Raw genomic sequence first — 43,659 nt, forward strand, 5'->3', positions numbered from 1 at the left:
TCGGCAATCACCTGGAAGTACCCCAGCTGTGTGCTGCAGGGGGCTGATTCGGTGGGCGAGTTCTACTCCGTGGCCCTCACCAACAACCGCCAGCAGGCCGATACCGGCACCAAGATGATCCACCTTGGCCCACGCAGCCGCTCCACGATCGTGAGCAAGGGCATCAGCGCCGGCCAGTCGTCAAACAGCTACCGAGGGCTGGTGCAAATCGGCCCCAAGGCCGTTGGCGCAAAGAACTACAGCCAGTGCGATTCGATGCTGATCGGCGATCAGGCCGCCGCCAACACCTATCCCTACATCCGCTCCCAGCAGCCCGATGCCGCGATCGAGCATGAGGCGAGCACCTGCCGCATCTCCGCCGATCAGCTGTTCTATCTGCAGAGCCGCGGCATCGGCTTTGAAGCGGCGGTGTCGATGATGGTGAGTGGCTTCTGCCGCGATGTGTTCAATCAGCTGCCGATGGAATTCGCTGCCGAAGCCGACAAACTGCTGGCCCTGAAGCTCGAAGGCTCCGTGGGCTGAGCGCCGCTGCCTGCGCATTGCACCGCTTCCCCAGCGGCCCCCTTTCCCATCCCACCCCAGTTCCCCCTTCCCGCCTGCCCGTGATTTGCCCTGACGCCGATCTCCTGCTTGAAATCGTTGATCTCCACGCGCGCGTGGAGGATCAGCCGATCCTCAAAGGCGTGAACCTCACGGTGCGCGCCGGCGAGATCCATGCGGTAATGGGCCGCAACGGCAGCGGTAAGAGCACCCTGTCGAAGGTGTTGGCCGGCCACCCCGCCTACACCGTCACCGGTGGCAGCGTGCGTTATCGGGGCGCTGACCTGCTCGATCTGGAGCCCGAACAGCGCTCCCGCATCGGTCTGTTCCTCGGTTTTCAGTATCCCGTGGAGATCCCCGGCGTCAGCAATCTTGAGTTCCTGCGGGTGTCCACCAACGCCCGCCGCAGCGAGCTGGGCAAAGAGGAACTCGATACCTTCGCTTTTGAAGATGTGGTGCGCGAGCGGCTGGAGGTGGTGAAGATGGATCCTGCCTTCCTGGAACGCAGCGTGAACGAAGGTTTCTCCGGCGGTGAGAAGAAGCGCAATGAAATCCTGCAGATGGCGCTGCTGGAGCCGGCGGTGGCGATCCTTGATGAAACCGATTCCGGCCTCGACATCGACGCCCTGCGCATTGTTGCCGCGGGCGTGAATCAGCTCTCCACTCCGGAGAACGCCACGCTGCTGATCACCCATTACCAGCGCCTCCTGGATGTGATCATTCCCGATTACGTGCATGTCATGGCGGCCGGGCGGATCCTGCGCACCGGCGGCAAGGAGTTGGCGTTCGAACTGGAAGAGCGCGGTTACGACTGGGTCGACGCTGAACTGGCGTCCGAGTCCCGCAGCGTTGCCGAGGTGGCCGGATGATGGCCTCCCTTTCCGACACCGACGCCGCAGCCCTTGCCCAGGGCATGGCCACCGCCCCCTGGACCCAACGCTTCCTTGACGGGCTGCCAGCACCGGCCGGTGAGCTGGAAACGGTGCAATGGCGGGGTCGTGAGGCCTTGGCACGTCAGACGCTGCCCTCCCGCCGCGACGAAGACTGGCGCTTCACCGACCTGGTCCCCCTGCTGGCGGTGTTCGACGGCACCGCCCCCACAGCCGGCAGCTCTGGCGGCACTGACAGTCCTGCCGCTGCCAGCGCCTTGCCCCCCCCCGCGCCGGACACGGTGAGACTGCTGCTGGATGGCCGCAATGATCCTCTGGCCGGCCAGACCCTGCCCGCCGGCCTGTCGTTGCTGGGCGAAGGCGAATGGCCGCTGGCCCTGGGCCACACCCTGGCGGCCACCGGCTGCCAGGCCCACTGGCCGGTGGAACTGAACCAGGCCACCGCCAGCCGTTGTCTGGCGCTGCGCGTCAGCGGTGCTGTGGCTTCCACCCTGGAGCTGGTGAGTGTGGCTGGCGCGGACGTTTCCGGCGCAGCTGAGGCTGAGCCTGGCGCCACCCAGATCGGGCAGCGCCTCACCCCGGTGCGGGTGCTGCTGCTGCTTGAGGAAAAAGCGAGCCTGAACGTGTTGCAAGTGCAGTTGGGCAACGGCCCGTGCCTGAGCAGCCTGGTGTGCGAGGCCCGGCTGGGGCGCGGCTCCACCCTGCGCCATGGCCTGCTGGCCTTTGGTGCGGGCGAGGCCTGTTTCCTGGGCCACCTGGCGGTGGAGCAGGAGCTGGAGAGCCGTCTGGAATCGGTGTGGGCCAGCCGCGGCTGGGCGCTATCGCGCTTTGAGCCGCGGGTAAGCCAGGCCGAAGGCGGTGCGCACACCAGCCTCAAGGCCCTTCAACTGGCCGAGGAGCACCAGCTGGTGGACACCCACAGCCGCGTGGTGTTCGAAGGGCCCGACGGGCAGTTGGAGCAACTCCACAAGGCGATCGCCGACGGCCATGGCCGCAGCGTGTTCAATGGTGCGGTCAAGGTGCCGCGGCTGGCCCAGCGCACCAATGCCGCCCAGCTGAGCCGCAACCTGCTGCTCTCCAACCAGGCCCGCATCGACACCAAACCCGAGCTCGAGATCGTGGCCGACGACGTGCGCTGCGCCCACGGCGCCACCGTGACCCGCCTGCAGCAGAACGAACTCTTTTATCTGCAGAGCCGCGGCATCAGTGCCGCCGTGGCGGCGGGGCTGCTCAAGCGGGGGTTCTGCCAGGAGGTGCTACGCGATCTGCCGGCGGCGGCGGCAGGGTGGGAACCCCTCAAGCGTCTGCTCGCGGAGGCCTGACCCCGATGCCCGTCACCGTTCCCTCGCTGATCACTGCCACCACGGAGGCCAACGGTGCTGCAGGCACCGGGCTCAATGGTGCTGCAGGCAAAGAGGCTTCTGGGGGTGATCCTGGGGCGGCAGGCGCGGGCCCGGGCGAGAACCTGGCGGCGCTCACCCGGCCCGACTTTCCACTACTGGCCCAGCAGGCCTGCCTGGGGCAGCCGCTCATTTATCTGGATTACGCCGCCACCAGCCAGAAGCCACGGCAAGTGCTGGAGGCATTGCAGGGCTACTACGCCCACGACAACGCCAACGTGCACCGCGGCGCCCATCAGCTGAGCGCCCGTGCCACCGATGCGTTTGAAGGCGCCCGCGACAAGACCGCCCGCTTCATCGGCGCGGCCACACCCCGGGAGATCGTGTTCACCCGCAATGCCAGCGAGGCGATCAATCTGGTGGCCCGCAGCTGGGGGGATGCGTTCCTGCGGCCGGGCGACGAGATTCTGCTCACGGTGATGGAGCACCACAGCAACCTGGTGCCTTGGCAACTGCTGGCGGCCCGCACCGGCGCCGTGCTGCGCCACGCCGGCCTCACCGACACCGGTGAGCTCGACATGGAGGATTTCAGTCGTCTGCTCAATGAGCGCACGCGGCTGGTGAGCGTGGTGCAGATCAGCAACACGCTCGGTTGCCTCAATCCGATTGCGGCGATTGCCCAGCTCACGCACCAAGCCGGCGCGCTGCTGCTGGTGGACGCCTGCCAGAGCCTGCCGCACCTGCCGGTGAACGTGGCCGCGCTGGGGGCTGATTTCCTGGTGGGCTCATCCCACAAGTTGTGTGGCCCCACCGGCATGGGCTTCCTCTGGGCCCGCGAGGCGCTGCTGGAGGCGATGCCGCCCTTCCTGGGGGGCGGCGAGATGATCCAGGACGTGGGCCTTGACGTGAGCACCTGGGCAGAGCTGCCCCACAAGTTTGAAGCCGGCACACCGGCGATCGGTGAAGCGGTGGGGATGGGTGCCGCGCTCGATTACCTCAATGCCATCGGTCTCGAGCGCATCCACGCCTGGGAGCAAGGGCTCACCCGGCATCTATTCCAGCGCTTGCAGGCGATCGAGGGGCTCAAGGTTCTCGGCCCCACGCCGGAGCAGCAACCCGATCGCGGCGCCCTGGCCGCCTTCACGGTGGAGGGCCTGCATGCCAACGACCTCTCGGCCCTGCTGGATGCCGGTGGCATCTGCATCCGCAGCGGCCACCACTGCACCCAGCCGCTGCACCGCCACTACGGCTTGTCGGCCACGGCGCGCGCCAGCCTGGCCTTCACCACCACCTTCGAAGAAATCGATCGCTTCGCCGACGAACTGCAGAGCAGCGTGGAGTTTCTGAAAGAGCACGGCTGACCACCTGACCACCGGCCGCTGTGGTCAGCAGGGGGTGAGCAGGGCCAGGGCTTCGGCGCGGTGGCTGCCCCGCCAGAGCCACTGCCATCGCCAGCCGCAGGCTTCTGCCGTGTACTTGATCGCGGCCGCATCCGCAGGGTGATCGAAGCGGCTGAGGTGATCAATCACCCGCTGCCGTTCTTCGGCGGCGAGCGCCTGCCAGCCGTCCGCGATGCGCTGCACGTAACGGGCCACATAGGCCTCGCGGCTTTCACCCGGTTCACGGAACACATCGGCCCAGAGGAGGAGACCGGTGGGCGTGAGCCGCCCGCGGCAAGCCGCCAGAAACCGGGCCTTCTCCGGCGTGGTGAGGTGGTGCACCGCGAAGGAGGTGTGGATCAGATCCACCGGTGCGGTGGCGCTGGCGGTCGGGTCGTCGCCGGCCGGCTCAAGCGCCCAGGAGAGCAGATCCTGCTCACGCCAGGTGCAGGGATAGGGCACCCCCTGCAGCTGGGCGGCGGCCAGGGGCAGCACGGGAGCAGCGAGATCAAGCCCGAGGTACGACCCCAGCGGCAGCCGGCGCAGCAGCGGCCCCACCAGGGCCAGATCGCCACAGCCCAGATCCACCATCCGGGGCAGCGGCAAGCCTGACGGGCGCTGGGCCAGCCATCCTTCGACCGCCGCAGTGGTGGCGGCCGAGAGCGCCTTGTGCTCCATCAGGTCGTGGTCGACCACGCGGCGGTAGGTGCTCCACTGGCGTTCGAAAAGGTCCATACCTAAAGACTGGGCTGCCGGTGCGGCCTCCCGCAGCTTGTGGAGGGAGCGTCGGTGGCTGGTGTGGAACGTCGTGCGGATGGCTTGATTGATGTGGTGGCTTGATTGTTATGGTGACGTGAAGGATCTGGTGGCTTGATTGATCTGATGGCGTGAACGTTGCTGGTTCGGCGCCGATCATCAGGGCCGCTTCCCATTGAGGCTCATCAGGGCGTTCACACGTGGGTTCTGGCCTCCAACACCCTCGGCAGATTCACTTCAATCCAGTTGGCCAAGGTGGCGACATGCTCGGCCACTTCTTCTCCCAAGGGCGTGAGGCTGTACTCCACGAAAGGAGGCACCACCGGATAGGACACGCGCAGGACAAAGCCATCGTCGGCGAGGGCCTGGAGGCTCTGGGCCAGCATTTTCTCGCTGACGCCACCGATTTTGCGTCTGAGCTCACTGAAACGATGGGTGCCCTGGCTCAGGGATAGCAGGCAGAGCACTCCCCAGCGGCTGCATACGTGCTTGAGGATGTCGCGCGAGGGGCAGGGTTGGGCGAAGAGATCGCCCTTGTCGAGGCGCTGGCTCAGTGTGTCGGGCTGGGCAGTGTCGTGTCGCTCAGTGTCGGGGCGCGGAATGTCGCGTCGCGCAGTGTCGGCGTGCAGAGGGGAGGGGCACATGCACTTACCTTTTGGTTGGTACTTGCGAATCGTTAGTTTCGCACATTACGGTGACCTCGCCGATCAACAGAAACGAGCTGACTTCATGATTGTTGTGACGGGCGCCTCGGGGCAACTTGGGCAGTTGGTTGTGTGTGAGCTGTTGCAATCGGTTCCGGCCAGTTCGTTGGTTGCCGCGGTTCGCAACCCTCAGAGTGTTGCCGGCTTCGCCAGCCTTGGTGTACACGTTCGGCAGATGGATTACACCCAGCCATCCACTCTGGAAGCCGCTTTGGCAGGCGCCGAAAAAGTGTTGTTGATCTCTGGCAGTGAGGTTGGTAGCCGCGTGCCGCAGCATGCCAACGTGATCCATGCCTGCAAAGCTGTGGGTGTAAAGCTGCTGGCTTATACCAGCCTTCTGCGCGCTGCTGCGAGCCCGCTTCCGCTGGCGGCAGAACATCAGCAGACAGAAATCCTCTTAGAAGACTCTGGAATTCCCCACGTTGTCTTGCGGCATGGCTGGTACACCGAGAACTATCTCGCGAGCATTCCGGCCGCCCTTGGCTACGGTGTCGTGATGGGCTGCGCGGGTGAAGGTCGAATTGCCTCGGCAACGCGCGCTGACTACGCAGCTGCCGATGCTGCTGTGTTGCTGGCCAATGATCAGGCTGGCAAGGTGTATGAATTGGCAGGTGATGAGGCCTACACGTTGACGGAGTTTGCAGCCGAGCTCAGCCGGCAGGCGCACAAGCCGGTCTGCTATCAGAACATGTCTCAGGCTGACTACAGCCAGGCGCTTGAAGCTGCCGGCTTCCCGCCGCCATTTGCCTTGCTCTTGGCGGAGTCAGATACTGGCGCTGCTCAGGGTGGCTTGTATGACGACAGTAGAACCCTGAGCAGATTGATCGGCCGTCCGACGACTCCACTCAGTACATCGATTCAAGCAACACTTCTCGCCTGATCAGCGCATCAAGTGTTGACATCAGGCCACTGCCCCTGGCGGCGAGGCGTCGGTTGTTCAGTGATTGAAGAACAGTGCCGTCAGGTGCGCATGGGCGGTTTGCTGTGCTCATGACCTCTGCAGCCGTGATCTCTGCGCGCTGCTTCACGCTTGCATCGCCATCAAGCATTCGCCGCCGACCCTGACGGAGTGAGTCATGTGGCTAGCATCCAAAGACTATTGGAACTCTCTTTCCCGTGCCGGCCATGGAACCTGTTTCTGAAGACGAGGCCCGTGTGATCATCCTGGAATGGGGACGCCTGCACGATCTGCAGGCGGGGTTATCGGCATTTCTGCCCTTCATTGCCACGGATGGCTTCTACATGCGTTTTGGCGATAAGCAATGGGTTGGTTACGCGGATTTTGAAGCCCATCAGATCGCAAAGAGGAGGTTTTTCGATGAGATTCACGATTACGTCTCCATCGATGTGGCGCTTCAGGAGCCTTCCACCATGGTCAAGACGGTGATGCTGTGGACCTATCGCCATCGCCCTGAGAACAGCCCAACCAGTCAGCTTTTGAAAGCCCGCATTGAGCACACCTGGGAGTTTCGCCGCTGCCCCACGACTGGGCGTGCCTTCATGCAAGGGCATGTTGTGGATCGTTTCGAATACATCGATGGATTCAAGCCCGTCTCCGCAGAGCAAGCGGCTCATGGCGAAGACCCGCATCTTGATCCCCGTTGGACAACCCGCTGATGAACTGCCTTGCAAGGGCTGTCGCTATGAGGGGTGCGGAATTCACGCCTCCAGGCTTTGGTCGGGGGTGTTTCCTGCTTCTTTCAAGCCACTCTTTTCGCTATCACCTTCCGTTCGGTGAACTCTGGATGGCATCGGTGAGGTTAATTCTGGGGTCAGGCTTGGAGCCATTGTTTGGCGTTGCACTGGTGCGATGCCTGACTGCCGGCTCCAGGTGGTGACCTGCCGATGACGCCCTTCATTCACATCACATCTGCGAAGTTCTCCATCCTTCCAGGAGAAGCAGAGCAGATCATCAATGAAGGCACTTATGGAAAGGCTCTGGCGGAGCATCTCACTGTCAGGCTGCGTGATCTTGGGTATAGGTCTCCATTTTTCTGTCCTGAAGATTGGGGCTGGTGGGTGGAGTTGGCCGGCTATCCCTTCACCTTTGGTGTTTGCATTTATGGGCGTGTTTGTGCTGACGGCAGCCTGGAGCACTACCTGAGTGATGGGGCCAGGCCCGCCAGGCGCTGGAGTTGGCGACGCCTTCGCTTCGTTGACACCGGTGCCGGAGATGCTGCTGCAGCCTTGCACAGCGATCTTGTGGCTATCTTCCGTGCCGATCCCGATGTGCACGTGCTCGCCATCGATCTGGATTCAATGGCTTCTGACGAGGTTCCGACGCCACCAGTTTGAGGGGTTCAGGCGGCTTCTCACGTTTGCAGACAGATTCGTTGCTTCTCGAGGTTTCCACGCTGATTCAGTGCCTGCTCATTTCCCCGGCATCCTGGGCTTCAGCTCTTCTGGCTAGGTAGCGTTGCTCCACGATGGAGTCCGCCATGGCTTTGGAGTTGTCAAGAGATCACCGCAGAGAGGCCATCGCATTGCTTGTCCACTGCTTCCGTGTGAGCAGGGAGGAGAGCGTCGGCTAGATTGCTGCATGGGGGTGCTTGACTTATTCCTTGCGAAGATTTACGGCAAGCCTCTATAACAGAGCTGTGACTGATGTCTTGAAGCGTATGCAGGAGCACTTCTTTGGCGTCGACATCGGTATCCACATCGACATCGATATCCACATCCAAATAGACTTTCACGAAGAGGCATGTCTTTTGCCTTTCAGGACGGAGCTCCAGCCGCCCGCTTGATCCGGGAGCGCCCGCATGTGCATGCTCGTGCTCCCCGCTTCACTCCCTGACCTTCACCCATAGCCTTCCCCATGAACATCGGCCTTCTTGTGTTTCCTCAGGTTGAAGAGCTTGATGTGATCGGCCCTTGGGAGATGTTCTCGCTCTGGAAGCAGCTTGACGGTGGCCCCAGCAGTTGCCTCACCGTGGCGGAGCGGCTGGAGCCGGTGGTCTGCGCCAACGGCCTGTCGATCCATCCGCACGTGTCCTTTGAGGCATGCCCAGCCCTCGACGTTTTGCTGGTGCCGGGCGGCCAGGGAACCCGCGTGGAAGTCTTCAACCCTTGCCTGCTGGAGTTCGTGGCGGAGCAAGCCCGCACTTGTCAGGCGGTGCTTTCCGTTTGCACCGGCGCTTTTGTGCTGCAGGCGGCGGGCCTGCTCTCCGGCAAGCGGGCTACCACCCACTGGGCCTCGCTGGATCGTTTGCGGGCCCTTGGCGATGTGGAGGTGGTGGAAGAGCGATTCACCCGTGATGGCATGATCTGGTGCTCCGCCGGTGTATCCGCCGGTATCGATCTCACGCTCCGCTTCATTGCTGAGGTGGCGAGCGCGGAGGTGGCCGGCAAGGTGCAGTTTGATGCTGAGTATTATCCGTCGGGCGTTGTCTATGGCCATCACCACCTTGGTGATCAAGCGCCAGCCTATATCCGTGAGGCTTCCTGACACCTGGACTTTCTGGAGGATGAGCGCTAGAGGTTGATCATTGCCTGCTTCATCTCGCAGAGTTCGCTGCATCACCCCATGCCCACGCTTCGGGTCCGAGGTCATCGTGAACCAGGCGTCGCCTGGGTCTAGGGTTTTTGCCGGCTGAATTCTTCCTCCCCTTGACCACCCGCGGCTGATGCAGAGCACCCTCTTCACGGCGGTTCTGATGCCGCTTGCGTTGGCGGTTGCGATGCTGGGCATGGGGCTCAGCTTGGTGGCAGAGGATTTCCAGCGCATCACGCGCTACCCCAAGGCGGTGGCGGTCGGCACGGTGTGCCAGCTCGTGGTGTTGCCGCTGATCGGCGTTCTAGTGGCTCTGTTGGTGCCCATGCAACCGTCGATTGCGGTGGGTTTGGTTGTCTTGGCGCTATGCCCCGGTGGCCCATCTTCCAACCTTCTCACCTATCTGGCCCGGGGTGATGTGGCGTTGTCGGTCACTCTCACGGCCGTGAGCAGCATTGTCACGGTGCTCACGATTCCGCTGTTCACCAATCTGGCGATGCAGCACTTTTTAGGCTCGCAGGCGGCGATTTCTCTACCGATCGGCTCCACCATGCTGCAGATCTTTCTGATCACCCTGTTGCCCACGGTGATCGGCATGGTGATACGCCGGCGCTTTCCCCGCATGGCGCGACGCCTCGAGCAGCACATGAGCCGCCTCGCGGTGGGGCTGCTGGCGCTGATCATTGCGCTGTTGCTGGCAAGGGAAGGCACCAAACTGCCGGGCTTCCTGACGCAGGTGGGCACCGCTGTGCTGATGCTCAACTTGCTGGCGATGCTGGCGGGCTTCTGTGCTGGCCGTCTGTTTCGCCTGCCGCCTGCCCAGCGGATCTGCCTCGCGATCGAGGTGGGCCTCCAGAACGGCACCCTGGCGATCGCCATCACCGCCGGCCTGCTCCGCAGCCCGGAAATGGCAGTGCCGGCTGCCGTCTACAGCCTGTTGATGTATGTCACCGGCTTCGCTGCCATTGTTTATGGCCGGCGCAGCGCCGCATGAACTGCCCGCTGAGCGGCTGACCGCCCCTCCCCGCCACCACCAGCTCCTGCATCAGCCCGTCATCAACGCCGCAGCTGTACCAATGCGCTCATGACGTTCCATGAGGAACAGCCGCATGGGGCGGGCAGACGGTATCAGTCACCACTCAGGCAAACCTAAGGTGAATCAACAATGACCCTTTGCGGCCATTGCCCGACCCAGTCCTCCGTTCTGTGAAGTCACCAAGGTAGCCAGAATGAACGATCGGAATAAGGGGGAATCCACCACCAAGGGCCGGCGAAATCCACCCAGGGCGGCCGTGTCCTCAGCCGCAGGTGTCTCTTTGCTACCGATTCAACAAGCCTTGAAGGAACGCACAAAAGAGCTCCACTGCCTGCAGCAGATTGAGCAGATCGTTCGCGCCAACGCAGGTGGCATCGACGATATTCTTCAAAATGTCGTGGACACCATACCTTTTGCCTGGCGTCATTCCGCCAGTGCCATTGCTCGCATTAGCCGTGGCGAAAGGATTTATCAAACCGGTGATTTTGATCGTTGTCTGTCGGTGCTGTCAGTACAGATCAAAGCGAACGACAATGTTTGCGGCCTGATTGAAGTGGGCTACACCAAGTCGTTCGGACTGGACGACGAAGGGCCCTTCCTGCTGGAGGAGCAACTCCTGCTCGATACGATCGCCACTCGGATCGGAACCCTGATCGGTTGGGTGATGGCTGAGGAGAGGCTGATCAACACCCACAGGGAGAAAATAGCCCTCTATCGGCGATTGATCCTGGTGTTAGGGAGTGTCACGGAAATGCGTGCCCCCTACACAGCGGGCCATCAAAAGCGGGTGGCGGATCTGTCCGTGGCGATCGCCGAGCAGATGGGGTTGCCGGAGCGAGAGGTTGAGGGGCTTCAGCTGGCGGCTTCCGTTCACGACATCGGAAAGGTCGTGGTGCCAACGGAGATTCTCTGCAAACCCACCCGGCTCACTCGCCATGAATATGAATTGATCAAGGATCACGCCCAGGCTGGACACAACATCCTTAAAGATGTGGATTTCCCCTGGCCCATTGCTCGCATCGTGCTGGAGCATCACGAGCGCATGAACGGCAGTGGTTATCCAAACGCCTTGCCCGGTGAAGATCTTTTGATGGAGTCGCGCGTTCTGGCAGTGGCCGATGTGGTGGAGTCGATGTGCTCGCATCGACCTTATCGCGCAGGCCTCGGCATCCCGGCCGCCTTGGATGAGATCAGTCGAAACAGCGGCATTCTTTATGACGCTGCAGTAGTGGATGCGTGCAAAGTGTTGTTCAATGACAAGGGATATAGCTGTCGACCTTGATCCGGTAGGCGTTGGTGGTGCGCCACTGACGAACAATTATTTCATCGAATGCAGCCCAATCGGGTTGCCCTCTGTGTCGATCACCACGGAGATAAAACCGAAGTTGCCGATCGCCATTTTTGGCCGGCACACAGTGCCGCCAGCGGACACCACACGGCTTTCCTCCACCGCGCAATCCTCACAGTTGAAATACACCATCGTGCCGCCCTTGCCCGGCTCGCACCCCGCCATCTGCATCAGTGCCCCACCGGCGCCCGCCTGGCTGTCATCCATCGGGAAGCACCAGTAGGCCATCTCCGGGTTGGAGAAGTCCTGGAATTCCACCCGGAACACGGCGGCATAAAACGCCTTGGCCCGCTCGATGTCGAGCACGTTCAACTCAAACCAGGTGACCGGATTGGGTGCCATGGCCAAAGTGCGATGGGTTCAAGCTGAATTTAGCTTCGAACCCCGATCATTTCCTGCCATGGTGTTCTAGTTGACGTCCCTGGTGGCGCTGCTGGGCAGCCGGTGCAGGAGGGCGGAAGAATGAAGCCGATGCCCGCACCCCCTGCTTTCCCATGAACATCGACGGCCGGCCCTGGCGCACGATCTGGCTGGAGGAGGGGGGGCGCTCGGTCGGTGTGATCGACCAGACCCTGCTTCCGCATCGCTTTGAAGCCCGCTCGATCGCCACGCTCGATCAGGCGGCGGGAGCGATCGCCACGATGGTGGTGCGGGGGGCGCCGCTGATCGGCGTCACCGGTGCCTATGGCCTGATGCTCGCCCTGCAGCGCGATCCCAGCGACGCTGCGCTGGAGGCCGCCTTCGAGCAGCTCAACGCCACCCGGCCCACGGCGATCAACCTGCGCTGGGCGCTGGAGCGGGTGCGCGCGCGCGTGCAGCCCCTGCCGGTCGAGCAGCGGGCCGGGGCCGCCCAGGTGGAAGCCGCTGCGATCGCCGAGGAAGACGTGGCGATGTGCGAGGCGATCGGCGAGCACGGCCTGGAGTTGCTGCGCGCCATCGCTACGGCCCGGCCGAGCGAGCGACAGCAGGAGCCCCTCAACGTCCTCACCCACTGCAATGCCGGCTGGCTGGCCACCGTCGACTGGGGCACGGCCCTGGCGCCGATCTACAAGGCCCACCGCGCGGGCCTGCCGGTGCATGTGTGGGTCGATGAAACCCGCCCCCGCAACCAGGGCGCCAGCCTCACCGCCTTCGAACTGGGCCGTGAAGGGGTGCCCCACACGGTGATCGTCGACAACGCCGGCGGCCACCTGATGCAGCACGGCCGTGTCGATGCCGTGATCGTGGGCACCGATCGCACCACCCGCAGCGGCGATGTCTGCAACAAGATCGGCACCTACCTCAAGGCCCTCGCCGCCCACGACAACGGCGTGCCCTTTTACGTGGCACTGCCCGCCTCCACGATCGACTGGTCGATCCGTGATGGGGTGCAGGAGATCCCGATTGAAGCGCGCTCCCCCCTGGAGGTGACCCGCATCGCCGGCAAGCCCGCAGCCGGGGAGCCCACCAGCGTGCAGCTCACCCCCGATGGCAGCGAGGGTTTCAACCCGGCCTTTGATGTCACTCCCGCCCGGTTGGTGACGGCCCTGATCACCGAGCGGGGGGTGGCCCCGGCCAGCGAGGCGGGCCTGCAATCCCTCTACGCCGACTCCCTCTACGCAGCCTCCTTCAACGCAGCCTCCGTCGCCCAGCACTGATACCCACCTGTCACCACCCGTTCACAGGGAGGGCCTGAGAAGGCTGATGGGATCGCCGGCGCCGTTGGGTTGGACCGTCAGGGTGGAGTAGGTCCAGAGGCCTGCGCTTCGGCGGGCTTCCACGTGGAGCGTGCCACTGCCCCTGGGTCCCTCCAGGGGAATGGCCAGTCTGGCCTGGCCCGAGCCACCGGAGACATTCACGCTGCCGGACACAAGGAAGCCCCCGTTGATCGGTGTGCCCAGCCGGCTGATCACTGCGGGATCCTGCTGAGCCCTGGCCAGGGCCTGCTTGTACGGCGTGGACGACTTGATCAGCCCGAACACCAGGCCGGTGATCAGGGCGATGAAGCCGGCCAACCCAGCCAGGCCTGTGAGGCAGCCCGCCGGCACCAGCCACTTCCAGTTTCGGGTCCACCAGTTGGGGGCCGGCTTGGTCTTCATCGGTTGACTCTGGACGCCGTGGTCCCTTAGAGGCCCTCAAAGCGGACGTTGAGGTTGATTCGGTTGGGCCCGATGGCAGTGGCCTGCAGCACCAGGGCGGCCGCCTTGCCCTCACTGGTGCCATCCACCGTCGTGCCCGGAGGCGGATCCATCACCAGGTTGAACCCCCAGGCGCCCACAACGGTGTTGATTTTCCGCTCGCGATAGCCCTGCTGAGCCAGGGACGCCTTCAGCCTGGCGAGCAGCTCCTCGGGATTCCCAGGCAGCTGGGTGTTGCGGCTGGTCTGGCCGATCGCATTGGCGGCGAACAGGCTGGCGGCTGGCTTGGGCAGCGGCAGCGACAAGCCCTTGAGCAACGATCCGGCCGGGGTGGCGAGGGCGTTTCCTCCTGCCAGAGCGCCTGCTCCTATCAGCAGCCCGGTAGAGAGTGCCAGCAGACGGGGACGCCAATCCATGGCTTGTTTGCAAGGCCGCTGGGACGGTACCCCAAGGCGTCGGGACCATGACCTGGTCGAATCCACAGGTTTCCGGCTAGCCGATGGGAGGCGGCGGCCCCCGTTGCTGCGCAGGGTTCAGTACCCCCTCAGCTGGGTGTCCACCGTCACCGTCAGGGTCGACCGCCCTCCCGTCGCTGCGGAAGCCCTGGTCCGAGACGTCCCCCTGGGTGGAGCTCCCTGCTGGAGCGGTTGTGGACGGGGTCTCAGGAGCCGGGTTCAGCCAGGGCACCGCCGCGCATCCACCCGGCAGGCAGGCCATCAGGACGCCAGTGGCACCTTGAGCATCGTCATCAATAACGGCAGTAGCCCACCTCCCCCTGCAGCGGTGGTTTGCAGGGAAAGCGCAGCGGCACGAAGATCCGGTTGCCGTTGGCGGTGTTGGTGAGGGTGATGTTCCCCTGCACGTAGAGCTCCCGCCGCCAGATCCCGCCCAGCCGGTCGCGCAGCAGGTCGGTGCCGCTGGCGTCCTTGCCGGACACCTGCTGGTAGGTCATGCCCTGCCCGTCCTTCCAGCGGATCTTCAGGCCGCCGGGGATCTGCGCATCCACGCAGGCCAGTGGCTTGTCGTTGAAGGCGCAGTCCTTCCAACCGTCACGCGGGATCTGGGGCGGGTTCCGCTGCTGGGCCGGGCCGGGCGCCGCCAGGGCCAGCAGCACCAGCGGCACCACCGGCAGCAACGCCACAGCCGCCCACCCCCTGGCCTTCTGCTGCCGGGCGAGCGGGGGCCTGCGGCGGCAGTGGGACGACACAGGCAGGCCCTGCAGGGTGGCTCCCCGTAGTCTCCCCCAAGCTCCTTCCCGCCCCATGGCCGTGCTCAACCGCTGGTCCGACGCCGACGCGCAGGCGGCTGTGGCCCACTACGGCGCCGGGGGCGTGAGCGAGGCGTTGGCCCTGCGCACCTACTCCGCCCGCCTGCTGGGCGCCGACCCGGAACTGGTGCTGCACGGCGGCGGCAACACCTCGCTGAAAACCAGCGTCACTGACCTGCTCGGTGACCCCATCGCCGTGCTCTGCGTCAAGGGCAGCGGCTGGGATCTGGCCACGATCGAGCCGCCGGGCCATCCGGCCGTTCAGCTGGAGCCGCTGCTGCGGCTCCGCGCACTGCCGTCCCTCAGCGACGAGGACATGGTGGCGGCCCAGCGGCGCCACCTGATGGATCCGGCGGCGCCGAACCCCTCGGTGGAGGCCCTGCTGCATGCCTTCCTGCCCCATGCCTTCATCGATCACACCCATGCGGTGGCGCTGCTGGCGCTGGCCGATCAGCTCGATGCCGAGGCGGTGTGCCGCCGGGTCTATGGCGAACGGGTGGCGATCGTTCCCTACGTGATGCCCGGTTTCGCGCTGGCCAAGGCCGCGGCCGAGGCCTATGAGGCGGCCGCGGCGTCCGCCGCCGTCCGCGGCCAGGAGCTGGAGGGGATGGTGCTGCTCCAGCACGGGCTGTTTTCCTTCGGGGCCACGGCCAAGCAGAGCTACGAGCGGATGATTGGGCTGGTGGGGGAGGCCGAGCGCGCCCTCAGCCACAGCGAGCGCCTGTTTCAGCCATGTGCCCTGCCGAGCCGCCCGGCACCTGCGGCGGCGTTGCTGCCGCTGGTGCGTGGGGCCCTGAGCCGGGCCGCCGAGCGTCAGGGCTGTGCGCGCCGCTGGCTCCTCGACCTGCGCCAGACCGCCACCGCCCTGGCCGTGGCCAACGACCAGCGTCTCGGCAACTGGGCGGGGCGAGGGGTCGCCACCCCCGACCATGTGATCCGCACCAAGGCCCAACCGTTGGTGCTGCCGCCGGCGCCGCCCGCGCAGGGTCCTGAGGCCGGGCCGGCGCTGCAGGCCTGGGCGGCGCAGCTGGAGGCGGCGATGCAGGCCTACGTGGACGACTACCAGTCCTATGTGCAGCGCCAGAACGGCCGCGTGGGCGGCCACAAGACGCCGCTGGATCCCCTGCCGCGCGTGATCGCCATCCCCGGCCTGGGCCTGGTGGGGGTGGGCGCCAGCGCGTCAGCGGCCGCCGTCACCGCCGACATCGCCGAGGCCTGGGCCCAGACCCTGCTGGCCGCCGAGGCGCTGGGCCGCTTCCAGCCCGTCGGTGAGGACGACACCTTCGACATGGAGTACTGGAGCCTGGAGCAGGCCAAGCTCGGCAAGGGCAAGGAGCTGCCCCTGGCCCGGCACGTGGTGCTGGTCACTGGTGGAGCGGGCGGTATCGGCGCGGCGATCGCCCGGGCCTTCGCCGCCGCCGGCGCTGAGGTGGCCGTGCTCGATCGTGACGCCGAGGGGGCTGCCGCCGTGGCCGCCAGCTGCGGCAAGCGGGCGCTGGCCCTCACCGCCGATGTCACCGCACCGGTGCAGGTGCGCGCGGCCATCGATCAGCTCGTCAACCGCTTCGGTGGCCTCGATCTGGTGGTGTCCAATGCCGGCGCCGCCTGGAGCGGCCCGATCGCCACCCTCGACGACGCCGATCTGCGCGCCAGCTTCGATCTCAACTTCTTCGCCCATCAGCACGTGGCCCAGGCCGCTGTCGCCGTATTCCGCGCCCAGGACGGCGCTGGCCTCACCACTCCTGCCGCCCCTGGCGACCCTGCCACTCCAGCGGCCACTGCCGCGCCGCTGGGCGGGCAGCTGCTGTTCAACGTTTCCAAGCAGGCCCTCAATCCCGGCCCGAACTTCGGTGCCTACGGCATCGCCAAGGCGGCCCTGCTGGCGCTGATGCGCCAGTACGCGCTCGAGGGCGGCGCAGAGCGCATCCGTGCCAATGCCATCAATGCCGATCGCATCCGCTCCGGCCTGCTCGACGACGCCATGATCCGCGCCCGCTCCACCGCCCGCGGTGTCAGTGAGGCTGCCTACATGGGCGGCAACCTGCTGGGTCAGGAAGTGAGCGCCGCCGATGTGGCCGGCGCCTTCGTGGCCCTGGCCCGCCTGGAGCGCAGCACCGGCGCCGTGCTCACCGTCGATGGCGGCAACGTGGCGGCCATGGTGCGCTGAAGGGGGGCTGGAGGCGCCGCCCCACGTGTCAGCTGGCCTTCGCCTGCCGCGCCAGCCATAGCCCCAGAGCAATCCACAGCAGCACCAGCACCAGGCAAAGGGCGGTCCAGGCCGGCAACCCCCAGCCCACCACCACCAGCGGGGCGACCACGGTGATCACGCCGCCAGCCAGCAGGGGCTGCAGCAGCAACTGCTTGATCGAAAAGGCCGTCACCGCTTCGCTGCGGTCGTCCGGGTCGGCCATGCGCAGCAGCAGCAGGCCGCTGGCGGCCACGCCGGTGGCCTGGCCGAATTCCAGAATCGCGCGTTCAAACCAGTCGGCCGGCAGGATCCGCGGCGCCAGCAGCAGCACCACCGCCAGGTTCCACAGCAGGCCCGCCAACGCCAGCACGGTCAGGGGCAGCCAGTCGGCGGCCAGCAGCCGCAGGTCGAGGCAGGCCGTGGCCGCTGTGATCAGCAGATCCGCCGCCAGCGTGCCGGTCTGGCTCTGGATCGGTGTGGACACCCAGCGCTCCTGGCCGCTTTTCTCCAGGGCCAGCCGCACCAGCAGCGATCCCACCAGCGCGAGCGGAAACACCGGCAACGCGTCGATCACCATGGCGAACACCCCACCGCTGCGATCGGCGCCCCAACGCAGCGCCGCCAGCAGGCCGCACCCGATCACCACGGCGATGCCGGCCAGGGCCATGTTCACCGCCCAGTCGGCCCCGTGCCGCCACCAGGCCGGCAGCTCCAACGTGCCTTCTTCCAGGGGCTGGTCGGCGGGGATCGCCTCCAGCGGTGGGGTCTGCTCCACCACGATCTCCATCGCCTGCTGCAACGGAATTCCCGCACCGAAGCTGAGCCAGCCCCGTGCCCGCGCCAGCACCACCACCAGGCCGCCCACCACGGTGGAGGCCAGCAGCCCCACGGTGGCCATCGCCAGCCCCAGGGCCTGGCCGCCTTCCAACCCCAGCCGTTCGTAGGTGGGGCCCATCGCCGCCGCCGAGCCGTGCCCCCCCTCGTAGGCCACCTCGATCAGCAGCGCCATCACCGGACTTGTGCCCAGCAGCGGCTGCAGCACCAGCAGCACCGCCAGCCCGCCCACCAGAAACTGGCCGAAGGCGAGCGTGAGGGCCATCAGCACCTGCCCGGAGAGCGGCCGCCACAGACCGCCCAGCTGCGGCAACGGCTTGCCCAGCAGCAGACTGGCGAACACCAGCGTCAGCAGCGGCAGCGGCAACTGGTTCCAGAGGTCGATCACCGGCGGCGGCACCAGTGGCAGCAGCCCCGCCGGGGCCACCAGCAGTCCGAGGCCGCCGGCCAGCAACGCCTCCGGCAGGCCCCAGCGTTTCATGCCCAGCCGGGTGCCGATCAGACGCCCCAGCAGCAGCAGCGCGATGAGCACCACCAGCGCCAACAGCGGCCAGTGCCAGCCCTGCAGCAGCGATTCTGCAGCGTCCGGAAGCCTCACAGGCCGAACTGCCCGCGGAAGAAGGCTTCGGTGGCCTCCAGCACCTCGATGCGCACCTCCGGCCGGCGAAAGCCATGGCCTTCCCCGGCGAAGCGACGCACCTCCACCGACAGGCCGTTGGCCGCGAGGGCCGCAGCCATGGCGTCGGTCTGCTCGGGTGGCACCACCTCGTCGTCGAGGCCCTGAAAAAAGATCACCGGGCAGCGCATCCGGCCGGCATGGTGCAGTGGCGAACGCTGCGCATAGAGCGCCTGCGCCGCCGGCCAGGGGCCCACCAGGCCCTCGAGGTAGCCGGCCTCGAAGCGGTGGGTGCTGCCCGCCAGTGCCGCCAGATCGGCCACGCCGTAGCGGCAGGCTCCGGCGCGGAACACGTCGGTGAAGCAGAGCGCCGCCAGGGTGGTGAAGCCGCCGGCGCTGCCGCCCTCAATCGCCAGGCGCTCCGGACTCGCCGCACCTGCCGCCACCAGAGCGGCGGCCGCGGCGGCGCAGTCGCCCACGTCCACCACACCCCATTGGCCGGCGAGCCGGTCCCGGTAGGCCCTGCCGAAGCCCGTGGACCCGCCGTAGTTCACGTCCACCACGCCCCAGCCGCGGCTGGTCCAGAACTGAACCGCCAGATTCAGGCCCGTGCTTGCCATGGCGGTGGGCCCGCTGTGACTCTTCACAAGCAGCGGTGCCAGCGGGTGGGCGCCGCCGATCGGCGGGTAATACCAGGCGTGGGTGGGCAGGCCGCCGTGCCCTTCGAACCAGAGGGCCTGCGGCGTGCTGATCGCTGCCGCCGCCAGGGGTGTCGTCCCCGCTGGGGCCGCCGCTGCTACGCCGCCGCCCACCGCGCTTGCTGCGCCGCCCCCACCGGCTGCAGATTCCGCCGATCCATCGCCGCCCGCTGGGGTGTGGCTCCAGCCGCCAACGCGCAGATCGATCTCCAGCAGGCCCTGCGGGGTGACGGCATCTGCGGCCACCGCTACCACCCGGCCGCCGCCGGCACTCAGGCCATCGAGGGCGTCGAAGGGCTGGGCGAGCGGCTGCCAGCGCCCCACGGCGGCGCCTGGCCCCGGCATCGCGATGGTGCCGAGCTCCCAGCGGCCGGCCCGGCAGACCGCCGCCACCAGTTGCTGGCCATCCCAGCCCGTGGTGCGCCGCCCGTACACCCAGGCCGGCAGACCGAATTCCGCCTCCATCGGCAACAGCGGCTGCCAGTGCAAGGCAGTGGTGGGGGGTAGGGCCGCCACTGTTAGAGGCAGCGGCCCGGCCGCCACCGAGGGCTCCACCGCCGCCGGGCGCTCAGCCGTCGGCAGGTGCTGTGCCGCCGGCAGGCGCTCCAGGTTCCACCAGCCGCTGCGGTCCGTGGCCACCACCAGGTCGCCCCTCGGCAGCCAGAGCGGTTGCACCACCGACACGTTGGCGGCGGCGCTGGGCCCGGTGGCGGCGCCCCCGGCCAGCGGCCGGCAGTCGCCTAGCACCCCGCTGGCCTCAAAGCGGCCCAGCCACAGCTGGCTGCGGTCCCAGGGCATGAACGGTTGCTGCCATTCCACCCAGGCCAGGTGGCTGCCGTGGGGGCTGAGCACGGCGCTGCCGCAGAAATCGGCGGGCTGGTGCAGGAGCACGGGCTCTCCGCCCGCCAGCGGCACGGCCACCAGCTGATCGACGCCATCGCACTCCATAACGCCGATCCAGCGCCGGCGCGGGCCGTCGATCAGGCCGTCAGCAAAGGCCCGGGCCGCTGGCGTGGTGAGCCGCCGCGGCTCCGGCAAGGGCGGCTCCGGCAGCGGCGCTTCCGCCGGCAGCTCCAGCGCCCACAGGCAGCGGTCGCCATCGTTGACGAACACCACTGTGGTGCCGCCGTCAACGCTTCCCACCGCAAACACCCCGCCGCCGTAGGTGTGGACCCGGCTGCGCAGGTTCCACGGGGCCGGGGTGAGCTCCTGGCTGGGCCCGCCGGGCCGCTGGCGCCACAGCAGGGTGACGCGGCCTTGCTCAAGGGGCCGCTGCTCCAGCCAGAACAGCTCCTGGCCATGCAGCAGTGGCTCCTTCAGCGTGGGCGCGGCTTCCACCGCCACCCGGGCTGGCAGTGCTACGGACTCGGCCGGCCTCCAGTTCCCTCCCACGCGCATCTTCTAGAATCCATCCATCGTTTCAGGTGACGCCTTGGCCAGCAGCTTCGCCAAAATGGCTCGCCAGGCGGAGCTCACCAGCCGTGGAGTCCACGTTCCCAAAGAGGTGGTGGATCACCCCCCGCTCACCATCCATACCCTCGGCGATGCCGCGCTGCGTCAGCCAGCCAAACGCATCAGCAAGGTGGATGAAGCGGTCCGGGATCTCGCCCGCGACATGCTCCGCAGCATGTACGCCGCCCATGGCATCGGACTGGCCGCTCCCCAGGTGGGCGTGCACAAGCAGCTCGTCGTGATCGATCTTGATCCCGAGAACCCTGCCACCCCGCCGCAGGTGTTCATCAATCCTGAGATTGTCGCCACCAGCGGCTCGCTCACCACCTATGAAGAAGGTTGCCTGAGCATTCCCGGCGTGTATCTGCAGGTGGTTCGCCCCACCACCGCCGACATCAGCTTCCGTGACGAACATGGCCGGCCGCGCCGGATCAAGGCCGATGGCCTGCTGGCCCGTTGCCTGCTCCATGAGATGGACCATCTCCACGGCGTGCTGTTCGTGGATCGCGTCACCGACGAACTGAGCCTCAACGACGGGCTCAAGGAGCATGGGTTCGAGCGCACCGCCGTCCACACCCTGCGCTGACGTCCGATGCCGATGAAACCGTTTGCCGGGGTGTTCCTGGCGCTGGCCTGCCTGCTGGGCATTGCGGCCACGGGCTCTGTCTTTGAGCTCTCTTATGGCGATCCCGATCTCGGGGTCACCGCCACCCGGCTGATCCTGGCGGCGTGCCTGCCGGGCACGGTCATCAGCCTGCTGGTCGCAATTCGTCTCAACAAGCCGGCCTAAGGGGGGCTGGCGCGCTCGTGCCTCACTTTACCATCGGCACCTCCCTGCCGCTGGGCTTCTTCGATGCGACATCTCCGGCCGAACCGCACCCTGCCGTTCCTTTCTGCGTTCGGCGTTCTGGCGATGGGCGGTTCCCTTGTTCCTCCTCACGCGCAGGCGGCTCTGTTCGGCGCCCGTGAGGTGGCCCAAGAGCGTTTTGTGCTGGTGGCCGCACCGATCGGCGACGGCACCCGCGCCCAACTCAACATTTATGAGCAGATCACCGATCGCCGCCCCTGCTTCGCCGTGTCCGGTGCCAATCCGGCCCGCGTCGACCCCTTGTTGGGCACCTTTGATTTCACAGGCATCTGCACCCGCTACATCGATGCCAACGGCTATTCCCTGCGGGTCGGTGAAACCGACTTAGGCACTGTGTATCGGATCAGCGTGGTGCGCAGCGGCAACGACAACATCCTGCTGGCCACTCCGCATCGCGGCAAAACAGGCCCAGAGATGATCATCGCCCGCACCAACGGCCAGGGTGCAGGCTTCCTTCAGTTCACCCCCAAACCGGGGTGGAGGCTGATGCGCCGTCAGTTCGGCACTCGCGCCCTCGGCCACCTGTACATCTATCGCGACGAGTGGCCTGGCGCATCCACGGCAGCTCCTGCTGGCACTCCTGCCGCCCCCAGTCCCACGCCCGCTGCCGAGGTGCCCGGCAGCAACGCTCCTCAGAGCACGACCGCTCCCAGCAGGTCAACCCCTTCCACCACGGCGCCCGCAGCCAAAACCCCGCGTACCCCAGCACCAGCAGGTGCTGCAGCGCCTAACGGTTCAGCGCCCGCTGCCACTGCTGCCCCGACGGCTGTTCCTGCTTCGGTTCCGCCGACATCGACAACAACGCCGCGCCCTCAATGAAGGCTTGGCAGAGGCACTTGCTACATTGAACGATCTCCAGCCCCACTGCGTGGTTCATGACCCAGGTCACCGTCGGCGAAAATGAAGGCATTGAATCGGCGCTGCGCCGGTTCAAGCGTCAGGTGTCCAAGGCAGGGATCTTTGCCGACCTCAAGCGCCTGCGTCACCACGAAACCCCCACCGAGAAGTACAAGCGCAAGGCCCAGCAGCGCCGCCGCCGCCGCTGATCCAGTCGGCTGCACGGAACCCTCCCCGCCACCGCATCGTCGTAACGCACCGACCCAAACCCGTTGAACGCAGGTTCAGCGGGTTTTTTCGCTCGAGATCAACACGCCGGGCCGTTTGCTTGCTCAGTTGGTCGTCAGGTCCGATGCCGCTCACGCCTGGTCCCACAAACCAGCCGGTTGGCCCATCGATCAGCAGGTTGGCCCCCGGATCGGCTGGATGGCCCCATTCAGCAGCTGGTCGGCGTCGCTCTGCAGCTGGTCAAAGGAGCGATAGGTGAGGGCTTCGGCCAGATGGGAGCTCAGCACGTCGGTGCTGCCTTCGAGATCGGCGATCGTGCGGGCCACGCGCACCAGCCGTTCGGCTGAACGGGCGGAGAGCCGCCGCTGCCGGATGGCGCCGCGCCAGCGTTCCAGCGCCGGCGTCGACAACGCCAGATGCCGCCTCAGGGCCTCACCCGTCAAGGCGCTGTTCGGTTGCCCTGCGGGGTTGCGCCGCACCATTCGCTCGCGGGCCTGTCGCACCCGCTCCGCCACCTCCTTGCTGCTGGGCGCACCGCTACTGCCGCCCCCCCCGGCGCCGGCCGAGGGCAGCCCCACCAGCTCATCCGCCTCCAGGCGTCGCATCACCACCTGAAGATCGATGCGATCAAGCAGCGGCCCCGACAGGCGCGACCAGTAACGCTGGCGTACCCCTTCCGGGCACTGACAGCTGCGCAGCGGGTCGCCGAACCAGCCGCACGGACAAGGATTGGTGGCCGCCACCAGCGCCACCCGGCAGGGGAAGCGGGTGCGCTGGCGTTGGCGGCTGATCCATACCTCTCCCTCCTCCAGTGGCTCCCGCAGCTGATCGAGCACCGCGCGCTGGAATTCAGCCAGTTCATCGAGAAACAGCACGCCGTGGTGGGCCAGTGACAGTTCGCCCGGCCGCGGCAGCGCCCCTCCTCCCACCAGGGCCGTGGCGGTGCAGCTGTGGTGGGGCGCCCGGAACGGCCGCTGGCGGATCAGGCCCGCATCGCGGCTCAACAGGCCCGCCACGGACACCACCTGGGTGAGCTCGAGCGCTTCCTCCGGCGGCAGCGGTGGCAGCAGGCCCGGCAGGCGGCGGGCCAGCATCGTCTTGCCGCTGCCTGGCGGGCCCACCAGCAGCAGGTGATGGTGGCCGGCTGCCGCGATCTCCAGCGCCCGCCTGCCGTGGTGCTGCCCCCGCACATCGGCCAGATCCGCCGCCGCCGCCTCGCCAGCGGCTACTTGCCTGCTGGCAGCGGGCAGGCACGGGGTGGCGAGGCCTGGGTCCAACAGCAGTTGGGCCACCTGCTGCAACGTTTCGGCTGGCCACACCGTGAGCCCCTCCACCAAGGAGGCCTCGGCGCCGTTGGCGGCCGGCACCACCAGCGCCCGGGCGCCGGCCTGCCTGGCTGCCAGGGCCAGGGCGAGCGCCCCCCGCACCGGCCGCAGGGTGCCATCAAGGCCCAGCTCGCCGGTGCTCCACACGCCCACCAGCCGCTGGGAATCGAGCTGGCCGCTGGCCAGCAGCACACCCAGGGCAATCGGCAGATCGAAGGCCGGTCCCTCTTTGCGCAGGTCGGCCGGTGCCAGGCTCACGATCACCCGGGTGAGTGGCGGCCGGAAGCCGCTGTTGCGCAAGGCCGCCCGCACCCGCTCGCGGGATTCCCGGCCGGCCGTGTCGGAGAGGCCCACCAGTTGCAGGGCCGGGAGGCCAGGGGCAATGTCCACCTCCACCACCACCGGCGCTGCCTCCAGCCCCAGCAGGGCGGCGCTGTTGCAGCGTGCCAACATCGTTTTCAAACCAGGGTCACCTCATCGGTTCCCGCCCTGTCCAGCCCTTTGGCGCCATGGCCTCCAGCACCCCACCAGCGGGCGACACGATCTTCGGGCGCCTCCTGCGCGGTGAGATCCCCTGCGATCAGGTCCACGCCGACGACCTCTGCCTGGCCTTCCGTGATGTGAACCCCCAGGCGCCGGTGCATGTGCTGGTGATCCCCCGCGAACCCCTGGTGAATCTCAATGCGGCTGGTGAGGAGCACCAGGTGCTGCTGGGGCATCTGCTGCTGGTGGCCGCCAGGGTGGCCCGCCAGGAAGGTCTCACTGGCTGGCGCACCGTGATCAACAACGGAGCCGAAGCCGGCCAGACCGTCTTTCATCTGCACGTGCACGTGATCGGTGGCCGTCCGCTGCACTGGCCACCGGGCTGACCGCCCCCCTCCCACCGCCCGCCGCCAACGGCGACAATGGGCGGACCTGTCACGGTCCATGAGTTTCTTCAAGGCGTTCCGCGAGCAGCTCGGCAAGCTGCAGCGCCTGGCCCAGCCTTACTTCCTCCCCCTGGAGGAAAGCAGCTCCTGGCAATTCCTGCTGCTGGTGCTGTCTCTGCTGGCGGTGGTGGTGGGCTTCACCCTGCTGCTGCTCACCGGCACAGTGGCCGCCGCTGGTGCGCTCATCCCCGAACTGCGCAGCCGCTTCCTGCCGGGCGTGCCCGAGCAGGTGGCCGCTCTTTGGAGCGGTCCGATCGGCCCGGTGGTGATGGCCCTGTTTGCGGGGGGGCTGGGGGTGTTCGCCAGCTTCCGGGCAAAACTGCGACAGGGCCGCTGGTTGCCCTGGTTGTTGATCGGTGTGATCACTCTGCTGATCCTGGTGATCAACGGCATCAATGTGGGCATCAGCTTTGTGGCGCGCAACGTTGATAACGCTCTGGTGGCCTACGACCAGGACGGCTTCTGGAAGATCGTGGCGATCTACGCCTTCTGCCTGGTGCTGGCCCTGCCGATCCGCGCCACGCAGAGTTACCTGATCCCCAAGCTTGGCTTGCTGTGGCGGGAGTGGCTGAGCGGCCGTCTGCTCAGCCGTTATCTCTCGAACCGGGCCTACTACATCCTCAACCCCAACGACGAATCCCTGCAGGAGATCGACAACCCGGATCAGCGGATTTCTCAGGACACCGCCAGTTTCACTGGCACCAGCTTGAGCGTGACGGTGGAGATCCTCTCGGCATTGCTCACCTTCGTGAGTTTCATCATCGTGCTGTGGAGCATCAGCGTGAACCTCGCGATGCTCCTGCTGGTCTATTCAGTGGGTGGCACGGCCTTGATCGTGTTTGCCAGCCGCAAGTTGGTGGCCCTGAACTATCTGCAGCTGAAGTTGGAAGCTGATTTCCGCTACGGCCTCGTTCACATCCGGGACAACGCCGAGTCGATTGCCTTCTACCGAGGCGAACAGCAGGAAGGCAAAGAGGCGGAACGCCGATTGAGCGGCGCGATCGTGAACTACAACAAGCTGATCGTGTGGGAGGCGCTGATCCAGGTGATTCAGCGCTCCTACGACTACTTCTCTCGCTTTCTGCCCTGGTTGGTGATCGCCCCTGTGTATTTCGCCAGGGAGGTTGATTTCGGCGTGTTCGGGCAGGCGAGCATCGCCTTCAGCCAGGTGCTGTTCTCGGTCAGTTATATCGTCAACAACATCGATCGCCTGGCGGCCTTCTCCGCGAGCATCAGCCGTCTGGAGGGCTTCCAGCTCAAAGTGGATGCAATCGGCAGCGAGGCCCGCAAGCGCGATTTCCAGGATTCGCTGCTGGCGGACGGCGCACATCAGACGATCCTTGTGAAACATGCGGATCTGGTGCCCCCCCACACCGACCGCCGCCTGATTCACGACATCAGCCTGGAGGTGGGCCCCACCCAGCGGCTGCTGGTGGTGGGCCCCAGCGGTTGTGGCAAAACCTCTTTCCTGCGCATGGTGAGCGGCTTGTGGCCGGCCGCGGCCGGCACGGTGGAGCGGCCGCCGCTGGCGGAGTTGCTGTTCATTCCCCAGAAGCCCTACATGATCCTGGGAAGCCTGCGGGAGCAGCTCTGTTATCCCATGCAGCCTGAGCGCTTCAGCGACGACCATCTGCGCAGTGTGCTTGAGGAGGTGCGTCTGCCGGAGCTGGTGCACCGTTACCCGGACCTCGACATCAAGCAGGACTGGCCCCGCCTCCTCTCCCTCGGCGAGCAGCAGCGCCTGGCCTTCGCCCGGCTGCTGCTGAACTCGCCGCGTTTCGTGGTGCTCGATGAGGCCACCAGCGCCCTTGACGTGAACACCGAGAAGCACCTCTACAAGCTGCTCACCGAGCGGGACATGGCCTTTGTCAGCGTGGGCCACCGTCCCACCCTGGCGGCCTTCCACGACACCGTGCTTGAGCTCGACGGCCAGGGCGGCTGGCGCCTCCTGCCGGCCACCGGCTATGACTTCACCCGCACCTGAACGCCCCATGCCTGCTGACCCGGATCCCGCTACCGCACCAGCCACAGATCCAGCCACCCCAGCTTCCACAAGCGCCACCACGGCCGATGCCCCTGCCTTCGGCTGGAGCGGTTATGCCGAGCGGGTGAATGGGCGCTTCGCGATGATCGGCTTTGCGTCCGTGCTGCTGATCGAAGCCCTCAGCGGTGACACGTTTCTGCACTGGGCCGGCCTGGTCCCCTGAGCCCGCTGGCCGGCAGCAACCTGCTCACCTGCCTAATCCGCTGCCGCAGCTTGCGGGCGGATCCGAAGGCAGCGGCAACCCCCAGCAGCGGCAGCGGACCAGGGATGGGCACCGGTCCTGGGTCATTCGACACCGTGCCGGTGATGCTGAAATCCAGCAGAGAGGCTGTGAGGTTTGAAGGGTTGTTGTCGGTGTTGCGGACATCCTCCAGGTAGGTCGTCCAACGGATGCCGCCGATTTGGGTGTTCGCTGTCAGCCCTGCCCTGGCGTAATTCAAAAGTAGATTGTTGTCCGTTCCGTTAGATCCTGGCCTTGTTGCGTTGCTGGTGCTGGTCGGGTTGGAGTTCGCCACGTTCAGAACTGTCCGAGTGAGTGCGGCCACGTAGTTGCCCACACCCGCCTGCCCGCTGAAGCCTTCACCAGCTGACAGGTATTGCGAACTGGCACCGGGAGTGAACGTGAGCCCGGGAGCGGCCACGGCGCTGAAAGGGGATCCAGCTGGATTGAGGAACTGGATCACCGAGTACTCCCAGGCCAGCCCGGCAGTGTTGAGGCTGGAGAAGTTGAACGACGCGGCGGTGACCACCAGGTTGGAATTGAAGAGCAGTTGAAAGCTGTTCGCTGTGACCGAGCCGGGGTTGTTGATGGAGACGCCCGTGGTGAAGCCGTGACTCGCCTGCACCCTTGATGGGGCCACGGCAGGAAATGGGGAGGCGGCTGCCGTCGCACCGAGGGCTACCCGCCCGTAGCCAAGGCCCCCCACGCTGCTGTTGCCCGACAGGAGGAAATCGTTCAGGTCGCCATTGTTTGTCACCAGCTTGGCGCCGGTGAGGTCGTTGATCGTGTTGTAGGCAAACGACTGGTGGCCAGCGAGCACCTGGCCCGGGAGCAGGAGGTTGAGCACTTCGCAGCCTGCCGGTGAGGCAGGAGCGGTGCAGCCTGCAGCCCCCGGTGGACCGGTCAAAAACTGCAGATTCGTGAGCGGTGCCGCCTGGGCCTGCAGGCCTGCCGTTGCCAGCGCGGCGAACGCCAGCCGCCCGCCCCATCGCGTCAGCGACGCCAGAAGAGTGGGCCGTTGCATGGAGGCCAAGCGTTCCGTTCCTGCCAAAGAGGCCGGAGGATGCGGAGCTGGGATCACAAGACCTTCAGTTGGCGTCTTTTGAAACTTTACTCATGATTTTCTCATCTTGTGTTGGCTTGTTCTGGGTACGGCTTCTGAGCGGGCCGCCGGCCGTTGAGAGTCTCCTCACTCACGGGAGCTCAATCAGGTCCACACCCCAGAGGCCGCCCCGGCTCACCTGAACGGCGAGGACGCGGCCATCGGCACTGAGAGCCACCTGCTGCGGTACTCCGGGCGGGTCGATCGGCAGCCGCTGCAGGCTCTGCGTCGAGCGGCGGTACAGGGCGAGTTCGGTGCGTCCATCGAGCTGGCGCACCAGTGCCAGCTGTTCCCCTGCGTCATCCACGCTGACGCTCACCGGCTGCGCATCCGGGCGGTTCAGGCCCGGCAGCGGCACCGGACGACGCGACTGCAGGTGGATCATCAGCACCTGCTCCCGTCCTTGGCGGCCGCTGATCAGGGCCAGCCAGCGGCCGCTCAGCGATGGCGCATGGTTCACCCCGGCCTGTTGCAGCACCTGGCTGAGTGGTCCGAGGGGCCGCAGCGGCGGTGCGCAGCCCGCCAGCGCCGCAGCCGCCAGCAGACAAGCGGCGGCTGCCGCAGCTCGGCCGCGCCGGGTCACGGGCCTGCTGCTCCGCCGGCACCTTCCGGCGCGCTGCCGCCGAGCCGCTGGCCCGGCGCCCGATCCGGTTCGAGCAGGCCGCTGAGGTCGAACAGGTCCACTCGCCGCTGCCCGGCCTGCACCAGCTGCAGCGCCAGCCGTTGGCCATCGCTGGAGAGGCTCAGCCGCTGCGGCTCCAGGTCGCCAGGGAGGGGCAGCGGATGCAGACGGCCCGTGGCCCGGTCTTCCACCACCGCCAACCGGCGTGTTCCCCGCTGCACGAGCAGGGCCAGATAGCGGCCGTTCCAGCTCAACGACGGGGAGCTGTGGGGCTGGTGCCGCTGCAGCTGGCGCAGGGGAATCACCCGTCCGCTGAGCCGCTCCTGCAGCAGCACAGTGGTGCGTCCGTCCCGTTCCACCAGGCTGGCCAGCAGCCGGCCATCACCACTCAACGCCGGTTCCTGGCGCGCCTCGGGCCCAAGCCCGGTGGAGGGCGCCGGCCGCCGTCTCAGCCCGGGGCCGCAGCCAGACAGCCAGACCGCCAATGGTGGGGCGAACACCAAGATCGCCCAGCGCAGGGGGCGGGTCTGGCCACGGCCCTGGGAGTTCACCGGTGGCTGCGGGTTCAGTCGTCGAAACGGGAGCTGTTATCGCGGCTGGAGCCGGTGCGGGCGCTGCTGGTGGAGCTGCGAGCACTGGTGCTGCTGGAGGCGCTGCGGGCACTGGTGTTGCTCGTGGAGCGCAGCGGGGTGTAATCCGCATCGCTGGCCGGATCAGGGGCGGCGCCGGCGGTTTTGACCCCTGCACCACCGGTGCGCAACGGGGAGCCCAGCGGTGGCATGCCAGCGGCGGGGCGCTGTGAAAACTCAGGGCCGCCTGGGAGGGGACCGGAACCGGAAACGGGAGCGCTGCCGGCGCGGCGGCTGGAGCGGGGTCCCGTTTCGCTGCTGGCGGTGGGGCGAGTTCCCCGACGGGGCTCAGCGGTGACATCCGGATCGCGGCGGCGGGAGCCGAAGGCTGGACCGGAGCTGGGGGCCGCCACGGTGCGCGGCGAGGGGCCGGCCCGGAAGCCGGGATCCACAGCAGCAGGGCGGTCGTCGGCGCGGGGGGAACGGGGGGATGGGTCCCAGTCGTCAGCGTCGGCGGGGCGGCGGCTGGCGGCACGCTCTGGGATGGCAGGGCGGGCCGTGCGGCGAGGCCGGTAGAAGTCGTCGTCTTCGGGCTCCGTTTCCCGCGAACGGATGCGGCGGCGCAGCGGCTGGGGTTCTTCCAGGCGCTCGACATCCGGGTTCCAGTCGCCGCCACCCATACGGCCACGGGCTGGCGGGGGCAGGGGTTCGTCGTCGTCGAAGAAGGAGGAGCGCCGCGCCTGTTCGGTGGTGACGCCTCTCAGGCGCACGCTCTCGTAGGCGAAGAAGACGGTGGTGCCGGCCAACAGGAACTGGCCGAACTGCAGGATTGGATCGAGGCGCCAGCCCTGGAAGAAGAGGATGCCGCCGCAGAGCAGACCGATCGCCGCAAAGAAAACGTCATAGTCCCGGGCGAGGGCGGGCTTGAAGCTCCTCATGAAATAAAGGAAAGCTCCACCGACGGCCAACACGATGCCGACGATGCTCGCCCAGTTCAGGCTGGCATTAACCACGTCTGGAAGACCTCAGGCAGAACGGACGGGCACATCCTCCCGTTGGAGAACCCGTTGCATCAGTTTAGGGACATCGCCAGAGGACGGCCGCTTCGGCCAGGCGGATCAAAGCTTGCGGTCGACCTGATCGGTCTGGCTGATCAGCACCAGGGCGATGCTGATGGGGACCACCACGATCACCGCTCCCCACACGAGGCTGCTGAGGAAGTTCGCGAGGGAAGGGGTCATGGTGGTGCTGATGAAGGCTCGGATCCTAGTCAAGGGGCTTCGGTTCCTACGATCGGTGACCTTGCTGCTTAGAGCTTTGTGACGGCTGCCCCGTTGCTGCGTTTGCTGCCGGCACTGAATCTGCTGCTGGCTCTGGTGCTGGGCGCCTGGACCCTGCTGTTCCTGTTTCGCATCGTGCTCACCTGGTATCCCCAGATCGATCTGCAGCGGGGTGCCATGCGTTTGATCGGCTGGCCCACGGAGTCGTTGCTGGCCACCACCCGCCGCGTGGTGCCGCCAATCGGCGGCGTCGACGTCACGCCGGTGATCTGGGTGGGCTTGATCAGCCTGGTGCGGGAATTGCTGCTGGGTCAGCAGGGCCTGCTCACGCTCGTGGCGCGCCATGGCACCGGCCTCGGCGTCGGCTGAACAGGCCCGCCCAGGCGGAAGCGGCCGGCTTCAGAGCGGCAATCGCCTTCCGCTCTGGTTTCAACCCGGCAGCATCTCCTGCTCTACAAATTTGGTGTGGATGTCACCCCGCTGAAACTCGGGCCGGTCCAGCAGGCTGAGGTGAAAGTCGATGGTGGTGGAGATGCCGGTGATGGCGCATTCCATCAACGCGCGCCGCATGCGACGGATCGCCCCTTCGCGATCCGGTGCCCACACGATCAGCTTGCCGATCAGGGAGTCGTAGAAGACCGGAATCTCGTAGCCGGTGTAGACATGGCTGTCGACCCGCACCCCGGGCCCCCCCGGAGGGAGCCAGCCGGTGATCCGCCCTGGCGCCGGCCGGAAGTTCTTCTGCGGATCTTCGGCGTTGATGCGGCATTCAATGGCGTGCCCGCGCAGCTGCACGTCGGATTGCCTCAGGCGCAGGGGTTCACCGCCGGCGATGTGCAGCTGCTCGGCGATCAGGTCGATGCCGGTCACCATCTCGGTGACCGGATGCTCCACCTGGATGCGGGTGTTCATCTCCATGAAGTAGAAGGCGCCGCTCTTGTCGAGCAGGAACTCCACGGTGCCGGCGCCCTCGTAGGTGATGCTGCGGGCGGCCGCCACCGCCGCTTCCCCCATGCGCTGGCGCAGGCCGGCATTGAGCGCCGGGCTGGGCGCTTCCTCCAGCAGCTTCTGGTGGCGACGCTGGATCGAGCAGTCGCGCTCGCCCAGATGCACCACGTTGCCGTGGCGATCAGCCAGCACCTGCACTTCCACGTGCCTGGGCCGGTCGATGAACTTTTCCATGTAGAGGCCGGGGTTGCCGAAAGCAGCCTCCGCTTCACCCTGGGCTGCCTTGAACAGGCCCTCCAACTGATCGGCGTCGGGCACCAGCCGCATGCCGCGCCCGCCGCCCCCGGCGGTGGCCTTGATCATCACCGGATAGCCCATGGCTCCAGCGGCTGCCGCTGCGGCCTCGGCATCGGCCAGCAGGCCCTCGCTGCCCGGCACGGTGGGCACGCCCACCCGCTGCATGGTGGCCTTGGCGGTGGATTTGTCACCCATCGCCCGGATCGCCTCCGCCGAAGGACCCACGAAGGTGAGGCCGTGGGCGGCGCAGATCTCAGCGAAACGGTCGTTTTCGGCCAGGAACCCGTAGCCGGGATGGATGGCGTCAGCGCCGCGGGAAATGGCCGCCGCGATGATGTTGGGAATGTTGAGGTAGCTCTTGCGGCTGGGCGCCTCGCCGACGCACACCGCTTCATCGGCGAGCTGCACGTGCAGGGCGTTGCGATCCACCGTGCTGTAAACGGCCACCGTGGCGATGCCGAGTTCACGGCAGGAACGCAGGATTCGCAGCGCGATTTCGCCCCGGTTGGCGATCAGCAGCTTGCCGATGGGCATCCCATACGCATCCAGGCGCAGCGGACTGTATCAGCGCTCACCCTGGGCCCCTGCGGCCCGGCGCTGTACCGCCTGCCGGGCCGGGTGGAGCGGGCGCAGCGAAAGGGTGGGCCGGGCAATCGGTATATTGGCGAGCCGAAGGGGGTTCGCCCCTGACGGCCACGCGGATGTGGTGGAATTGGTAGACACGCACGTTTGAGGGGCGTGTGGCTTCGGCCTTGCGAGTTCAAGTCTCGCCATCCGCATTTCTCTTCACCAACTTGACCGGCCCGCCGTCCGCCACAGCGATCGTGCTGGTCTGCAACGGCCCCGGTGAACTCACCACCTGGGTTCGTCCGTTGGCCGAACGCCTGCATGCGTCGCTGGCCTTGCGGCCGCGCCAGCCGCAGGCGGCCACGGAGTTGCGCCTGGTGCTGGTGCCCTGCCCCAACGCCACCGGCCATGAGCGTCAGGCCGCTGAGCGGCTGGGTCTGTTCAGCTCGATCGTGCCGGCCGAGCGTTTCTGGAAGTTGCTGCTGCGTCCTCGCCGCTACGGTCCCTGGCCGGCCCGGGGTGTGGTGGTGTTCCTGGGCGGCGATCAGTTCTGGACGGTGCTGCTCAAGGCCCGCCTCGGCTACCGCCACCTCACCTACGCGGAGTGGGTGGCCCGCTGGCCCCGCTGGAACGACCGCATCGCCGCCATGGGCCCGGAGGCTGCCCGTCGTCTGCCCTCTCGCTGGAGCTCCCGTTGCACCGTGGTGGGCGATCTGATGGCCGATCTCTCCGAGACGGCCCGGGCTGAGGCGCCCTTACCGGCCGGTCAGTGGGTGGCCCTGCTGCCCGGCTCGAAGCGCGCCAAGTTGCTGGTGGGGATGCCATTCCTGCTTGACACCGCTGACCGGCTCGCGGCGCTGCGGCCCGGCTGCCGCTTTCTGCTGCCCGTGGCACCCACCACCACGGTGACCGAACTGCTCGCGTTGGCCGGGCCCGCCAATCCGTTGCACCGGCACTACGGCAGCAGCGAGCCCCGGCTGCTGGAGCCCTCAGCGGAGGCGCCATCCCGCTGGCTGGAAACCGCTTCCGGCACGCGCATCCTGCTGGTGGAGCAGCATCCCGCCCACGGGGCGTTGAGCCAGTGCGCGCTGGCGCTCACCACCGTGGGCGCCAACACCGCCGAGTTGGGCGCGCTCGCGGTGCCGATGATCGTGCTGGTGCCCACCCAGCACCTCCAGGTGATGCAGGCCTGGGACGGCTGGCTGGGGCTGGTGGCGCGCCTGCCGCTGCTGCGCTGGTTGCTGGGGGTGGCGCTCACCGCCTGGCGGATGCGCCAGCGCGGCTTCCTGGCCTGGCCCAACATCTCCGCCGGGCGGGCTGTGGTGCCCGAGCGGGTGGGGCCGATCCTGCCCCAGGAGATCGCCGCTGAAGCCGCCGACTGGCTGTCCCATCCGGAGCGGTTGGCGGGGCAACGGGAGGATCTGCGCGCGTTGCGGGGCCAGCCTGGGGCCGTGGCCGCCCTCGCCGCGATGGTGACCGAACTGCTCCCCACTGCGTAGGTTGAGGGTTGCCACTTTCGCCGCTCGTCGCCTACGGCCATGGCCCCTTCCGATTCAGCTGCCCCTTCCTCCTCTTCTCCCTCCCCTGCGGAAGCGGACCAGATCTGGCAGCAGAAGCTCAGCCCGGAGCAATATCAGGTGGCACGTCTCGGTGGCACGGAGCGGGCCTTCACCGGCGCCTACTGGAACAACAAGCAGGCCGGTCATTACAACTGCGTGTGCTGCGGCACCCGGCTGTTCAGCTCCGACGCCAAGTTCGACTCCGGCTCCGGTTGGCCCAGCTTCTGGAGCAGCCTTGACCCCAAGGCGATCACCACGGTCGAAGACCGCAGCCACGGCATGGTGCGCACGGAAATCCGCTGCGCCACCTGCGAAGCGCACCTCGGTCACCTGTTCACCGACGGTCCGGCGCCCACGGGCCTGCGGTATTGCGTGAACTCAGCCTCGCTCAACTTCGAATCGAAGTAAGAGGCAACGCGAAGGGACGGAAAGTGGCGATCCATTCAGTGCGCAGGGGTGGCGCACGGCTGGAGTCGCCCATGGCCGTGATTCATCCCATTCGCACTGAGCACGATCCGCGATCACAACAGGCTGCGATCAAACGGGCAGAAATCAACCCTGGCTCAACTCACCAGGGATCTTCGTAATCGGTGCGGCGGCGCGGTGCAGGCTCATCGGCCATCTCCCCGTCTGTATAGGGCTCCACATCCACATCGACAGGATCCTGACCCATCAGCGGGCGGCGACGGCTGTCCGGCCGTGCCTGCAGGGGGGGGCGCTCGCGTAAGGGCAACTCGCGCTGGGTCAGTTCGCGCAAGGGCGGTTCGGGCTGGGGGGCGAGGGGCTCAAAGGCTTCGCGGCCGGGTCCGTCGTTGCCGTAGCCACGATCCGACGGCCGACCGAGGCCAGGCCCATCGTCGATGCCATCGCCACGGACTTCACCCCGGCTGAAACCACGGTCCTCATCGCTGGTGAAGTTCCGCTCGCCGTCACGGCCATAGCGGCGCGGCTCACGGCCGTAGGTCTCCTCGTCCTCGTCGTCGAGGTAGCGGCGCTGGCGCAGTGGCTCCTGCCGCCGCCGCTCCAGCTCCACATACTCCAGCTCCTGATCGACGCTGGGCTCCACCGCCCGACTGGTGGCGGGCTGGATGCGGCGCTGCTCCTGGACGCTGGGCTGCCCGGAGGCCAGTTGGTTCTCCACCGGCACCATTGTCTGGCGGAAGCGATCCCGCTCCTCCTGCTCCCAGCTGGGGCCGCCGATGCCCAGCTTTTCGAGCAGGCCCGTACCGAGTTGCTTGAGTTTTTCTTCCGCCCCTTCGTAAACAATGATGCGGTCGGGGCCGCTGCTGACGACCTCCTCCACCGCCAGTTCCCAGGTGCTCAGCACCCCTTCGCCCAACAAGGGCACACCGAGCGCCCCCAGCACCAAGGTGGTGAGCTCGCCGGTTTCGATGTCGAAGCTGAAGCCGAGCACCCGGCCGAGCTGTTCGCCCGACTCGCTGATCACCTGGCAGTTGATCACCTTGCTGTAGCGCTCGGGATTGAACCCCTGGGCCAGTGAATCGGCGGAATCCACCAGGATCACATCGCCCACCTGGCGGATGCGGTCGAGGGGCATCCAGCGGGGCAGGCCCGGCAGGAAGCGGGTGAGGGGGTTGTCGCGCAGGCCGAGGGCCACCACCTCACGCCGGTCGATGTCCACCACCACCTCGCCCACCACGCCGAGCCGGCGGCCCGTGTCACGGGTGATCACCTGGGTGCCCATCAGCTCGGAGCGCAGCCAGAGACGGTCGCTGGGTGCGGCGGCGGCGGGATCGGCGGAAGGAGGAATGGAAGAGGTCAACGGCCAGATCCCGCGGGGTGTCGGCGACATTGGGGCTGGGGGTCATTGTGACCCACGGCCCCGGTGGTGGGGGTTCGGTCTAGGCGGCGGTGGGCAGACCCACCACCTGCGTGTGGGCGCCGCGGGCCTGGGTGACCCCGATCGTGCGGGTGGCGGCGGCGATCATCGGGCGCCGGTGGCTGACCACCAGGAACTGGGCCTGATCCGCCTGGCTGGCGATCAGGGCGGCCAGCCGCTCCACGTTCACGCCATCGAGGAAGCTGTCCACCTCATCGAGGGCATAGAAGGGAGAGGGGCGGAAGCGCTGCAGGGCAAACAGGAAACTCAGCGCCGTGAGCGATTTCTCCCCCCCTGACATCGAGGCCAGCCGCCGCACCGCCTTGCCTTTGGGGTGGGCCACCAGGGTGAGCCCTCCTTCCAGCGGTTGGTCCGGGTTTTCCAGCTGCAGGTGCCCTTCGCCATCGGAGAGCCCGGCGAAGATCGTGCGGAAGTGGCCGTCCACAGCCTGGAAGGCCTCCAGGAAGGCCTCCTGACGCAGCGTGGCCACCGTTTCAATCCGCAGCAGCAGCTCCTCCCGCTCCTTGCTGAGCACCTCGAGGCGCTCCTCCAGTTCGGCAATCCGCCGCTCCAGCACCTCCAGCTCCTCAAGGGCGAGCATGTTCACCGGCTCCAGTGCTTCCATCCGCTGCTGCAGCCGCAGCTGAGACTGCTCGAGTGCCGCCAGCCCCGCCTCCCGCACGGCCGCTGGCACCTCCGGCAGGGGGTCTGGCAGCTCACGCTCCATCGCCTCCAACCGCAGCCCCAGCCCCCGCTCCTGCTCGGCCAGGGCAACGAGCTCCTCCTGAAGCCGCTGCAGATCCCACTGCTGCTGCTGCAGGGCCAGGCGCGCGGCCGCCAGGCGGGCTTCGGCCCCGTCGCGGGCACGGCGCCGCTCCCCGAAGCGTTCCTGCAGCTCGCTTTGCTGTGCTTCCAGGGCAGCGCGGCGCTGCTGGGCCTCGTTCTGCCGCTCCCGCCACTGGCCATGGGCCTCAGACAAGGTGAGCACCGCCTGGCGGAGCCGCTGCTCCTCGCTGGCCAGGGCTTCGAGCTGATGCCCGAGCCGCTCCGCCGCCAGGGTGCGTTCCCGCCGCGCGGCCAGCAGGGCGTCGTGGTGCTGGCGGGCCTGGTGCAGGGCGGCATCGGCCGTTTCGAGTTCGTGCTGCAGGCCTTGCCAGCGGTCGCTGTCGCCGCTGCTCTGGGCGGCGGCCTCCTCCTGTTCCAGGCCCGCCAGCTGCTGCTGCGGGGTTTCCAGCAGCGCCACCAGCTCCATGTGGCGCTGCTGATCGGCGGCCTCGGCGGCGCGGGTGTGCGCGAGGCGTTCGCTGAGCTGCCGCAGGCGCTCCAGCTGGGGCCCGGCGGCCCGCTCGGCGGCCCCGCGCTCGGCTTCGAGGCCAGCGAGGCGTTGTTGGTGGCCCTGCAGCAGGGGTCGCAGCTGCTCCAGCTGGCGCCCCAGCTCAGCCTCCTGGCGGCGGCAGGCCACCAGGCTTTCGCCCAGTTCCAGCAGGCGCCGACGCAACGGTTCGGCCTCGTCGTGCTCGCCGCTGCTGCCGAAGCTGAGCCGGTCGCTGCGCTGCTGCAGGCTGCCGCCGGTCATGGCGCCACTGCGCTCCAGCAGCTCGCCCTCCAGGGTGACGGCGCGGCAACGCCCCAGCTCCTGACGGGCGCTGGCGAGGTCTTCGAACACGAGCGTGTCGCCGAAGACGTAGCGGAACACCTCGCCATAGACGGGCTCGTAGCGGATCAGATCCACCGCCCGCCCCACCAGCCCGCGGGGGTTGCCCCAGCTGCTGGGCGCCGCGCCGCTGCCGCCGCCGCGGATGCGGTTCAGGGGCAGGAAGGTGAGCCGGCCGGCCCGGCGGCTTTTGAGCAGCTCGATCGCCCGGGCGGCGATGCGGTCGTCGTCGACCACCACCTGGCCGAGGCGGGCCCCGGCCGCCACCTCCAGCGCCAGCCGCACCCGATCCTCCACATCCCCCAGCTGGGCGACGGGACCGTGGATGCCCTCCAGGCCGGATTCGAGCAGCAGCCTGAGCGCGCCGGTGCCCCGGCTTTCCTGCAGGGTTTCGCGGCGGCTTTCCAGGCGGGCGATGTCACGCTCCAGGCCGATCTGCTCCTGCTCCAGTCGGGCGCGGGTGCGTTGCTGCAGCGCCAAGGCCTCGGCCAGCTCCTGGGCCTGCTGCTGCTGCTCGGCCAAGGTGTGCTGCAGCGCAATGGTTTCCGTGTTCAGGCTGGCCTGGCGCTGCTGCAGCTCCTGGCCGTCGCCGCTGCCGCCTTCCAGCTCGGCGCCCAGCTCCAGCAGGCGTTCCTGCTGCTGGCGCAACCGCTCGGCCAGCTGCTGCCGCTCCGCCAGCAATGGCGCAATCGCTCTCTGCAGCTGGCTGCGCTGCTGGCTGCGCTGCTTCTGCGCCTCGAGCCAGCTGCCGGAACGCCCCGCCACCTCGCCCAGCCGGCGCCGCGAGAGGTCCACAGCCGCTTCGGCGTTCTGGCAGGCCTGCTCAGCCGCCTCCAGCTGCTGGCGATCGTCGTCGCCTGTGAGGGCGTGCTGCTGCTGCCGCAGTTCACCCTGCTGGTGGCTGAGTGCCTGGCGCTGGTGCTGAAGTTGTTCGGCCTCCTGCTGGTGCCGTTCGCCTTGACGGGCCAGTTCGCGGTTGCTGGAGTCGAGGCCGGCCAGTTCGGCCTGAACACCAAGCAGCTGGTCTTCGCCGAGCGCCTTCACCTCCGCCTGCAGAACCTCAAGCTGGCGCGCGTTTTGCTCCAGGGCCTCCTGGGCGGCAGCGATGGCCAGCCGGTCGGCGTCCTGCTGGGCGGTGAGCGCCGTCTGGCGGCGCGTCACGTCGGCGCGTTGTGCCTGGGCCTGCTCGAAGCGCAGCAGCTGCTCCTGCAGGCGGCCTTCGTGGTGCTGCTGGCGGAGATCCTGATAGAGGCGGGCCTTGGCGCAGTCGCGCTCGAGCTTCTGGCGGCTGGCCAGCAGCTCCTGCTCAACGATCCGGCAGCGCTCCTGCCGTTCCTGCACTTCATCGAGCTTGGCTCGGCTCTGCTCGATGCGGCTGTCGAACAGGGCCACGCCCGCCAGTTCGTCGATCAGGCCCCGCCGCTCGCGGGCACTCATCGACACGATGCGGGTCACATCGCCCTGCATGACCACGTTGCTGCCCTCCGGATCCACCCGCAGGCGCCGCAGCTGGGTCTGCAGTTGCTGCAGGTTGCAGGGCACACCCTCGGCGCTGTAACTGCTGCTGTAGGTGCCGCCGGGCGCCACGCGCAGGCGCCGGCTCACGGTCCATTCCCGTTGGCCTGCCTGGATCCAGGGACCCTCCGCGGGGGCTTCGAGGCCCTCTTCCGCGCCATCCGGCTGCCAGTCGCCGAGATCGAAGCGCACACTCACCACCGTTTCGGCGGCCTTGCCCTGGCGCAGTACGGCGCTGTTGATCAGATCCGGCAGGCGCTCCGCCCGCATGCCGCGGCTGGACGCCAGGCCCAGGCAAAAGAGCACCGCATCAAGGATGTTGCTCTTGCCCGAACCGTTGGGTCCGGTGACCACGGTGAAATTGGGTTCGAGGCTGATCGCCAGAGATGCGCCGAACGACTTGAAATGTTTGAACTCGACCTGATTGATGTGAACCAACAGGCCCGCGCACCGAGCAGGCCGAATCTATCGGACTCGGCCGCAACCTCAACCCCCTCCAGCGAACCAATGCTTAGCCTGGAACCAACAAGCGTCATTCCCGGGCAGCCCCATGGATCAGCACACCCCGACGCTCAGCGCTGAACGGTTCCGTGAGCGGTTCGAGGCCCTGCTGCCCACCATCCAGCAGGAATGGCCCCAGGTGGCGCGCGAAACCCTCGAAGCCACCCGTGGCAGCTTCGATGAGGTGGCCTCCCTGATCGCCGAGCACACCGGCCGCACCGTCAGTGGCGTGCGCGGCCAGCTGCTCGATCTGCTGCATGGCGCCTCCGACCAGACCCGCCAGCTGGCCGATCGCCTCGGCCCCCTCGAAGAGCAGTTGGAGAACCTGCTCGACGACCTGAACACCAGCCTGCGGCCCCGCCTTGAGAAGCCGGTACGCGAGCGCCCGTTGCTGGCTGTGAGCGTGGCGGCGGCCGTCGGGGTGGTGGTGGGTCTGCTGCTCTCCAGCGGTCGGCGCTCCGCATGAGCGGCAATAACCACCGCCGCAACGACGACGGCCCCGGCATGGGACGCGTTGCCGCGGGGCGTATCACCGCCCTGGTGGCCTCGGTGATGGACCTGCACGTGCGCATTGCCCTGCAGGAGGCCGACAAGGAAAAGCGCCGCCTGATCAGCGGCGGCCTGTTGCTTGGCGCCGGCATCAGCATGGTGATGCTGGCCGCTGTGGCCAGTCAGCTGGCGCTCGTGCTCTGGCTGCAGCTGGGGCTGGCCTGGGGCTGGATCCGCTCGGTGCTGGCCGTGATGGCGCTCGATCTGGTTCTGGCCGGAATGTTCCTGCGCATCGGCGGGCAGCTCACCAAGGGGCCCTATCTGCCCCAGACCACCGCCGGCCTGACCAAGACCACTCGGGCGATCCTGGGCCGCTGATCCACGCGCCGAGCGGTCACGCCGTGCCGTCGCGCTCAATGGAGCCCTTCAATGGAGCCGTTCAGCGGATCGTGTAGTTCAGCCAGCGGCAATCGATGCCGCCGTTGCTCACCGCAATCCGCCGGCTCGCCTTCATGCGCAGGGCGCCGGTGTGGGCAGCGTTGCCGCTCAGCAGCCACAACGACCAGCCGGAGCAGCGTTCCTTGAGCAGGCGGCCGAGATCGCTGTAGAGCGCCTCCAGATCGTCGTCAGCGCCAAGCCGCTCGCCATAGGGCGGGTTGCAGACCAGCACGCCGGGGGTTGACGGGGGTTGGAAGTCACGCACGTCCCCGGCCTGCAGCTCGATCCAGGGGGCCACACCGGCCGCGGCGGCATTGCTGCGCGCCTGCTCCAGCACGTCCCCGTCCTGCTCACGTCCCACGATCGGCGCGAGCGGGCTGCCGTCGGCCAGGCCGGTGCGGCGGCGGCCGGCGGCGGCAGCCACCGCCTGCTGCCACAACTCCGGGTCGAAGTCGGGCCAACCCTCGATCGCGAAGCGGCGGGGTTGGGGCTGGCCGCTGGCGTCCTCCAGCAGCCCCGGCACCCGCGCCAGCGCCAGGCAGGCCGCTTCGATCAGCAAGGTGCCCGAACCGCACAGCGGATCCGCCAGCGGCACGCGGCCATCCCAGCCGGTGCAGGCGATCAGGCCGGCGGCCAGGTTCTCCTTGAGCGGCGCCAGGCCCATCGCCGCCCGCCAGCCACGGCGGTGCAGGCTGCTGCCGGCGGCTTCCACGCTCAGCTGTGCCTGGCCGCCGCCCAGGTGCAGTTGCAGGCTGAGATCGGGATGCTCCAGGTCGATGCCGGAGCGCCGTCCGTGGCGCTCGCGCTGCAGATCCACCAGGGCGTTCTTCACCTGCAGTGCCGTGAAGTGGCTGTGGTTGAGGCCTGGGGCCGTGCCGGTCACATCGACGCGGAAGCTGGCGTCCGGCGGCAGCCAGCGGTCCCAGTCCGCGGCCCGTTGGATGCCGTCGTAGAGCCCATCGGCGCCCGCACAGGGAAAGGCCGCCAGGCGCCGCAGCAGGCGGAAGGGCAGACGCGCCTCCAGCAGCACGCGATAGAAGCCCGCCGGCTCGATCCGAAAGCTTGCCGCCCGCCGCAAGGGCCGCACATCGCTGGCACCGAGCTGCGCCAGCTCCTCAGCGCCCTGCTGCTCCAGGCCCTGGGGCAGCACCGCGACGGCCGCGACAGGTTCGGTCATGCCCACCGGCTTTCCCCCATGCCCTGTGCCCACACTGCTGCCACAATGACAAGGTCCGTCCTCGGGCGGACTAGGTGGCTCACACCGGTGCTTCGGACAGCGGTTCGATTCCGCTCAGCTCCATTCCCGCCTCTGCGGGCTTCCAGGGGCTGCAATGGTTTCGACGGGGTATGAGGAGGGTGACTGAAGCCTGCTCGGTAAGAGCAAACCTGTAACAGCGAACAACATCGTTCGTTTCTCTCGTCAGACCGCCCCTGTGGCTGCCTGACTCCTATAGGGAGATGGGGTAAGTCAGCCTTATCACCCAAATGACTCACGGGGGCTGGAAGGCCCCCATTTCATTGTCAGGGCAAGGGTTTTCGGGATTGGCACTTCATTGGCATTCCCGCAGCGTTGACATCGGCGGTTGGCTGGAAGATCTGGGCGGGGCCCCAAACCACCCTTTGCATCCCGTCAGCTCTGCAACGACGATGTGGTAGCTGCTCAACGTCTGCTCAGAACTGCTTAGGTTTGCTGCGGATCGTGCTGCGAGCTCCGCGAATCTCCAAGCCGCCCCAAGCAGCGGCAAGTCAACCGAATGGGCTCGCAGGAGCCTGATTGCCTGGGTAGGGACATTTGATAAAGTTTGCCAGCATTGTTCCATGCTTCACATTGTCAAGGGAGGCAAAGCAAGGATCTAGGCAAAGAAGAAGGCAATCGACAAAGGTGTCGATTCTGCTATGTGAGCACCCCTTCAAAAGCTAAAATATGCTCCATGCTCAAAGTGCCAGCGCAGTGGAGGAAATGATCCTCTTTGGAGCCAGCTTGAGCTCCTTTCTTTCTTGATCTCTTCCCTTATCTCTTTCCTTTGCTGAAGGGATCGCCCTAGCCGCCATCAGTTGAAACTGAATGAGCAACCCGGCGCGATGATGTTCACTTTCAGGCCCTTGAGAATCCTGGCCATGTCCGGCTGCGAGATCCCGGGACACATGCCACCAGGTGTGACAATCTATGCTTCCTCTGGGCATTTCTTCTGAATCTCAGCGCGTACCAGTCTTTCGTATCTGGCTGGATCGTTCCTTACGTATCTATTGTATAGCTTGGAGTTGTCGCGCATCGTGATGAAGAGCACTCCCTCTCTGTCGTTGTTTCCGGATGTGATTTGAGAGCAGTATTCATTGGCGGCAGTAAAGACTGCGGTCTGGTAGGTGGTCTTTGCTGGTGGCTCCACGGGCGTTAGGGAGGTGATAGCAAGTGCTGCCGAGGCAAGTGCGGGGATCATTCTCCTTTATCGTGATGCCCAAGGATAGATTGAAGGATCGGGATTCAGGCTTGTTCTCATGCAAATCACGGTGTTTGCCAAGGTTTTTGCCAAGACATTCGCTCGGGAGTCCGCCTGGTGATCCGGCTCCGGAACTGTCTGGGTATGCGTGGAGCTGGTCAGGGCCCCATCAGGGGGTGTGCTTGGGGCATCAGCGAATGCTTCGCCATGATCACCGACTGGTCGCGCCGGAGAGAAAAAAGCGTTGTCGACGCAAGCGTCAAGGTGTAGGGCTTGACACCCTTGGATGCTCAGGGCGGCAGACGGTGTTCACAGTGCAGCCGGCTCCAGCGCCTTTGCCGGAGCGCCTGACCCTTTTTTCATGCACCGAAAGGGCACATAGAACAGTCACGCCGTGCCTTGGCTCACTTCTGATTAACGCGGTTAGAAGTGGTGGCGGGGTATACCGTGAGGGCTCGTAGTCACGGTGACCTTGGATCTCGCAAGGGTTCGTATGCCACTCTCGGCAACATCTGTCGAGATCGTCGGACAAGTTTTTGTCCTACATTGGGGTAAGGCAATCTTACTGAGCTAGGGAAGCTCTGGGCAACAAGGCTGCAAGCGACATCTGGGCCCCCCAAATGTTTGCGGTGGCCTGTCTCGGTGCAGATCCAGTAAGAATCGGCCTGCTTTCTGCTCTTTCGAGCCATTTCCCCTGCCATTTTGGTTCGATTCTGACCCCGATGGGCACACCA

42 protein-coding genes and 1 tRNA gene (1 of these 43 running past the window's edge) are annotated in these 43,659 nt (G+C 66.8%); 25 read left to right on the forward strand and 18 right to left on the reverse strand.

Features of this window, described 5'->3' with window-relative positions; all coding sequences use genetic code 11:
• From sufB to KBY97_RS11860, 4 genes are all read left to right on the forward strand, one after another.
• Positions 1-522, forward strand: partial view of a Fe-S cluster assembly protein SufB gene (sufB, locus tag KBY97_RS11845; protein WP_255147218.1) — the final stretch only. The gene continues 921 nt to the left of window position 1, outside the view; only the last 522 of its 1,443 coding nucleotides appear in the window; its start codon lies off the left edge, out of view; the stop codon is at positions 520-522.
• A gap of 80 nt (positions 523-602) precedes the next feature.
• Positions 603-1,409 carry a Fe-S cluster assembly ATPase SufC gene (gene sufC / locus KBY97_RS11850; RefSeq protein ID WP_255147220.1) on the forward strand — a complete coding sequence of 269 codons (807 nt, stop codon included), beginning with the start codon at positions 603-605 and terminating at the stop codon, positions 1,407-1,409.
• On the forward strand, positions 1,406-2,752 hold the full coding sequence (locus tag KBY97_RS11855; protein WP_255147222.1) for a SufD family Fe-S cluster assembly protein: 1,347 nt from the start codon (positions 1,406-1,408) through the stop codon (positions 2,750-2,752). The genes sufC and KBY97_RS11855 overlap by 4 nt, the downstream gene beginning before the upstream one ends.
• A 5-nt stretch (positions 2,753-2,757) precedes the next feature.
• Positions 2,758-4,131 carry a SufS family cysteine desulfurase gene (locus tag KBY97_RS11860; protein WP_255147224.1) on the forward strand — a complete coding sequence of 458 codons (1,374 nt, stop codon included), beginning with the start codon at positions 2,758-2,760 and terminating at the stop codon, positions 4,129-4,131.
• Between the two features lie 24 nt (positions 4,132-4,155).
• Here KBY97_RS11860 and KBY97_RS11865 read toward each other — a convergent pair whose 3' ends face one another.
• Entirely contained in the window at positions 4,156-4,884 is a 729-nt protein-coding gene (locus KBY97_RS11865) for a trans-aconitate 2-methyltransferase (protein ID WP_255147226.1), read from the reverse strand.
• A 215-nt stretch (positions 4,885-5,099) separates the two neighbouring features.
• A complete protein-coding gene (locus KBY97_RS11870) occupies positions 5,100-5,549 on the reverse strand; it encodes a helix-turn-helix domain-containing protein (RefSeq protein ID WP_255147227.1) in 450 nt (149 codons plus the stop codon).
• On the opposite strand from KBY97_RS11870, the gene KBY97_RS11875 reads away from it, so the two are divergent.
• From KBY97_RS11875 to KBY97_RS14765, 6 genes are all read left to right on the forward strand, one after another.
• Positions 5,548-6,489, forward strand: coding sequence for an SDR family oxidoreductase (locus KBY97_RS11875; RefSeq protein WP_315857167.1), 942 nt, complete (start codon positions 5,548-5,550; stop codon positions 6,487-6,489). The two genes, KBY97_RS11870 and KBY97_RS11875, sit on opposite strands and share 2 nt — an antisense overlap.
• A gap of 245 nt (positions 6,490-6,734) precedes the next feature.
• Positions 6,735-7,226, forward strand: coding sequence for a hypothetical protein (locus KBY97_RS11880; RefSeq protein ID WP_255147229.1), 492 nt, complete (start codon positions 6,735-6,737; stop codon positions 7,224-7,226).
• Between the two features lie 228 nt (positions 7,227-7,454).
• Positions 7,455-7,904, forward strand: a complete 450-nt coding sequence (locus tag KBY97_RS11885) for a hypothetical protein (protein ID WP_255147231.1) — start codon at positions 7,455-7,457, stop codon at positions 7,902-7,904.
• A 520-nt stretch (positions 7,905-8,424) separates the two neighbouring features.
• Positions 8,425-9,054, forward strand: coding sequence for a DJ-1/PfpI family protein (locus KBY97_RS11890; RefSeq protein ID WP_255147233.1), 630 nt, complete (start codon positions 8,425-8,427; stop codon positions 9,052-9,054).
• 178 nt (positions 9,055-9,232) lie between these two features.
• Entirely contained in the window at positions 9,233-10,093 is an 861-nt protein-coding gene (locus tag KBY97_RS11895) for a bile acid:sodium symporter family protein (protein WP_255147234.1), read from the forward strand.
• 298 nt (positions 10,094-10,391) lie between these two features.
• Positions 10,392-11,417, forward strand: a complete 1,026-nt coding sequence (locus tag KBY97_RS14765; RefSeq protein WP_255147236.1) for an HD-GYP domain-containing protein — start codon at positions 10,392-10,394, stop codon at positions 11,415-11,417.
• Between the two features lie 36 nt (positions 11,418-11,453).
• On the opposite strand, the gene KBY97_RS11905 is transcribed toward KBY97_RS14765, so the two are convergent.
• Positions 11,454-11,825 carry a VOC family protein gene (locus KBY97_RS11905; RefSeq protein ID WP_255147237.1) on the reverse strand — a complete coding sequence of 124 codons (372 nt, stop codon included), beginning with the start codon at positions 11,823-11,825 and terminating at the stop codon, positions 11,454-11,456.
• 152 nt (positions 11,826-11,977) lie between these two features.
• On the opposite strand from KBY97_RS11905, the gene mtnA reads away from it, so the two are divergent.
• Positions 11,978-13,120 (forward strand): S-methyl-5-thioribose-1-phosphate isomerase, encoded by a 1,143-nt coding sequence (gene mtnA, locus KBY97_RS11910; protein WP_255147239.1) that lies wholly within the window; start codon positions 11,978-11,980, stop codon positions 13,118-13,120.
• Between the two features lie 21 nt (positions 13,121-13,141).
• Here the strand turns inward: mtnA and KBY97_RS11915 are convergent, their stop codons facing one another.
• The 3 genes from KBY97_RS11915 to KBY97_RS11925 form a co-directional block, all read right to left on the reverse strand.
• Positions 13,142-13,561 carry a cytochrome c oxidase assembly factor Coa1 family protein gene (locus KBY97_RS11915; protein WP_255147241.1) on the reverse strand — a complete coding sequence of 140 codons (420 nt, stop codon included), beginning with the start codon at positions 13,559-13,561 and terminating at the stop codon, positions 13,142-13,144.
• A gap of 26 nt (positions 13,562-13,587) precedes the next feature.
• Entirely contained in the window at positions 13,588-14,016 is a 429-nt protein-coding gene (locus KBY97_RS11920) for a hypothetical protein (RefSeq protein WP_255147242.1), read from the reverse strand.
• A gap of 332 nt (positions 14,017-14,348) precedes the next feature.
• Positions 14,349-14,864 carry a hypothetical protein gene (locus KBY97_RS11925; RefSeq protein ID WP_255147244.1) on the reverse strand — a complete coding sequence of 172 codons (516 nt, stop codon included), beginning with the start codon at positions 14,862-14,864 and terminating at the stop codon, positions 14,349-14,351.
• Between KBY97_RS11925 and KBY97_RS11930 the strand changes: the two genes are divergently transcribed.
• Positions 14,863-17,034 carry a bifunctional aldolase/short-chain dehydrogenase gene (locus KBY97_RS11930; RefSeq protein ID WP_255147245.1) on the forward strand — a complete coding sequence of 724 codons (2,172 nt, stop codon included), beginning with the start codon at positions 14,863-14,865 and terminating at the stop codon, positions 17,032-17,034. The genes KBY97_RS11925 and KBY97_RS11930 overlap by 2 nt on opposite strands.
• A 28-nt stretch (positions 17,035-17,062) precedes the next feature.
• On the opposite strand, the gene KBY97_RS11935 is transcribed toward KBY97_RS11930, so the two are convergent.
• Both KBY97_RS11935 and KBY97_RS11940 read right to left on the reverse strand, forming a co-directional pair.
• The gene (locus KBY97_RS11935; protein ID WP_255147247.1) at positions 17,063-18,487 is read right to left on the reverse strand and encodes a sodium/glutamate symporter; all 1,425 of its coding nucleotides are present in this window, start codon (positions 18,485-18,487) and stop codon (positions 17,063-17,065) included.
• Positions 18,484-20,601: a prolyl oligopeptidase family serine peptidase gene (locus KBY97_RS11940; RefSeq protein ID WP_255147249.1), complete on the reverse strand. Its 2,118-nt coding sequence runs from the start codon at positions 20,599-20,601 to the stop codon at positions 18,484-18,486. The genes KBY97_RS11935 and KBY97_RS11940 overlap by 4 nt, the downstream gene beginning before the upstream one ends.
• Before the next feature lie 34 nt (positions 20,602-20,635).
• On the opposite strand from KBY97_RS11940, the gene def reads away from it, so the two are divergent.
• The 4 genes from def to rpsU all read left to right on the forward strand — a co-directional run bounded on the left by def (position 20,636) and on the right by rpsU (position 22,569).
• Positions 20,636-21,241 carry a peptide deformylase gene (gene def / locus KBY97_RS11945; RefSeq protein ID WP_255147250.1) on the forward strand — a complete coding sequence of 202 codons (606 nt, stop codon included), beginning with the start codon at positions 20,636-20,638 and terminating at the stop codon, positions 21,239-21,241.
• 6 nt (positions 21,242-21,247) lie between these two features.
• Positions 21,248-21,445, forward strand: coding sequence for a hypothetical protein (locus KBY97_RS11950; protein ID WP_255147252.1), 198 nt, complete (start codon positions 21,248-21,250; stop codon positions 21,443-21,445).
• Between the two features lie 63 nt (positions 21,446-21,508).
• Positions 21,509-22,342, forward strand: a complete 834-nt coding sequence (locus KBY97_RS11955) for a DUF3747 domain-containing protein (protein WP_255147253.1) — start codon at positions 21,509-21,511, stop codon at positions 22,340-22,342.
• A gap of 56 nt (positions 22,343-22,398) precedes the next feature.
• Positions 22,399-22,569: a 30S ribosomal protein S21 gene (gene rpsU / locus KBY97_RS11960; protein WP_006172073.1), complete on the forward strand. Its 171-nt coding sequence runs from the start codon at positions 22,399-22,401 to the stop codon at positions 22,567-22,569.
• A 189-nt stretch (positions 22,570-22,758) separates the two neighbouring features.
• Here rpsU and KBY97_RS11965 read toward each other — a convergent pair whose 3' ends face one another.
• Complete coding sequence (locus KBY97_RS11965) at positions 22,759-24,366, reverse strand: YifB family Mg chelatase-like AAA ATPase (RefSeq protein ID WP_255147254.1); 1,608 nt, start codon at positions 24,364-24,366, stop codon at positions 22,759-22,761.
• A gap of 56 nt (positions 24,367-24,422) precedes the next feature.
• Between KBY97_RS11965 and KBY97_RS11970 the strand changes: the two genes are divergently transcribed.
• From KBY97_RS11970 to KBY97_RS11980, 3 genes are read left to right on the forward strand one after another with little or no spacing between them, the layout of a single operon-like run.
• On the forward strand, positions 24,423-24,782 hold the full coding sequence (locus tag KBY97_RS11970; RefSeq protein WP_255147256.1) for a histidine triad nucleotide-binding protein: 360 nt from the start codon (positions 24,423-24,425) through the stop codon (positions 24,780-24,782).
• Between the two features lie 58 nt (positions 24,783-24,840).
• A complete protein-coding gene (locus KBY97_RS11975) occupies positions 24,841-26,826 on the forward strand; it encodes an ABC transporter ATP-binding protein/permease (protein WP_255147258.1) in 1,986 nt (661 codons plus the stop codon).
• A 7-nt stretch (positions 26,827-26,833) separates the two neighbouring features.
• Complete coding sequence (locus KBY97_RS11980) at positions 26,834-27,049, forward strand: chlorophyll a/b-binding protein (protein ID WP_255147260.1); 216 nt, start codon at positions 26,834-26,836, stop codon at positions 27,047-27,049.
• On the opposite strand, the gene KBY97_RS11985 is transcribed toward KBY97_RS11980, so the two are convergent.
• The 5 genes from KBY97_RS11985 to psbX all read right to left on the reverse strand — a co-directional run bounded on the left by KBY97_RS11985 (position 27,006) and on the right by psbX (position 30,640).
• Complete coding sequence (locus tag KBY97_RS11985; RefSeq protein ID WP_255147261.1) at positions 27,006-28,130, reverse strand: hypothetical protein; 1,125 nt, start codon at positions 28,128-28,130, stop codon at positions 27,006-27,008. The two genes, KBY97_RS11980 and KBY97_RS11985, sit on opposite strands and share 44 nt — an antisense overlap.
• A 169-nt stretch (positions 28,131-28,299) precedes the next feature.
• On the reverse strand, positions 28,300-28,791 hold the full coding sequence (locus KBY97_RS11990; protein ID WP_255147262.1) for a hypothetical protein: 492 nt from the start codon (positions 28,789-28,791) through the stop codon (positions 28,300-28,302).
• On the reverse strand, positions 28,788-29,303 hold the full coding sequence (locus KBY97_RS11995; protein ID WP_399217756.1) for a Tol biopolymer transporter periplasmic protein: 516 nt from the start codon (positions 29,301-29,303) through the stop codon (positions 28,788-28,790). The genes KBY97_RS11990 and KBY97_RS11995 overlap by 4 nt, the downstream gene beginning before the upstream one ends.
• A gap of 92 nt (positions 29,304-29,395) precedes the next feature.
• Entirely contained in the window at positions 29,396-30,412 is a 1,017-nt protein-coding gene (locus tag KBY97_RS12000) for a Ycf66 family protein (protein WP_255147264.1), read from the reverse strand.
• A gap of 105 nt (positions 30,413-30,517) precedes the next feature.
• Positions 30,518-30,640 (reverse strand): photosystem II reaction center X protein, encoded by a 123-nt coding sequence (gene psbX, locus KBY97_RS12005; RefSeq protein ID WP_255147266.1) that lies wholly within the window; start codon positions 30,638-30,640, stop codon positions 30,518-30,520.
• Positions 30,641-30,718: 78 nt separating this feature from the next.
• Between psbX and KBY97_RS12010 the strand changes: the two genes are divergently transcribed.
• Positions 30,719-31,048: a YggT family protein gene (locus tag KBY97_RS12010; RefSeq protein ID WP_255147267.1), complete on the forward strand. Its 330-nt coding sequence runs from the start codon at positions 30,719-30,721 to the stop codon at positions 31,046-31,048.
• 60 nt (positions 31,049-31,108) lie between these two features.
• Here KBY97_RS12010 and accC read toward each other — a convergent pair whose 3' ends face one another.
• Positions 31,109-32,458 (reverse strand): acetyl-CoA carboxylase biotin carboxylase subunit, encoded by a 1,350-nt coding sequence (accC, locus tag KBY97_RS12015; RefSeq protein WP_255147268.1) that lies wholly within the window; start codon positions 32,456-32,458, stop codon positions 31,109-31,111.
• Between the two features lie 163 nt (positions 32,459-32,621).
• On the opposite strand from accC, the gene KBY97_RS12020 reads away from it, so the two are divergent.
• From KBY97_RS12020 to msrB, 3 genes are all read left to right on the forward strand, one after another.
• Positions 32,622-32,703 (forward strand) — tRNA-Leu (locus tag KBY97_RS12020).
• A 15-nt stretch (positions 32,704-32,718) separates the two neighbouring features.
• Positions 32,719-33,990 (forward strand): glycosyl transferase, encoded by a 1,272-nt coding sequence (locus KBY97_RS12025; RefSeq protein WP_255147270.1) that lies wholly within the window; start codon positions 32,719-32,721, stop codon positions 33,988-33,990.
• Positions 33,991-34,029: 39 nt separating this feature from the next.
• Positions 34,030-34,458, forward strand: coding sequence for a peptide-methionine (R)-S-oxide reductase MsrB (gene msrB, locus KBY97_RS12030; protein WP_255147271.1), 429 nt, complete (start codon positions 34,030-34,032; stop codon positions 34,456-34,458).
• Positions 34,459-34,618: 160 nt separating this feature from the next.
• On the opposite strand, the gene KBY97_RS12035 is transcribed toward msrB, so the two are convergent.
• Positions 34,619-35,833 (reverse strand): PRC-barrel domain-containing protein, encoded by a 1,215-nt coding sequence (locus tag KBY97_RS12035; RefSeq protein WP_399217750.1) that lies wholly within the window; start codon positions 35,831-35,833, stop codon positions 34,619-34,621.
• Between the two features lie 79 nt (positions 35,834-35,912).
• A complete protein-coding gene (gene smc, locus KBY97_RS12040; RefSeq protein WP_255147272.1) occupies positions 35,913-39,497 on the reverse strand; it encodes a chromosome segregation protein SMC in 3,585 nt (1,194 codons plus the stop codon).
• Positions 39,498-39,609: 112 nt separating this feature from the next.
• On the opposite strand from smc, the gene KBY97_RS12045 reads away from it, so the two are divergent.
• Together KBY97_RS12045 and KBY97_RS12050 are read left to right on the forward strand one after the other, a co-directional pair.
• Positions 39,610-40,026, forward strand: a complete 417-nt coding sequence (locus tag KBY97_RS12045) for a glycine zipper domain-containing protein (RefSeq protein WP_255147274.1) — start codon at positions 39,610-39,612, stop codon at positions 40,024-40,026.
• Positions 40,023-40,427: a phage holin family protein gene (locus KBY97_RS12050; protein ID WP_255147275.1), complete on the forward strand. Its 405-nt coding sequence runs from the start codon at positions 40,023-40,025 to the stop codon at positions 40,425-40,427. Before KBY97_RS12045 ends, KBY97_RS12050 begins: the two co-directional genes overlap by 4 nt.
• A 61-nt stretch (positions 40,428-40,488) precedes the next feature.
• Here the strand turns inward: KBY97_RS12050 and KBY97_RS12055 are convergent, their stop codons facing one another.
• Positions 40,489-41,664, reverse strand: a complete 1,176-nt coding sequence (locus KBY97_RS12055; protein WP_255147277.1) for a class I SAM-dependent RNA methyltransferase — start codon at positions 41,662-41,664, stop codon at positions 40,489-40,491.
• Positions 41,665-43,659: the final 1,995 nt, after the last annotated feature.

The organism is Synechococcus sp. ATX 2A4, from assembly GCF_024346375.1.
In the GTDB taxonomy this organism is placed as follows: Bacteria; Cyanobacteriota; Cyanobacteriia; order PCC-6307; family Cyanobiaceae; genus MW101C3.

Coding starts and splice junctions, on each gene's coding strand:
- KBY97_RS11895 (WP_255147234.1), top strand. CDS start 9,233: ATGCAGAGCACCCTCTTCACGGCGGTTCTGATGCCGCTTGCGTTGGCG.
- KBY97_RS11890 (WP_255147233.1), top strand. CDS start 8,425: ATGAACATCGGCCTTCTTGTGTTTCCTCAGGTTGAAGAGCTTGATGTG.
- KBY97_RS11905 (WP_255147237.1), bottom strand. CDS start 11,825: ATGGCACCCAATCCGGTCACCTGGTTTGAGTTGAACGTGCTCGACATC.
- KBY97_RS11940 (WP_255147249.1), bottom strand. CDS start 20,601: ATGCGCGTGGGAGGGAACTGGAGGCCGGCCGAGTCCGTAGCACTGCCA.
- KBY97_RS11915 (WP_255147241.1), bottom strand. CDS start 13,561: ATGAAGACCAAGCCGGCCCCCAACTGGTGGACCCGAAACTGGAAGTGG.
- KBY97_RS12055 (WP_255147277.1), bottom strand. CDS start 41,664: ATGACCGAACCTGTCGCGGCCGTCGCGGTGCTGCCCCAGGGCCTGGAG.
- KBY97_RS11855 (WP_255147222.1), top strand. CDS start 1,406: ATGATGGCCTCCCTTTCCGACACCGACGCCGCAGCCCTTGCCCAGGGC.
- KBY97_RS12050 (WP_255147275.1), top strand. CDS start 40,023: ATGAGCGGCAATAACCACCGCCGCAACGACGACGGCCCCGGCATGGGA.
- KBY97_RS11930 (WP_255147245.1), top strand. CDS start 14,863: ATGGCCGTGCTCAACCGCTGGTCCGACGCCGACGCGCAGGCGGCTGTG.
- KBY97_RS11965 (WP_255147254.1), bottom strand. CDS start 24,366: ATGTTGGCACGCTGCAACAGCGCCGCCCTGCTGGGGCTGGAGGCAGCG.
- msrB (WP_255147271.1), top strand. CDS start 34,030: ATGGCCCCTTCCGATTCAGCTGCCCCTTCCTCCTCTTCTCCCTCCCCT.
- KBY97_RS11970 (WP_255147256.1), top strand. CDS start 24,423: ATGGCCTCCAGCACCCCACCAGCGGGCGACACGATCTTCGGGCGCCTC.
- KBY97_RS11875 (WP_315857167.1), top strand. CDS start 5,548: ATGCACTTACCTTTTGGTTGGTACTTGCGAATCGTTAGTTTCGCACAT.
- KBY97_RS11955 (WP_255147253.1), top strand. CDS start 21,509: ATGCGACATCTCCGGCCGAACCGCACCCTGCCGTTCCTTTCTGCGTTC.
- KBY97_RS11880 (WP_255147229.1), top strand. CDS start 6,735: ATGGAACCTGTTTCTGAAGACGAGGCCCGTGTGATCATCCTGGAATGG.
- KBY97_RS11870 (WP_255147227.1), bottom strand. CDS start 5,549: ATGTGCCCCTCCCCTCTGCACGCCGACACTGCGCGACGCGACATTCCG.
- accC (WP_255147268.1), bottom strand. CDS start 32,458: ATGCCCATCGGCAAGCTGCTGATCGCCAACCGGGGCGAAATCGCGCTG.
- KBY97_RS11860 (WP_255147224.1), top strand. CDS start 2,758: ATGCCCGTCACCGTTCCCTCGCTGATCACTGCCACCACGGAGGCCAAC.
- KBY97_RS11980 (WP_255147260.1), top strand. CDS start 26,834: ATGCCTGCTGACCCGGATCCCGCTACCGCACCAGCCACAGATCCAGCC.
- KBY97_RS11920 (WP_255147242.1), bottom strand. CDS start 14,016: ATGGATTGGCGTCCCCGTCTGCTGGCACTCTCTACCGGGCTGCTGATA.
- KBY97_RS11950 (WP_255147252.1), top strand. CDS start 21,248: ATGCCGATGAAACCGTTTGCCGGGGTGTTCCTGGCGCTGGCCTGCCTG.
- KBY97_RS11985 (WP_255147261.1), bottom strand. CDS start 28,130: ATGCAACGGCCCACTCTTCTGGCGTCGCTGACGCGATGGGGCGGGCGG.
- KBY97_RS11865 (WP_255147226.1), bottom strand. CDS start 4,884: ATGGACCTTTTCGAACGCCAGTGGAGCACCTACCGCCGCGTGGTCGAC.
- KBY97_RS11975 (WP_255147258.1), top strand. CDS start 24,841: ATGAGTTTCTTCAAGGCGTTCCGCGAGCAGCTCGGCAAGCTGCAGCGC.
- KBY97_RS12045 (WP_255147274.1), top strand. CDS start 39,610: ATGGATCAGCACACCCCGACGCTCAGCGCTGAACGGTTCCGTGAGCGG.
- rpsU (WP_006172073.1), top strand. CDS start 22,399: ATGACCCAGGTCACCGTCGGCGAAAATGAAGGCATTGAATCGGCGCTG.
- psbX (WP_255147266.1), bottom strand. CDS start 30,640: ATGACCCCTTCCCTCGCGAACTTCCTCAGCAGCCTCGTGTGGGGAGCG.
- mtnA (WP_255147239.1), top strand. CDS start 11,978: ATGAACATCGACGGCCGGCCCTGGCGCACGATCTGGCTGGAGGAGGGG.
- KBY97_RS11925 (WP_255147244.1), bottom strand. CDS start 14,864: ATGGGGCGGGAAGGAGCTTGGGGGAGACTACGGGGAGCCACCCTGCAG.
- KBY97_RS11885 (WP_255147231.1), top strand. CDS start 7,455: ATGACGCCCTTCATTCACATCACATCTGCGAAGTTCTCCATCCTTCCA.